Origin of the sequence: Variovorax sp. RCC_210, assembly GCF_041355175.1 — a bacterium.
Taxonomy (GTDB): Bacteria; Pseudomonadota; Gammaproteobacteria; order Burkholderiales; family Burkholderiaceae_C; genus Variovorax.
Window position 1 is genome coordinate 388,427 of the sequence record NZ_JBFUPJ010000001.1, and the last position, 54,614, is coordinate 443,040.

The 54,614-nt window shown below is 67.7% G+C and carries 57 protein-coding genes (2 of these 57 running past the window's edge); 32 read left to right on the plus strand and 25 right to left on the minus strand.

Annotated features, from left to right (window positions below; genetic code table 11):
* The 6 genes from AB6807_RS01905 to bfr all read right to left on the minus strand — a co-directional run.
* A protein-coding gene (locus AB6807_RS01905) for a sulfite reductase subunit alpha (protein ID WP_371083297.1) crosses the window boundary here: on the minus strand, window positions 1-815 show its 5' portion. It extends 544 nt beyond the left edge of the window; only the first 815 of its 1,359 coding nucleotides appear in the window; its start codon is at window positions 813-815; its stop codon lies beyond the left edge, outside the window.
* On the minus strand, window positions 812-1,816 hold the full coding sequence (locus AB6807_RS01910) for an FAD:protein FMN transferase (RefSeq protein WP_371083298.1): 1,005 nt from the start codon (window positions 1,814-1,816) through the stop codon (window positions 812-814). Before AB6807_RS01910 ends, AB6807_RS01905 begins: the two co-directional genes overlap by 4 nt.
* A 14-nt stretch (window positions 1,817-1,830) precedes the next feature.
* Window positions 1,831-2,640 carry a DUF4198 domain-containing protein gene (locus tag AB6807_RS01915; RefSeq protein WP_371083299.1) on the minus strand — a complete coding sequence of 270 codons (810 nt, stop codon included), beginning with the start codon at window positions 2,638-2,640 and terminating at the stop codon, window positions 1,831-1,833.
* 55 nt (window positions 2,641-2,695) lie between these two features.
* Window positions 2,696-3,196, minus strand: coding sequence for a DUF2271 domain-containing protein (locus tag AB6807_RS01920; RefSeq protein WP_371084134.1), 501 nt, complete (start codon window positions 3,194-3,196; stop codon window positions 2,696-2,698).
* 61 nt (window positions 3,197-3,257) lie between these two features.
* Window positions 3,258-3,902: a PepSY-associated TM helix domain-containing protein gene (locus tag AB6807_RS01925; protein WP_371083300.1), complete on the minus strand. Its 645-nt coding sequence runs from the start codon at window positions 3,900-3,902 to the stop codon at window positions 3,258-3,260.
* Between the two features lie 128 nt (window positions 3,903-4,030).
* Window positions 4,031-4,507, minus strand: coding sequence for a bacterioferritin (gene bfr, locus AB6807_RS01930; protein ID WP_116907929.1), 477 nt, complete (start codon window positions 4,505-4,507; stop codon window positions 4,031-4,033).
* A 262-nt stretch (window positions 4,508-4,769) separates the two neighbouring features.
* On the opposite strand from bfr, the gene ahpC reads away from it, so the two are divergent.
* The 7 genes from ahpC (at window position 4,770) to AB6807_RS01965 (ending at window position 13,278) form a co-directional block, all read left to right on the plus strand.
* On the plus strand, window positions 4,770-5,333 hold the full coding sequence (gene ahpC / locus AB6807_RS01935; RefSeq protein ID WP_116907928.1) for an alkyl hydroperoxide reductase subunit C: 564 nt from the start codon (window positions 4,770-4,772) through the stop codon (window positions 5,331-5,333).
* A gap of 90 nt (window positions 5,334-5,423) precedes the next feature.
* Window positions 5,424-6,980 carry an alkyl hydroperoxide reductase subunit F gene (gene ahpF, locus AB6807_RS01940; RefSeq protein ID WP_371083301.1) on the plus strand — a complete coding sequence of 519 codons (1,557 nt, stop codon included), beginning with the start codon at window positions 5,424-5,426 and terminating at the stop codon, window positions 6,978-6,980.
* Between the two features lie 161 nt (window positions 6,981-7,141).
* Window positions 7,142-9,355, plus strand: a complete 2,214-nt coding sequence (locus AB6807_RS01945; RefSeq protein WP_371083302.1) for a TonB-dependent hemoglobin/transferrin/lactoferrin family receptor — start codon at window positions 7,142-7,144, stop codon at window positions 9,353-9,355.
* Between the two features lie 38 nt (window positions 9,356-9,393).
* Window positions 9,394-10,548 (plus strand): hemin-degrading factor, encoded by a 1,155-nt coding sequence (locus AB6807_RS01950; RefSeq protein WP_371083303.1) that lies wholly within the window; start codon window positions 9,394-9,396, stop codon window positions 10,546-10,548.
* On the plus strand, window positions 10,545-11,450 hold the full coding sequence (locus tag AB6807_RS01955) for a hemin ABC transporter substrate-binding protein (protein ID WP_371083304.1): 906 nt from the start codon (window positions 10,545-10,547) through the stop codon (window positions 11,448-11,450). The genes AB6807_RS01950 and AB6807_RS01955 overlap by 4 nt, the downstream gene beginning before the upstream one ends.
* Entirely contained in the window at window positions 11,447-12,481 is a 1,035-nt protein-coding gene (locus AB6807_RS01960) for an iron ABC transporter permease (protein ID WP_116907923.1), read from the plus strand. The genes AB6807_RS01955 and AB6807_RS01960 overlap by 4 nt, the downstream gene beginning before the upstream one ends.
* Complete coding sequence (locus tag AB6807_RS01965; RefSeq protein WP_371083305.1) at window positions 12,478-13,278, plus strand: heme ABC transporter ATP-binding protein; 801 nt, start codon at window positions 12,478-12,480, stop codon at window positions 13,276-13,278. Before AB6807_RS01960 ends, AB6807_RS01965 begins: the two co-directional genes overlap by 4 nt.
* Before the next feature lie 39 nt (window positions 13,279-13,317).
* Here AB6807_RS01965 and AB6807_RS01970 read toward each other — a convergent pair whose 3' ends face one another.
* A complete protein-coding gene (locus AB6807_RS01970) occupies window positions 13,318-14,139 on the minus strand; it encodes a pyruvate, water dikinase regulatory protein (RefSeq protein WP_116907921.1) in 822 nt (273 codons plus the stop codon).
* Window positions 14,140-14,332: 193 nt separating this feature from the next.
* Here AB6807_RS01970 and ppsA point away from each other — a divergent pair, with 193 nt between their 5' ends.
* The 7 genes from ppsA (at window position 14,333) to dnaB (ending at window position 20,500) form a co-directional block, all read left to right on the plus strand.
* On the plus strand, window positions 14,333-16,726 hold the full coding sequence (ppsA, locus tag AB6807_RS01975) for a phosphoenolpyruvate synthase (RefSeq protein WP_116907920.1): 2,394 nt from the start codon (window positions 14,333-14,335) through the stop codon (window positions 16,724-16,726).
* A gap of 134 nt (window positions 16,727-16,860) precedes the next feature.
* Window positions 16,861-17,340, plus strand: a complete 480-nt coding sequence (locus AB6807_RS01980; protein WP_371083306.1) for a hypothetical protein — start codon at window positions 16,861-16,863, stop codon at window positions 17,338-17,340.
* Between the two features lie 116 nt (window positions 17,341-17,456).
* On the plus strand, window positions 17,457-17,831 hold the full coding sequence (gene rpsF / locus AB6807_RS01985; RefSeq protein ID WP_093125029.1) for a 30S ribosomal protein S6: 375 nt from the start codon (window positions 17,457-17,459) through the stop codon (window positions 17,829-17,831).
* A gap of 4 nt (window positions 17,832-17,835) precedes the next feature.
* Window positions 17,836-18,150, plus strand: a complete 315-nt coding sequence (gene priB / locus AB6807_RS01990) for a primosomal replication protein N (protein WP_116907918.1) — start codon at window positions 17,836-17,838, stop codon at window positions 18,148-18,150.
* 18 nt (window positions 18,151-18,168) lie between these two features.
* Window positions 18,169-18,450: a 30S ribosomal protein S18 gene (rpsR, locus tag AB6807_RS01995; RefSeq protein WP_007830781.1), complete on the plus strand. Its 282-nt coding sequence runs from the start codon at window positions 18,169-18,171 to the stop codon at window positions 18,448-18,450.
* A 12-nt stretch (window positions 18,451-18,462) separates the two neighbouring features.
* A complete protein-coding gene (rplI, locus tag AB6807_RS02000) occupies window positions 18,463-18,915 on the plus strand; it encodes a 50S ribosomal protein L9 (protein ID WP_116907917.1) in 453 nt (150 codons plus the stop codon).
* A 178-nt stretch (window positions 18,916-19,093) separates the two neighbouring features.
* Window positions 19,094-20,500 carry a replicative DNA helicase gene (dnaB, locus tag AB6807_RS02005; protein ID WP_116907916.1) on the plus strand — a complete coding sequence of 469 codons (1,407 nt, stop codon included), beginning with the start codon at window positions 19,094-19,096 and terminating at the stop codon, window positions 20,498-20,500.
* 6 nt (window positions 20,501-20,506) lie between these two features.
* Here the strand turns inward: dnaB and AB6807_RS02010 are convergent, their stop codons facing one another.
* The 7 genes from AB6807_RS02010 to AB6807_RS02040 all read right to left on the minus strand — a co-directional run bounded on the left by AB6807_RS02010 (window position 20,507) and on the right by AB6807_RS02040 (window position 25,870).
* Window positions 20,507-21,262: a helix-turn-helix transcriptional regulator gene (locus tag AB6807_RS02010; protein ID WP_371083307.1), complete on the minus strand. Its 756-nt coding sequence runs from the start codon at window positions 21,260-21,262 to the stop codon at window positions 20,507-20,509.
* A gap of 58 nt (window positions 21,263-21,320) precedes the next feature.
* Complete coding sequence (locus AB6807_RS02015) at window positions 21,321-21,770, minus strand: GyrI-like domain-containing protein (RefSeq protein ID WP_371083308.1); 450 nt, start codon at window positions 21,768-21,770, stop codon at window positions 21,321-21,323.
* A gap of 23 nt (window positions 21,771-21,793) precedes the next feature.
* Window positions 21,794-22,243 carry an EVE domain-containing protein gene (locus AB6807_RS02020; protein WP_116907913.1) on the minus strand — a complete coding sequence of 150 codons (450 nt, stop codon included), beginning with the start codon at window positions 22,241-22,243 and terminating at the stop codon, window positions 21,794-21,796.
* A 6-nt stretch (window positions 22,244-22,249) separates the two neighbouring features.
* Complete coding sequence (locus tag AB6807_RS02025; protein WP_371083309.1) at window positions 22,250-22,630, minus strand: VOC family protein; 381 nt, start codon at window positions 22,628-22,630, stop codon at window positions 22,250-22,252.
* A gap of 161 nt (window positions 22,631-22,791) precedes the next feature.
* Window positions 22,792-24,648, minus strand: a complete 1,857-nt coding sequence (locus tag AB6807_RS02030) for a PhoH family protein (protein ID WP_371083310.1) — start codon at window positions 24,646-24,648, stop codon at window positions 22,792-22,794.
* Window positions 24,649-24,858: 210 nt separating this feature from the next.
* Window positions 24,859-25,335 (minus strand): peroxiredoxin, encoded by a 477-nt coding sequence (locus AB6807_RS02035; protein WP_007830801.1) that lies wholly within the window; start codon window positions 25,333-25,335, stop codon window positions 24,859-24,861.
* Window positions 25,336-25,486: 151 nt separating this feature from the next.
* Window positions 25,487-25,870 carry an Mth938-like domain-containing protein gene (locus tag AB6807_RS02040; RefSeq protein WP_116907910.1) on the minus strand — a complete coding sequence of 128 codons (384 nt, stop codon included), beginning with the start codon at window positions 25,868-25,870 and terminating at the stop codon, window positions 25,487-25,489.
* A gap of 156 nt (window positions 25,871-26,026) precedes the next feature.
* On the opposite strand from AB6807_RS02040, the gene AB6807_RS02045 reads away from it, so the two are divergent.
* Genes AB6807_RS02045 through moaD form a run of 7 tightly spaced genes read left to right on the plus strand, consistent with a single transcriptional unit; the run spans window position 26,027 to window position 33,166 of the window.
* A complete protein-coding gene (locus tag AB6807_RS02045; RefSeq protein ID WP_116907909.1) occupies window positions 26,027-27,259 on the plus strand; it encodes a pyridoxal phosphate-dependent aminotransferase in 1,233 nt (410 codons plus the stop codon).
* Window positions 27,256-28,272 (plus strand): DUF1176 domain-containing protein, encoded by a 1,017-nt coding sequence (locus tag AB6807_RS02050; protein ID WP_371083311.1) that lies wholly within the window; start codon window positions 27,256-27,258, stop codon window positions 28,270-28,272. The genes AB6807_RS02045 and AB6807_RS02050 overlap by 4 nt, the downstream gene beginning before the upstream one ends.
* A 55-nt stretch (window positions 28,273-28,327) precedes the next feature.
* Complete coding sequence (locus AB6807_RS02055; protein WP_371083312.1) at window positions 28,328-29,650, plus strand: homoserine dehydrogenase; 1,323 nt, start codon at window positions 28,328-28,330, stop codon at window positions 29,648-29,650.
* Window positions 29,647-31,062, plus strand: a complete 1,416-nt coding sequence (thrC, locus tag AB6807_RS02060; RefSeq protein ID WP_371083313.1) for a threonine synthase — start codon at window positions 29,647-29,649, stop codon at window positions 31,060-31,062. Before AB6807_RS02055 ends, thrC begins: the two co-directional genes overlap by 4 nt.
* 18 nt (window positions 31,063-31,080) lie before the next feature.
* The gene (gene mobB / locus AB6807_RS02065; protein ID WP_371083314.1) at window positions 31,081-31,626 is read left to right on the plus strand and encodes a molybdopterin-guanine dinucleotide biosynthesis protein B; all 546 of its coding nucleotides are present in this window, start codon (window positions 31,081-31,083) and stop codon (window positions 31,624-31,626) included.
* Window positions 31,619-32,905, plus strand: a complete 1,287-nt coding sequence (glp, locus tag AB6807_RS02070) for a gephyrin-like molybdotransferase Glp (RefSeq protein ID WP_371083315.1) — start codon at window positions 31,619-31,621, stop codon at window positions 32,903-32,905. Before mobB ends, glp begins: the two co-directional genes overlap by 8 nt.
* 9 nt (window positions 32,906-32,914) lie before the next feature.
* Window positions 32,915-33,166: a molybdopterin converting factor subunit 1 gene (moaD, locus tag AB6807_RS02075; protein WP_371083316.1), complete on the plus strand. Its 252-nt coding sequence runs from the start codon at window positions 32,915-32,917 to the stop codon at window positions 33,164-33,166.
* Here moaD and dapA read toward each other — a convergent pair.
* Window positions 33,153-34,073, minus strand: a complete 921-nt coding sequence (dapA, locus tag AB6807_RS02080; RefSeq protein ID WP_371083317.1) for a 4-hydroxy-tetrahydrodipicolinate synthase — start codon at window positions 34,071-34,073, stop codon at window positions 33,153-33,155. The genes moaD and dapA overlap by 14 nt on opposite strands.
* Window positions 34,074-34,326: 253 nt before the next feature.
* Between dapA and AB6807_RS02085 the strand changes: the two genes are divergently transcribed.
* A complete protein-coding gene (locus tag AB6807_RS02085) occupies window positions 34,327-34,803 on the plus strand; it encodes a molybdenum cofactor biosynthesis protein MoaE (protein ID WP_371083318.1) in 477 nt (158 codons plus the stop codon).
* A 48-nt stretch (window positions 34,804-34,851) separates the two neighbouring features.
* Here AB6807_RS02085 and AB6807_RS02090 read toward each other — a convergent pair whose 3' ends face one another.
* Entirely contained in the window at window positions 34,852-35,856 is a 1,005-nt protein-coding gene (locus AB6807_RS02090; RefSeq protein WP_371083319.1) for a Bug family tripartite tricarboxylate transporter substrate binding protein, read from the minus strand.
* A gap of 148 nt (window positions 35,857-36,004) precedes the next feature.
* Between AB6807_RS02090 and clpB the strand changes: the two genes are divergently transcribed.
* The 6 genes from clpB to arfB all read left to right on the plus strand — a co-directional run bounded on the left by clpB (window position 36,005) and on the right by arfB (window position 42,295).
* Window positions 36,005-38,626 carry an ATP-dependent chaperone ClpB gene (clpB, locus tag AB6807_RS02095; protein WP_116907900.1) on the plus strand — a complete coding sequence of 874 codons (2,622 nt, stop codon included), beginning with the start codon at window positions 36,005-36,007 and terminating at the stop codon, window positions 38,624-38,626.
* Window positions 38,627-38,635: 9 nt separating this feature from the next.
* A complete protein-coding gene (locus AB6807_RS02100) occupies window positions 38,636-38,974 on the plus strand; it encodes a hypothetical protein (protein WP_286512536.1) in 339 nt (112 codons plus the stop codon).
* A gap of 148 nt (window positions 38,975-39,122) precedes the next feature.
* Window positions 39,123-39,857: a TetR/AcrR family transcriptional regulator gene (locus AB6807_RS02105; RefSeq protein WP_371083320.1), complete on the plus strand. Its 735-nt coding sequence runs from the start codon at window positions 39,123-39,125 to the stop codon at window positions 39,855-39,857.
* Window positions 39,854-40,636 carry an enoyl-CoA hydratase/isomerase family protein gene (locus tag AB6807_RS02110; protein ID WP_371083321.1) on the plus strand — a complete coding sequence of 261 codons (783 nt, stop codon included), beginning with the start codon at window positions 39,854-39,856 and terminating at the stop codon, window positions 40,634-40,636. Before AB6807_RS02105 ends, AB6807_RS02110 begins: the two co-directional genes overlap by 4 nt.
* A 31-nt stretch (window positions 40,637-40,667) precedes the next feature.
* The gene (locus AB6807_RS02115) at window positions 40,668-41,852 is read left to right on the plus strand and encodes an acetyl-CoA C-acyltransferase family protein (protein ID WP_371083322.1); all 1,185 of its coding nucleotides are present in this window, start codon (window positions 40,668-40,670) and stop codon (window positions 41,850-41,852) included.
* A 35-nt stretch (window positions 41,853-41,887) separates the two neighbouring features.
* Window positions 41,888-42,295 carry an alternative ribosome rescue aminoacyl-tRNA hydrolase ArfB gene (gene arfB / locus AB6807_RS02120; protein WP_116908587.1) on the plus strand — a complete coding sequence of 136 codons (408 nt, stop codon included), beginning with the start codon at window positions 41,888-41,890 and terminating at the stop codon, window positions 42,293-42,295.
* Here arfB and AB6807_RS02125 read toward each other — a convergent pair.
* Entirely contained in the window at window positions 42,264-42,797 is a 534-nt protein-coding gene (locus AB6807_RS02125) for a hypothetical protein (protein ID WP_371083323.1), read from the minus strand. The genes arfB and AB6807_RS02125 overlap by 32 nt on opposite strands.
* Before the next feature lie 127 nt (window positions 42,798-42,924).
* On the opposite strand from AB6807_RS02125, the gene AB6807_RS02130 reads away from it, so the two are divergent.
* Window positions 42,925-43,506, plus strand: a complete 582-nt coding sequence (locus AB6807_RS02130; protein WP_371083324.1) for a DUF3299 domain-containing protein — start codon at window positions 42,925-42,927, stop codon at window positions 43,504-43,506.
* 51 nt (window positions 43,507-43,557) lie between these two features.
* Here the strand turns inward: AB6807_RS02130 and AB6807_RS02135 are convergent, their stop codons facing one another.
* From AB6807_RS02135 to AB6807_RS02150, 4 genes are all read right to left on the minus strand, one after another.
* Window positions 43,558-44,451: a LysR substrate-binding domain-containing protein gene (locus AB6807_RS02135; RefSeq protein ID WP_371083325.1), complete on the minus strand. Its 894-nt coding sequence runs from the start codon at window positions 44,449-44,451 to the stop codon at window positions 43,558-43,560.
* A gap of 11 nt (window positions 44,452-44,462) precedes the next feature.
* The gene (locus AB6807_RS02140) at window positions 44,463-46,190 is read right to left on the minus strand and encodes a SulP family inorganic anion transporter (protein WP_371083326.1); all 1,728 of its coding nucleotides are present in this window, start codon (window positions 46,188-46,190) and stop codon (window positions 44,463-44,465) included.
* Between the two features lie 131 nt (window positions 46,191-46,321).
* Entirely contained in the window at window positions 46,322-46,771 is a 450-nt protein-coding gene (locus AB6807_RS02145) for a DUF2501 domain-containing protein (protein WP_116908591.1), read from the minus strand.
* A gap of 74 nt (window positions 46,772-46,845) precedes the next feature.
* Window positions 46,846-48,201, minus strand: a complete 1,356-nt coding sequence (locus tag AB6807_RS02150) for a M20/M25/M40 family metallo-hydrolase (protein WP_371083327.1) — start codon at window positions 48,199-48,201, stop codon at window positions 46,846-46,848.
* A 168-nt stretch (window positions 48,202-48,369) separates the two neighbouring features.
* Here AB6807_RS02150 and AB6807_RS02155 point away from each other — a divergent pair, with 168 nt between their 5' ends.
* Window positions 48,370-49,296, plus strand: coding sequence for a LysR substrate-binding domain-containing protein (locus AB6807_RS02155; RefSeq protein ID WP_371084135.1), 927 nt, complete (start codon window positions 48,370-48,372; stop codon window positions 49,294-49,296).
* On the opposite strand, the gene AB6807_RS02160 is transcribed toward AB6807_RS02155, so the two are convergent.
* The 4 genes from AB6807_RS02160 to AB6807_RS02175 form a co-directional block, all read right to left on the minus strand.
* Window positions 49,293-50,525 carry a beta-ketoacyl synthase gene (locus tag AB6807_RS02160; protein ID WP_371083328.1) on the minus strand — a complete coding sequence of 411 codons (1,233 nt, stop codon included), beginning with the start codon at window positions 50,523-50,525 and terminating at the stop codon, window positions 49,293-49,295. The genes AB6807_RS02155 and AB6807_RS02160 overlap by 4 nt on opposite strands.
* Window positions 50,522-50,764 (minus strand): acyl carrier protein, encoded by a 243-nt coding sequence (locus AB6807_RS02165; protein WP_116908594.1) that lies wholly within the window; start codon window positions 50,762-50,764, stop codon window positions 50,522-50,524. The genes AB6807_RS02160 and AB6807_RS02165 overlap by 4 nt, the downstream gene beginning before the upstream one ends.
* Window positions 50,765-50,908: 144 nt before the next feature.
* Complete coding sequence (locus AB6807_RS02170; RefSeq protein ID WP_286512519.1) at window positions 50,909-51,595, minus strand: phosphatase PAP2 family protein; 687 nt, start codon at window positions 51,593-51,595, stop codon at window positions 50,909-50,911.
* Between the two features lie 92 nt (window positions 51,596-51,687).
* A complete protein-coding gene (locus AB6807_RS02175; protein WP_286512516.1) occupies window positions 51,688-52,572 on the minus strand; it encodes a helix-turn-helix domain-containing protein in 885 nt (294 codons plus the stop codon).
* A 149-nt stretch (window positions 52,573-52,721) separates the two neighbouring features.
* Here AB6807_RS02175 and AB6807_RS02180 point away from each other — a divergent pair, with 149 nt between their 5' ends.
* Window positions 52,722-53,981, plus strand: a complete 1,260-nt coding sequence (locus AB6807_RS02180) for an MFS transporter (protein ID WP_371083329.1) — start codon at window positions 52,722-52,724, stop codon at window positions 53,979-53,981.
* 73 nt (window positions 53,982-54,054) lie between these two features.
* A protein-coding gene (locus tag AB6807_RS02185) for a sulfite exporter TauE/SafE family protein (protein ID WP_371083330.1) crosses the window boundary here: on the plus strand, window positions 54,055-54,614 show its 5' portion. It continues 193 nt past the right edge of the window; the window shows 560 of its 753 coding nt (coding positions 1-560); it begins with the start codon at window positions 54,055-54,057; its stop codon lies off the right edge, out of view.

Below are 54,614 nucleotides of genomic sequence, written 5' to 3' on the forward strand. Positions count from 1 at the left end.
ACCAGCAGCTGCAGTTCGCCGTCGGCGTGCACCGATGCGATCGAGTAGTCGCGCGGACGTGCCGGGTCGCTGGCCACGCTGACCTGCACCAGGTCGCCGGACGCCCAGTCCGGCAGCGCGCCGCTCTGCGGCACCAGCCCGAGGTGGAAGGCGGGGGCGCCCGCGCTGCCCGGGTTGAGCAGCTCGCGTGCGACGAGGCGCCACTGCGCGAACAGCGCCGCGGCGTCCTGGTCGTCGAGGGGCACGTTGCCCCAGCGGGATTGCCACTGCGCCAATGCGGCGGGGTCGCTGTTGTCGACTTCGATGCGATCGAACTCGCGCGACGCCCCGGCCGCCAGCAGCCACTCGTCCAGCGCGCGACCGAAGCCGCAGAAGTGGGCGTACTGGCGGTCGCCCAATGCCAGCACTGCATAGCGGAGCGAGGGCAACGCCGGCGGGGCGTTCATCACCTGTTCCTCGAACACGCTGGCGCCGTCGGGCGCATCGCCTTCGCCGTAGGTGCTGGCAATGAAGAGCGCGCGTTTCGCCGAGGCCAGCGTCTCGGCATCGAGCGCATTCAGCTCCATGACGCGCGCGGGCGTTCCGGCCGCGCTCAACTGCCGCGCGGTCTGCCACGCGATGGCTTCGGCCTGGCCGGTCTGGCTGGCGAACAGCACGAGCACGGGTGGCTCATTGCCTCCCGCGGACAGCGCGGCGGCATCGCGCGCGCTGGCGGCTCGCCGCCTGTGCTCACGCAGATAGACCGACGCACACAGCGCCGCGTAGGCCACCACGGTGGAACTCGCGCCCAGGGCGCGCCACGCCGCCTCGTTCATGCGCCTGCCGGCGTCGGCCAGGCGCGCGTGATGCGCTCCGCAGCCGCCGTGTCGCCATGGCTCACGAACAGCGCGGCAATCTCGTGGCGTTGCGCGAAGTCGAATCCTTCTTCCGGGCCCAGCACCGTCAATACGGTCGCCAGGGCGTCGGCCTGCATGCATTCCGCGTGCATCACCGTCACGCTGGTCAGCACGTGCGTGGTGGGCTCGCCGGTGCGCGGGTCGATGGTGTGCGACCAGTCGCGTCCCGCGTGCGAGCGCCGGTGCCAACGGTCGCCCGAGGTGGCGATCGCCATGTCGGCAAGGGCGACGCGCCGCGCCGAGGCCGGACCGCTGTCGACCTGCACCTGCCAGGGCTGGCCGCCGGGGCGGCGCCCGACGCCGCGCAACTCTCCGCCGATTTCGAAGAGCAGGTCGCTCAGGCCGAGCGCGCGCAACGCGTCCACGCCGTGGTCGACGGCAAACCCCTTGGCGATGCCTGAAAGATCGAGCGAGAAGCCGCCCGGCTGCAGCAGCGAGCCTTCGACGGTGTCGAATTCGAGGCTGGACCGTCCGGTGCGTGTGAGCGCGGCTGCCAGCGCTTGCGCGTCGGGCAGTCCGTCGCCCCTTGCGTCAGGGCCGAAACCCCAGCAGGCGACCAGCGGGCCGACCGTCGGGTCGATGGCGCCATCGCTGGCTTGCGCCCAATGGTCCGCGCAGCGCATCACGGTGGCGAACTCCGCGGGCAGCACGTGACGCGAGTTGGCCGGAGCGCGGTTGAAGCGGCCGATGTCCGAGTCGGGCTCCCAGTGGCTCATCTGCGCGACCACGCGCGCCAGGGCCGACTCGACGCTGCCGCGCACTTCCGCCAGCGGCAGCATGCGCGGGTTGTCGAAGCGCAGCGACCACGTGGTGCCCATCGTCTGCCCGCCCAGTTGCTGCAGCGTGGCGGGGTCGGCGGGGCGCGGGACGGCCGCGTTGGCGTAGCCGCCAGCGCGCCAGGTGCTGAACGAAAGGCGCAAGGTGGCTGGCTGCGTCAGGGCATCACTTCAAGGGTTGCCGCGTAGCTCAGGCGGCGCTCCTTGGCCTGCGGCACGGTGGTCTTGCCGTCCTTGGTGCTGGCGTCGAGCCAGTACATGCCGGCGGCCGGCCAGGTCACGCTGAACTGGCCCTTGTCGTCGGTCTTGAGCTTGAGTTCTTCGAGCTTGTCGCGGTACTGGGTGTTGCCGGCCGTCACGGTCACTTCGAGGTCCTTGGCGGGCTGGCCGTCCAGGTGCAGCGTGAAGGTGGCCTTCTCGCCCTTCACGAGGTCGGTCGGGCTGCCGGTGGCGATGAGCTCGAGGCCCTGGCCGACCGGCTTGAGCGCTGACGGCTTGCCCACCGTCACGAAGGTCTCGATGCGGCCCGACGACTGCGTGATGTTCACGTCCGTCGCGTCGGCGGGCACTTCCTTGGCAATGGTGTCGACCGAGCCGCGCGCGCGCCTGGGCTGGCCGGTGGCCTTGTCCTTCCAGCTGGCGAACGCGCCGGCATTGACCACGGCGATGCGGTAGGTGCCGGTTTGCGCGACGCTCACGTCGAACACGCTGCGCAGCTTGAGCTTGGCTTCGCTCTCGGGCTTGACGGTGCTGCCATCGGGCGCGGTGATCTGCAGGCCGTCGAGGCGCAGCGGCGCATGGTTGGCAACGAACAGGTCGTTCGACACGGCGGCATCGACGCTCACCGTGTCTGCCTTGGAGAACACGGTGGACGAGGGCAGCAGCCAGGCGTTGTGCGCCTGGGCCAGCGAAGCGATGGCCGACAGGGCGAAGGCGAGGGCGGTGGTGCGCAGGGGGAGTCGGGTCATGGGAGGTCCTTGGGTGCTTGTTGGGAGGCGGACGTTGGTTCCGGCTTGGCGCGGCTCAGGGCTTGAGTTCGAGCTTGATTTCGCCCAGCTCTTCCTTGCCGCTGGCGGTCGGCTGCGACGCTGCCATAGGCGGCCACTGGAACGGGATGCTCACCACTTCGCGGCCACCGACTTCGCGTGCCGCCTCCACCACCAGCTTGTAGGCGCCGGGTGCGAGCTTGGGCAGCGGCGCCGTGCCTTCGGTGAAGCTCAGCTGGTGCTTGCCGGCCGGCTTGGTGGCGCCCGTGACGCCGTCGACCGGCACCGCGAGTTCGCGACCGCCGCGGCGCCACCACTGGCGCAGGTCCTTCAGCCACTTGGTGCCTTCGCCCTCGGGGTTGTTGGTCTTGGTGCGCACGTCGTACCAGACGGCCAGCGTGCCGGCGACGGTGTTGTCGGCGCGCTCTATCCAGGTCGCCACATAAGGGCGGTGGTACTCCGACGCGTTCAGCCGCGGAATCTCGATGTTGACGGCCAGGCCGGCCGCGAAAGCCGGGGCGGCGAACAGCGCCGACATGGCGAGCGGCGCGAGGGAATAGCGAACGTGCACGGGAAACCTCTTTTCCTGGATCGGTGAATCAATGAATGAACAGCAGCGCGAGCAGCACCGGAATGACCAGGCCCATGCCCACCATCGGCCAGGTGAACGGACGGTTGCCCGCATGCATCTTGAGAATGAACAGGCCGGTGATCGAGAAGACCAGCGCGGCGCCCGCGAAGATGTCGATGAACCAGCTCCACGCGGCGCCGGTGTTGCGGCCCTTGTGGAGGTCGTTGAGGTAGGAGAGCCAACCGCGGTCGGTGCGCTCGTATTCGATCTCGCCGTCGGCCAGGTTCAGCCGCAGCCACGCATCGCCGCCGGGGCGTGGGAGCGAGAGATAGATTTCGTCGTCGGACCATTCGGCGTCGCGCCCGGCGGTGCCGATGTCCCAGTGCGCCTGCACCCAGGCCTGCAATTCGGAGGGCAGGGGGGCCTTGCCCTTCTGCGCCCTGGCGGCGGGCAGCCCCTTTTCGAGCGCCGCGCGAAGCGGCTCGTCGACCGTGCCGCTCAGCTTCGTGACGGCGGGCTTGGCCTCGATCTGCCCCGCGTGGTTGAGCGTGAAGCCCGTCGCGCTGAACAGGATCATGCCGATCAGGCAGATCGCCGAACTGACCCAATGCCATTCGTGCAGGGTCTTGAGCCAGTAGGCACGGCGGCGGTTGTCGGGGCGGGTGGCAGTCATCGAAGGCGCGGATTTTATCCGGGCGAATGAGAATGACTGTTATTCGTGAAGAGTTAAGTTACGTAAAGCAATAAAAAACGGGACCGAAGTCCCGTTGCATTGGCCGGCGCAAAAGCGCTGCGCAGTACTTATTCGAGTTCGCCCATCTGCGATTGCAGGTAGTTCTGCAGGCCGACGCGGTCGATCAGGTCGATTTGCGTTTCCAGGAAGTCGATGTGCTCTTCGGTGTCGTCCAGAATTTCTTGCAGCAGGTCGCGCGAAACGTAGTCGCGCACCAGTTCGCAATGCTGGATGCCGTCCTTGATGGTGGCTTGCGCGCCGGTTTCGGCGCCGAGGTCGCAGCGCAGCAGTTCGGGCACGTCTTCGCCGATGTTCAGCTTGCCCAGGTCCTGCAGGTTCGGCAGGCCGTCGAGCATGAAGATTCGGTCCATCAGCTTGTCGGCGTGCTTCATTTCGCCGATCGATTCTTCGTATTCCTTCTTCGCCAGCTTGTCCAGGCCCCAGTGCTTGAGCATCCGGTAGTGGAGGAAGTACTGGTTGATTGCGGTCAGCTCGTTCTTGAGCTGCGCCTGCAGATGTTCGATGACCTTGGGGTCGCCCTTCATGATCGTTTTCCTTGTTCTGAAAGAGGGGATTGTCAGAGGAGCGCACACGCAGTTGCAAGCAATCCCATGCTGCGCCGGTCTGCATGCGTTTGATGGTGATACACGTTCGTATTGAAACGTTGCCCGACGCGTTTTAGAGCCATCGGGAACATAGCAACTCCCAATACTTTTAATAGGTGTTGGCTATTAAAAATGTTTAATTGGTAGTTATACTCATGGCTCGCACTTAATTCTGTCCACCCGAAGCATCCAAGGAATCACCATGTCCCTGATCAACACCCAAGTCCAGCCCTTCAAGACCCAGGCCTACCTCAACGGCAAGTTCATCGATGTGTCCGACGAGACGCTCAAGGGCAAATGGTCCGTGCTGATCTTCATGCCGGCGGCCTTCACCTTCAACTGCCCGACCGAAGTCGAAGACGCGGCCGACAACTATCCCGAGTTCCAGAAGCTGGGTGCCGAGGTCTACATCGTGACCACCGACACGCACTTCTCGCACAAGGTCTGGCACGACACCTCGCCGGCCGTCGGCAAGGCCAAGTTCCCGCTGGTGGGCGACCCGACCCACACGCTGACCAACGCTTTCGGCGTGCACATTCCTGAAGAAGGCCTGGCACTGCGCGGCACCTTCGTGATCAACCCCGAAGGCATCATCAAGACCGCCGAAGTGCACTCCAACGAAATCGCCCGCGACGTGAAGGAAACGCTGCGCAAGCTCAAGGCAGCCGTGTACACCGCCGCCCACCCGAACGAAGTCTGCCCGGCCAAGTGGAATGACGGCGACAAGACCATCGCTCCGTCGTTCGACCTCGTCGGCAAGATCTAAGCGCACCGCGCGAAAGCCCGGGCGCTCACGAGGCCCCCGGGCTTTTTCGGCCCCAGTTGATAGTTTTCAGTTATCGAAAGAGAGTTCCTCATGCTCGACGCAAACACCAAAGCCCAATTGAAGAGTTACCTCGAACGCGCCACGCAGCCGATCGAGATCGTCGCCTCGCTCGACGACAGCCAGGCCTCGGGCGAGATGTTGTCGCTGCTGAAGGACGTGGCCGAATCGTCCCCGCTGGTCAAGCTGACCGAAAGCCGCGACGACAGCCACCGCAAGCCCTCGTTCTCGGTCAACCGCCCGAGCGAAAACCACGGCCCGCGTTTTGCCGGCCTGCCGATGGGCCATGAATTCACGTCGCTGATCCTTGCGTTGCTGCAGATCGGCGGCTACCCCCCGAAGGTCGAGCAGGCGGTGCTCGACCAGATCAAGGCGCTCGACGGCGACTTCGAGTTCGAAATCTACGTTTCGCTCACCTGCCACAACTGCCCCGACGTCGTTCAGGCGCTGAACCTGATGGCGATCCAGAACCCGCGCATCCGCACCACGATGATCGAAGGCGGCACCTTCCAGGACGAAGTGAAGGAACGCCAGATCATGGCCGTGCCGACCGTGTTCCTGAATGGCACCGAGTTCGGCCAGGGCCGCATGAGCCTGGAAGAAATCCTCGCGAAGATCGACACCAGCGGCGTCGAGCGCGAAGCCGAGAAGATCGCCGGCAAGGAAGCGTTCGACGTGCTCATCGTCGGCGGCGGCCCCGCAGGCGCGGCAGCCGCGGTGTACGCGGCGCGCAAGGGCATCCGCACCGGCGTGGCTTCCGAGCGCTTCGGCGGCCAGGTGCTGGACACCATGGGCATCGAGAACTTCATCTCCATCAAGGAAACCGAAGGCCCGAAGTTCGCGCATGCGCTCGAAGAACATGTGCGTGACTACGACGTCGACATCATGAACCTGCAGCGCGCCAAGGCGCTGGTTCCGGGCAAGGACCTAGTGGAGGTGCAGCTCGAAAGCGGCGCGTCGCTCAAGAGCAAGACCGTCATCATTTCGACCGGCGCGCGCTGGCGCAACATCAACGTGCCCGGCGAGCACGAGTTCAAGAACAAGGGCGTGGCTTACTGCCCGCATTGCGACGGTCCGCTGTTCAAGGGCAAGCGCGTGGCGGTGGTGGGTGGCGGCAACTCGGGCGTGGAGGCTGCCATCGACCTGGCCGGCATCGTGGGCCATGTGACGCTGATCGAGTTCGACACCCAGCTGCGTGCCGACGCCGTGCTGCAACGCAAGCTCAGGAGCCTGAAGAACGTCGACGTGTTCACCAACGCGCAGACCACCGAGATCACCGGTGACCAGAAGGTCAACGGCCTGGTCTACAAGGACCGCGCGACGGGAGAGTCGAAGAAGGTCGAGCTCGAAGGCGTGTTCATCCAGATCGGCCTCGTGCCCAACACCGACTGGCTCAAGGGCGTGGTCGAGTTGTCGAAGCACGGCGAAATCATCGTGGACGCGCGCGGCCAGACCTCGGTGCCCGGCGTGTTCGCGGCGGGCGATGCGACCACCGTGCCGTTCAAGCAGATCATCATCGCGGCAGGCGACGGCGCGAAGGCGGCGCTGGGTGCGTTCGACCATTTGATTCGCACATCGGCCCCAGCATAAGTAAGCATTTAGTTGTTTAGATGAGAATTATTCTCATACAATGAAAGGCGTTGTCCTACGTTGCTAGGACGCCTCTCATTGCCAGCCAGGTCGCACGGCGCAGTTTCTTGCGCAAGAAGGTCCAGCAAGCAGTTCTTCAACTGTTTCTGGACCTTTTTTCCGTGGCCGCAAAAACCCAACTTCGCTCCTCCCACCGCCTCGCTCTCCTGCCTTGCCTGATCGCCTCCGGGCTCGGTCTCGCGGCGCCCGCATGGGCCCAGCGCGTGGCGGCGCTCAATGAAGTGGTGGTGAGCGGCTCGCGCTCGGAGCAGGCGCGCGACGACCTGCCGGTGAGCACCGAGGTCATCGGCCGCGACGACATCGAGTCCAAGCAGATCACCGACATCCGCGACGCGGTGCGCGACCTGCCCAACGTGTCGGTCAAGCGCGCGCCGGCGCGCTTCGGCCTGGCGCAGGGCAGCACGGGCCGCGACGGCAACGCCGGCTTCAACATCCGCGGCCTCGACGGCAACCGCGTGCTGATGCTGACCGACGGCATCCGCACGCCGCGCAGCTATGTATTCAGCGCCAACGCGTTCGGGCGCGACTACTTCGACATCGGCCTGCTCGAGCGCATCGAGATCATCAAGGGCCCGGCCTCCGCGCTCTACGGCTCCGACGGCCTCGCGGGGCTGGTGAACTTCATCACGCGCGACCCGGCGTCTTACCTGAAAGACGGCAAGACCTTCGGCGGCAGCGCCAACATCGGCTACAGCGGTGACGACAACGGCACGCACGGCGGCGTCACGCTCGCGGGCAAGGCCAACGACACGCTGCAGTGGCTCATCTCGGCCAACATCGGCCGCTCCAGCGCGCTGGAAAACATGGGCACCAACAACGCGGCCAACGTCGACCGCACCACGCCCAACCCGGAGCGCGACCGCAACAAGGCGCTGCTGGCCAAGGTCATCCTCACGCCCAATGCCGACCAGCGCCACGGCTTCACCTTCGAGCACGTCGACAAGACCGCCCGCTACGACCTGCTGTCGGGTGTGTCGAAGCCGCCGTACGCATCGACCTCGGTCATCGGCCTGAACGCCAAGACCGACCTGCAGCGCGACCGCTTCACCTACGACGGTCGCATTCGGGTGAACTCGGTGGTGGCCGACAGCCTGCTGGCCGTGGCGAGCTACCAGAAGGCGAAGTCGCGCGAGTTCATCTACGAAGACCGCTACACCGCCGCCGACCGCACGCGCGACGTGACCTACGACGAGAGCACCTGGCAGCTCGGCCTGCAGGCCGACAAGACGGTGCACATGGGGAGCTGGGCGCAGAAGATCACCTACGGCCTCGACTACACCCGCACCAACGTCGAGAACCTGCAGACCGGCCTGGTGCCGCCGGCCGGCGAGAGCTATCCGCTCAAGCGCTTCCCCGACACGCGCGAGACCTCGTACGCCTTCTACCTGCAGGACGAGTTCATCCACGAGCGCTGGAGCATCACGCCCGGCATTCGCTTCGACCGCTTCTCGCTCGACGCGAAGCAGGCAGGCTTCGGCGCGCAGGCGGTGTCGCTCTCGGGCTCGGCCGTGTCGCCCAAGCTCGGCGTGCTGTTCCGCGTCACGCCGCAATGGAGCCTCTACGGCAACTACGCCTCGGGCTTCAAGGCGCCCAACGCGTTCCAGGTCAACAACTTCTTCGAGAACGTGATCTCGGGCTACAAGACCATTCCCAACCCGAACCTGAAGCCCGAGAAGAGCCAGAACATCGAGATCGGCACGCGCGGGCGCGTCGGCGTGCTGAGCTACGACGTGGCCGCGTTCACCGGCGACTACAAGGACCTGATCGAGAACGATCGCCAGGTCGGCGGCGTGTTCGGCTCGCGTACCAACCCGGCGACCTTCCAGTCGGTGAACATCGGGAGTGCGCGCATCAGCGGCTTCGAGGTCAAGGGCGAGCTGGACTTCACCGACAACGGCAACGGCTTCTCCGTGCCTTTTGCCTACGGCCAGACGCGCGGGCGCGACCGCACCAACAACCGCCCGCTCAACTCCATCGACCCGAGCAAGGCGGCCGTCGGCATCAAGTACCAGGCGCCGGTGTGGAGCGTGCGGCTGGACGCGGTGAACCACGCGCGCAAGAAGTGGTCGGACATCGACGCCAGCGAGGTCACGACCGGCACGCAGTTCCGCACGCCCGCGGCCACCACCTTCGACATCAGCGCACAGTGGCGCATCCGCAAGGACCTGCGGCTGAACGCGTCGGTCACCAACCTCACCAACAAGCGCTACTGGATGTGGAGCGACGTGCGCGGCCTGGCCTCGACCTCGACCACGCGCGACGCCTACACGCAGCCGGGCCGCAGCTTCAACGTATCGCTGGTGGCCGACTTCTGATTGCCATCGATCGCATTGCACACGACAAAGGAAACCCGATGAACGCCGAAGCCGACCGAGATCAAGACCAACAGGGCCACCAGGACCAGCGAGCGCGCTTTGCCGCCTTGCGCGCCAAGGGCATGCGCCACAAGGACGCCGCCGCGGCCATGGGCCTGTCCGAAGGCGCGGCCGTGGCCGCCCACACCGGCGCGCACGACAACGCGCTGCGCGCCACGCGGCTGCGCGGCCCCTGGGTCGACCTGCTGCAGGCGCTGGAGCTGTGTGGTCCCGTGCTCGCGCTCACGCGCAACGAGACCACGGTGCACGAGAAGACAGGCGTCTATGAAAAGGTGTCGGGCAGCGAAGCCATGGGGCTCGCGCTGGGCGAGGCCATCGACCTGCGGCTGTTCTTCAGCCGGTGGCATGCGGGCTTCGCGGTGAGCGAGGCGGCGGCCAACCCCGGCGTTGCGCCGTCGCTGAGCCTGCAGTTCTTCAACCCGCAGGGCGTGGCGGTGCACAAGATCTTCGTGCGCGACGCGACCGACCGCGATGCGTTCCAGTCGGTGATCGACACCTACACCGCGCCCGTTGCACCCAATGCGCCCGTGGTGTTCGTGCCCGCGGAAGACAAGGCCGCGCCGCGCGACGACAGCGCCATCGACCGCGCGGCCCTGGCCGAGGCCTGGCGCGGCATGAAGGACACGCACGAGTTCTTTGGCCTGCTCAACAAGTTCGGCGTGGAGCGCCAGCAGAGCTTTCGGCTGACCGAAGGCGAGTTCACGCAGCGCGCCGAGCTCGGTGCCATCGGCGGCCTGCTGAACGAAGCCGCGTTCGACGGCACGCCCATCATGGTGTTCGTCGGCAGCCCGGGCTGCATCCAGATCCACTCCGGCCCGGTGGTGCGCATCGAGTCGATGGAAATGAAGGGCCACGGCAACGGCAATGGCGAAGGCGCCGCGCCCATGCGCTGGCTCAACGTGCTCGACCCCGGCTTCAACCTGCACATGCGCGAAGACCGCATCGCCAGCGTGTGGATCGTCGAGAAGCCGACCAGCGACGGCATCGTCACCTCGGTGGAGGCCTTCGACCAGGCCGGCGAGCTGATGGCGATGTTCTTCGGCGCGCGCAAGCCGGGCCAGCCCGAGCGCGAGGAGTGGCGGCGCATCGTGCGCGTGCTGCCGCGCCTGCAACCCGCCGCGCAGAACCCATGAGCGCCGCGATGGACATCCACACCCGCCTCGCGCAGCGCCGCGACGTGCTGCGCCTGCTGGGCCTTCTGGGCGTGTCGTCGCTCGGTGCCGCCGCGCTGCCGCTGTTCGCGCAGGAGCCGAAGCTGCCGAAGCTGGTGACCGTGAGCGGTGCCATCACCGAGGTTGTGTACCTGCTGGGCGCCGAAGGGCAGCTCGTGGGCACCGACACCACCAGCCTGTACCCGGCCGCCGCGCGCGCCACGCCCAAGGTGGGCTACATGCGCCAGTTGTCGGCCGAGGGCCTGCTGTCGTTGAAGCCCGACGCCATCATCGCCACCAACGAGTCGGGCCCGTCGGTGGTGCTCGACCAGGTGCGCAGCGCGGGCGTGAAGGTCGAGATCATCGAGGCCGACCACAGCTGGGCCGAGGTGCAGCGCAAGGTGCAGGCCGTGGGCCGCGCCGCCGCCCGCGAGGCACAGGCGCGCGTGCTGCAGGCCCGGCTCGATGCCGAGTGGGGCCAGGTGCAGCAGCGGGTGGCCGCCTTCAAGGGCCGCAAGCCGCGCGTGCTGTTCGTGCTGTCGCACAGTGCCAGTCCGCAGGTGTCGGGCGAGAAGACCGCCGCGCATTCGGTGATCGGCTTTGCCGGCGGCGTGAACGCGCTCGGCGGCTTCCAGGGCTACCGCCCGATGACGGCCGAGGCCATGGCCAGCGCCGCGCCCGACGTCATCCTCACGAGCACGCAGAGCATCGAAGCGCACGGCGGCGTCGACAAGTTCTGGCAGCGGCCCGAACTGGCGCTCACGCCGGCCTTCAAAAAGCGCAGCCTGATCACGCAGGACGCCTTGCTGCTGCTGGGCTTCGGCCCGCGCACGCCGGCGTCGATTGCCGACCTGCACGAGAAATTTGTGGCAGCCGTGGCATGAGCCAGCGGTTTTCCGCACGGGCCGTGCTGGGCGGCAGCGCGCTGCTGCTCGCCGCGGCGCTGGTGCTGGGCGCGGTGTCGGGTGCCTACGCCATCAGCCTGCCGCAGCTCTGGAATGTGCTGGCGACGCTGGGGCACGGTGCCGACAAGTCGCCCGAGCACCTGGTGTTCCTCAACATCCGCCTGCCGCGGCTGTTGCTGGGCGTGGCGGCGGGCGCGGGGCTGGGCATGGCGGGCACGCTGATGCAGGGGCTCTTTCGCAACCCGCTGGCCGATCCGGGGCTGGTGGGCATCAGCAGCGGCGCCGCGCTGGCGGCGGGCGTGACGATCATCCTGGGCGCGTCGCTCTGGCCGTCGCTGCCGCGCACGCTGGGCAGCTGGACGCTGGTGCTCATGGCTTTCGGCGGCGGGCTCTCGGTGACCTTGCTGATCTACGGCCTGTCGCGCAGCGAGGGCGGCACGCGCATGGCACTGATGCTGCTGGCGGGCATTGCGGTCAACGCGCTGGCGGGGGCGGGGCTCGGCTTTCTCAGCGTGATGGCGACCGACGAGCAACTGCGCAGCCTGCAGTTCTGGCTGCTGGGAAGCCTGGGCGGCGCGCGCTGGAGCGCCGTGCTGCTGGTGGCCGCGGCGGTGCTGCTGGCCTGCATTGCAGCGCGCTCGCTGGCCGCGCCGCTGAACGCCATCGCGCTGGGCGAGGCACAGGCGGCATTGCTGGGCGTGGACGTCGAGCGCGTCAAGCGGCGTGCCATCGTCGTCACGGCCGTGGCCGTGGGAGCGGTGACGGCGACGACCGGAATCATCGGCTTCATCGGGCTCATCGCGCCGCACTGGGTGCGCATGGTGGCCGGGCCCGACCACCGCGTGGTGCTGCCGGCCTCGGCCCTGCTGGGCGCGGTGCTGGTGCTGGTGGCCGACACAGTCGCACGCACGGCGATGGCGCCGGCCGAGCTGCCGCTGGGCGTGCTCACCGCGTTCATCGGCGTGCCGGTGTTCCTGTGGATGCTGCGGCGGTTCAAGGGGCGCATATGAGCAAGCCGATCGATCCGATGGCGCTCGCCTGCGCCGATGTGGAGGTCCGCATCGGGGACAAGACGCTGCTGGCCGACGCTTCCGTGCAGCTGGCCGCCGGACGGGTGACGGCCATCCTCGGGCCGAACGGCGCGGGCAAGTCGACGCTGCTGTCGGTGCTGGCCGGCCAGCGGGTGCCGACGCAGGGCAGGGTGATGCTCGATGGTCGCCCGCTCGATGCGCACGGCATGCCTGCGCTGGCGCTGCGCCGTGCGCTGATGCCGCAGGAGAGCGCGGTCGCCTTTGACTTCACGGCACAGGAGATCGTGGCGCTGGGCCGCTACCCGCACCGGCGCGCGCCCGGGCGCGACGAGGACGCGATCGTGGAGGAGGCCATGTCGCTGACCGACGTGTCGGCGCTGGCGCCGCGCATCCTCAATACGCTGTCGGGCGGCGAAAAGGCGCGGGCCCACATGGCGCGCGCGCTGGCCCAGCTGTGGCACCCGCGGCCCGATGGGGCCAGCCGCTGGCTGCTGCTGGACGAACCCACCGCGGCGCTCGACCTGGCGCACCAGCACTCGGCGATGCGCCTGCTGCGCGCCTGGGCCGCGCGCGGGGTGGGCGTGGTGGCGGTGCTGCACGACCTGAACCTGGCACGGCGCTATGCCGACGAGGTGGTGGTGCTGGGTGGCAATGCCGGGCTGGTGCAGGGGCCGGCGGCCGAGGTGCTCGAGCCGGCGCTGATCGAGGCGGTCTGGCGCACGCCGTGCCAGCCGGTGACCAGCGCGGACGGCACCGTGCAATATCTCTTCGGGTGACCCCGTGACCTTACGGCTGCTATCTAAAAGATAGCGGCTTCAGTAGTTCAGCCGCTCGGGCCGCAGCTCCTGCAGGATCGTCGTGGCGATTTCCTCGATTGACTTGGTGGTGGTCGACAGCCAGCGGATGCCGGCGCGCCGCATCATCGCCTCGGCCTCGCTCACCTCGTGGCGGCAGTTCTCGAGGCTGGCGTAGCGGGAGTTCGGACGGCGCTCGTTGCGGATCTCGCTCAGCCGCTCGGGCTGGATGGTCAGCCCGAAGATCTTCTTGCGGTGCGGCGTGAGGGCCGGCGGCAGCTGGCGGCGATCGAAGTCTTCCGGAATCAGCGGGTAGTTGGCCGCCTTCAGGCCGTGCTGCATGGCGAGGTAGAGCGAGGTCGGCGTCTTGCCGCTGCGGCTCACGCCCACCAGGATGACGTCGGCGCCCTCGAGGTCGCGGTTGCTCTGGCCGTCGTCGTGCTGCAGGCTGAAGTCGATGGCGGCGATGCGGTCGTTGTATTCCTTGCTCTTGCTCACGTCGCTGAAGCGGCCGATGCGGTGGTTCGACTTCATGGCCAGCTCGATTTCCAGCGGCCGCACGAAGGTGCCGAACATGTCCAGCAGCATGCCCTTGCAGCCGGTCTCTATCACTTCCAGCACATCCATGTTGGCCAGGGTGGTGAAGACGATGGGCCGCACGCCCTCGAGCTCGGCCGTGTGGTTGATGTGCCGCACCGCCTGGTGGGCCTTGTCGACCGTGTCGGTGAAGGGCAGGCGCACGTGGCGGGGTTTCATCTCGAACTGGGCGAGAACGGCATTGCCGAAGGTCTCGGCCGTGATGCCGGTGCCGTCGGAAATGAAGAAAACAGTGCGTGTATGCATGGTGTTGCTCTTGCGGCCTTGTCCTGCGGCGCGCGCGACCTTGCCACGCCTACAATCCGGGCCATTATCGGGAATCCGCTTTCCCGACACCCCCATTTCTTTCCATGCACACCGCGCCCGCACCCAAAGCAACGACAACGATCGTGCCGCGCCGTCTGCATGCGGCACCGGTTTCAACTTCTGGAGCTTCCCCATGTCTGCACTTTTCGACGCGACCGCCCTGGTCGTACCGTTTGAAAACCTGAGAATGACCGACGTCGAGGCGGTTGGCGGCAAGAACGCCAGCCTCGGCGAGATGATCTCGCAGCTGCCGCAAGGCGTGCGGGTGCCGACCGGTTTCGCGACCACGGCGCACGCATTCCGCCAGTTCCTGGCCCACGACGGCCTGGCCGACAAGATCAGCAAGCGCCTGGCCGCGCTGGACACCGAAGACGTGCGCGCGCTGGCCACCGCCGGCGCCGAGATCCGCGCCATGGTCGAGGCCCAGCCCTTTCCGGCCGACCTGCAGAAAGCCATCGGCGAAGCCTTTGCCACCCTGAGCGCCGGCAACCCGGCCGCCTCGTTCGCGGTGCGCTCGTCGGCAACGGCCGAAGACCTGCCCGACGCCTCGTTCGCGGGACAGCAGGAAACCTTCCTGAACGTGGTCGGCATCGAGGACGTGCTGCACAAGATGAAGGAGGTGTTCGCCTCCCTGTACAACGACCGCGCCATCAGCTACCGCGTGCACAAGGGCTTCGAGCACGACGTGGTCGCGCTGTCGGCCGGCGTGCAGCGCATGGTGCGCTCCGACCTGGGCGCCGCCGGCGTCATGTTCACCATCGACACCGAGTCGGGCTTCGAAGACGTGGTGTTCATCACCTCCAGCTACGGCCTGGGCGAAACGGTGGTGCAGGGCGCGGTGAACCCCGACGAGTTCTATGTGCACAAGCCGACGCTGCGCGCCGGCAAGCGCGCCGTGATCCGCCGCAACCTGGGCTCCAAGCTGATCCAGATGGAGTTCGCCACGCCCGAGGAAAAGAAGGCGAGCGGCAAGCTGGTGAAGACCACCGACGTCAAGGCCGAGCAGCGCAACCGCTATTCGCTGAGCGACGCCGATGTCGAGCAACTGGCCAAGTACGCGCTGGTCATCGAGGAGCACTACGGCCGCCCGATGGACATCGAGTGGGGCAAGGACGGCACCGACGGCCACCTCTATATCTTGCAGGCGCGCCCCGAGACGGTGAAGAGCCAGCAGCAGGGCAAGGCCGAGCAGCGCTACAAGCTGCTGGGCAAGGGCGCCGTGCTGGCTGAAGGCCGCGCCATCGGCCAGAAGATCGGCACCGGCGCCGTGCGCCTGGTGCACAACATCAGCGAAATGGACCAGGTGCAGGCCGGCGACGTGCTCGTCACCGACATGACCGACCCCAACTGGGAACCGGTGATGAAGCGCGCCGCCGCCATCGTCACCAACCGCGGCGGGCGCACCTGCCACGCGGCCATCATCGCGCGCGAACTGGGCATTCCGGCCGTGGTCGGCTGCGGCGACGCCACCGACCTGCTGAAGGACGGCACGCTGGTCACCGTGAGCTGCGCCGAGGGCGACACCGGCTTCATCTACGACGGCCTGCTCGAGACCGAAGTGACTGAAGTGCAGCGCGGCGTGATGCCCGAGATCGACCTGAAGATCATGATGAACGTGGGCAACCCGCAGCTTGCCTTCGACTTCGCGCAGCTGCCGAACCACGGCGTGGGCCTGGCCCGGCTGGAGTTCATCATCAACAACAACATCGGCGTGCATCCGAAGGCCATCCTCGACTACCCGAACGTCGACAACGACCTGAAGAAGGCCGTCGAGTCGGTGGCCCGCGGCCACGCCTCGCCGCGTGCTTTCTACGTCGACAAGGTGGCCGAAGGCATCGCGACCATCGCGGCCGCGTTCTGGCCCAAGCCTGTCATCGTGCGGCTGTCGGACTTCAAGTCGAACGAATACCGCAAGCTCATCGGCGGCAGCCGCTACGAGCCGGAAGAAGAGAACCCGATGCTGGGCTTCCGCGGCGCCGCGCGCTACCTGAGCGCCGACTTCGGCGAAGCCTTTGCCATGGAATGCGAGGCGCTCAAGCGCGTGCGCAACGACATGGGCCTGGTCAACGTGCAGATCATGGTGCCCTTCGTGCGCACGCTGGGCCAGGCCGAGCGCGTGACCGGCCTGCTGGGCGAACACGGCCTGAAGCGCGGCGAGAACGAGCTCAAGCTGATCATGATGTGCGAGGTGCCGAGCAACGCCATCCTGGCCGATGAGTTCCTGCAGTTCTTCGACGGCTTCTCGATCGGCTCGAACGACCTGACCCAGCTGACGCTGGGCCTGGACCGCGACTCGGGCCTCGAGCTGCTGGCGGCCGACTTCGACGAGCGCGACCCGGCCGTGAAGGCCATGCTGAGCCGCGCCATCAAGGCCTGCAAGGCGCAAGGCAAGTACGTCGGCATCTGCGGCCAGGGCCCCAGCGACCACCCGGACTTCGCGCTGTGGCTGGCGGAGCAGGGCATCGAGTCGATCTCGCTGAACCCCGACAGCGTGATCGACACCTGGCAGCAGCTGGCCAATCGCTGACCCTCGGCGCATTGCGGATTGCGGAAATCCCCATCGGGGGATTCCCGCGTCTTGCGCGTTTTATTGAAACAAAATGCGTAATTGATGCCAGACTGATGAGATTCACGGGCGTATCCCGGAGGGGGAAGACCACCATGATTCTTGTCAAGACGGAGGCGGGCCAACGGGCCCTGAAGGACCGATCGGTCCCGCTGTCGCCGCGCCAGCGCTCGGCATTCATTCTTTTCGACGGCAAGCGCTCGGTAGACGACGTGCTGGCTGCGGGCATGGGTATCGCCCGCGAAGACATCGATCAGATGGTCGAGCTCGGCGTGCTGGCGCCTGTGGGCGGCACGCCTTCGGCGGTGCCTGTATCTGCGGGCTCCGAGCTGGTCCCGCCTTCGACGGGTGCCGCGGCAAGCATTAGCTCCGGGCGCAGCAAGCAGCAGCGCTACAAGGACGCCTATCCCATCGCCACGCAACTCACCGGCAGCCTCGGACTGATGGGTTTCAGGCTCAACCTGCAGGTGGAGGGCACCGCCAGCTACGAAGATCTCGTCGCGCTGGCGCCCAAGATCCGTGCGGCGGTCGGCCCCGAGAAGGCCGCGGCGCTCGACAAGGCCCTGAACGACTGAGCCGCTTGCCGGCCTGCGAATTACAGGGCTATAATCGCCGGCTTTGCCTTGCCACACTGCGCCAGACGCTGCAGGTGGCTTTTTTCTCTTCTTCGGAAGAATCCACAAGGAGTGCCATGCGTCACTACGAAATCATTTTGCTGATCCACCCGGATCAGAGCGAACAAGTTCCGGCCATGCTGGAGCGCTACAAGGGCCTGATCACGGCCGGCGGCGGCAAGATCCACCGCGTTGAAGACTGGGGCCGCCGTCAGCTGGCTTACCAGATCAACAAGCTCAACAAGGCCCACTACCTGTGCGTCAACATCGAAGCTGAACAAGCCGTGATGGGCGAACTGGAACACGCGTTCAAGTTCAACGACGCCGTGCTGCGCCACCTGACCGTTCAGAAGAAGAAGGCCGACACCGGTCCTTCGTCGATGATGAAGACGGTCGAGCGCGAAGAAGCCCGCAAGGCTCAGCAGGCCGAATACGCCGCCAACAACAACTGATGGTGTGAGTGCCGCCGCTGCGGCAACAGGGGTCAATCAGCTTTTGCTGACCGCCTCGGTTGCCGAACTCGGAACCCTGCGATACACGCCAGCCGGCTTGCCCGCCATCGACCTGAAGCTCGAACACGAGTCGACGCTCCAGGAGGCGGGAAAGCCCAGGCAGGTGAAAGCGGCCCTCAAGGCCGTTGCCTTCGGCGCCATCGCCGAACGGCTCGCAAGGCAGTCGATGGGAAGTCTCTGGCGTTTTCAGGGATTTCTCGCGACACCGGGCAACGGCAAGCATCCGGTCCTGCATGTGCAGGACTTCCAGCAAGATTAATTTTTCGAGAGGTCCATCATGGCCACGTTCAAGAAATTCAACAAAGACAAGCGCCCGAAGCGCAACACCCAGTCGCTGCTGTTCAAGCGCAAGCGCTTCTGCCGCTTCACCGTCGCTGGCGTCGAAGAAATCGACTACAAGGACATCGACACGCTGCGTGACTTCATCAGCGAAAACGGCAAGATCATCCCCGCGCGCCTGACCGGCACGCGCGCGATCTACCAACGCCAGCTGAACACCGCCATCAAGCGCGCGCGCTTCCTGGCCATGGTGCCGTACAGCGACCAGCACCGCGTCTAAGGAGCCCTGACCATGCAAATCATTCTTCTGGACAAGGTTGTCAACGTCGGTGCCCTGGGCGATATCGTCAAGGTCAAGGACGGCTACGCACGCAACTTCCTGATCCCCACGGGTCTGGCCCGCCGCGCCACCGCCAGCAACAAGGCCGAATTCGAAGCCAAGCGTGCCGAACTCGAAAAGGCTGCGGCCGCCAAGCTGGCCGAGTCGCAAGCCCAAGGCGAAAAACTCGGTGGCACGACCATCAAGCTGACGCAAAAGGCTGGCGTCGATGGCCGTCTGTTCGGTTCGGTCACCAACGGCGACATCGCCGAAGAGCTGAACAAGCAAGGCTACAAGGTCGTCAAGGCGCAAGTGCGCCTGCCCAACGGCCCGATCAAGGTGGTTGGCGACAGCACCGTGAGCGTTGCCCTGCACACCGACGTGGTGGTCGACATCACCGTGACGGTCTACGGCGAAACCGCCTGATCGTTCTCAGCGCCTCTGTGCGCTGCAGCAAAAGCCGCCCTCGGGCGGCTTTTCTTTTTTCTTTTTCCGCACCCGAGTTTTCCAGCCGATTGCACTGGAAGATCACCGTTTATTCACAACCTTGTCCACACACGCATTCGCGTGCGCGGCTTAGCATGCAGGGTTGCAAGGGAAGTCCATGGCCGCCGTTTTTTCCTATGCCGACAACAACCCGTCGGCCGATCGCGAAGTTGCCAAGCTGCGCATTCCGCCTCATTCCATCGAGGCCGAATCGAGCGTGCTCGGTGGCCTGCTGCTCGACAACGGCGCCTGGGACCGCATGGGTGACCTGCTGGTCGACGGCGACTTCTACCGCCACGAACACAAGCTGATCTACGCGGCCATCGGCGGGCTCATCAACGCCAGCAAGCCGGCGGACGTGATCACGGTCTACGAGCAGCTGCAGAACCTCGGCAAGGCCGACGACATCGGCGGACTGGTGTACCTGAACTCGCTCGCGCAGTACGTGCCCAGCGCGAGCAACATCCGCCGCTACGCCGAGATCGTGCGCGAGCGCTCGATCCTGCGCAAGCTCGTGTCCGCCAGCGACGAGATCGCGACCAACGCCTTCAACCCGCAGGGCAAGGCCGTCGACAAGATTCTGGACGAAGCCGAACAGAAGATCTTCAACATCGGCGAAGAAGGCACGCGGATGAAGCAGGGCTTCCAGAGCATGGACGCCCTGGTGGTCGAGCTGCTCGACCGCGTGACCGAGATGGCCGAGAACCCGAACGACATCACGGGCGTTCGCACCGGCTTCAACGACTTCGACAAGATGACCTCGGGCCTGCAGCCGGGCGACATGATCGTGCTGGCCGCGCGCCCGTCGATGGGGAAGACCTCGCTCGCCATCAACATCGCCGAGCACGTGGCGCTGGAAGAGGGGCTGCCGGTGGCGGTGTTCTCGATGGAAATGGGTGCCGCCCAGCTGGCGGTGCGTATCGTGGGCTCCATCGGCCGCATCGACCAGGGCCACCTGCGCACCGGCAAGCTCAGCGACGAGGAGTGGCCGCGCCTGACCGAAGCCATCGAGAAGCTGCGCACCGTGTCGCTGCACATCGACGAAACGCCGGGCCTGTCGACCAGCGAGCTGCGCGCCAATGCGCGCCGCCTGGCGCGCCAGTACGGGCGCCTGGGCCTGATCGTGGTCGACTACCTGCAGCTCATGTCGACCAGCAGTTCGGGCGACGAGAACCGCGCCACGGCCGTGGGCGAAATCTCGCGCGGCCTGAAGATGCTGGCCAAGGAATTGAAGTGCCCGGTGATTGCGCTGTCGCAGCTCAGCCGCGGGGTGGAAAGCCGTACCGACAAGCGCCCCATGATGAGCGACTTGCGCGAGTCGGGCGCCATCGAGCAGGACGCGGACATCATCATGTTCATCTACCGCGACGACTACTACAACAAGGAGTCGAAGGAGCCGGGCGTGGCCGAGGTGATCATCAGCAAGCACCGTAACGGCCCCACCGGCACCATCAAGCTGGCGTTCCTGAAGCCGATCACCAAGTTCGAGAACCTGGTCGGCTACAGCCACAACGACGAGTACTGAGCGGGCTCAGCCGCCGCTGGCCGCCGTGTCGGACCACGGCGGCGGGTCTTGCGGCTTTTGCGGCACGATCTTTCCCTGCACCGTCTCGGCCTTCAGCTGCCGCAGCATGTCGGCCAGCGTCTTGCCCGGTTCGTCGCGAAAGCGCTCCGGCAGCACCTCGATCGCGGCCATGCGGTCCACGCGAAAGCCGCGAAAATCGTTGCGCAGTTCGCACCAGGTCGACAACGTCCAGACCTTGCCCCAATAGAAGCAGCCCAGCGGCCGCACGGTGCGCTCGCTGGCATCGCCCGACACGTCGTGGTACTGCAGCCGCAGCTTGTGGTGCGACTGCACCGTTTCGCGCAGCGTCTGCAGCCGCGCGCGCAGGGCGTCGTCCAGGCCCATGGCGGGGGCGTAGAGGGCGAGCGCCTCGGCGGAAACCCGCGCCGCAGGCGGCAGCACCGACAGGATCTTGCCCAGCCCGCTCTCGATGTCGCGTGCCAGCGCCGGATCGACCCAGCTCTGCGCCAGCCGCGCCGCGGCCACGAGCGCCGAAGCCTCGTCCTGCGTGAACATCAGCGGCGGCAGCTCGAAGCCCGCGCCCAGCCGGTAGCCGACGCCGGCCTCGCCCTCGATGGGCACGCCCTGGTGCTGCAGGTCGGCCACGTCGCGGTACACCGTGCGCTCGGACACCTCCAGCCGCTGTGCCAGAAAGGCGGCCGTGGTCAGGCGGCGGCCGCGAATGAGCTGCACGAGCTGGAAGAGGCGATCGGCGCGGCGCATCAACGTGGCAAGGAGAGTTTTGTGGCGATGTCTTCGGAGATCGAGCGCTTCGGGTTGCTCACGAAACGCCGATGTGGATCGATACCTTGTCCGGCCCTTCGTAGGCCTCGAAGTCGCTGCGGTAGGTGCGCACGACTTCCGGGTGCGCCTCGAAATACTGCCAGATGCGCTGCCACGTGGCGATCACCATGTGCGGCATTTCGCCCTGGCCGTTGAACACGAGGTAGTCGCCGGCCTCGATGGCCACGCTGTTCGTGCCGCCCGAGACCGCCACGCCCGCCATCACGTCGAAGGCCCCATGCGCGTCCGATTCGTAGGCCGAATAGACGCTGAAGATGCGCGTGTCGGCGGTGCGATGCGGCGTCGCTGCATAGGTTTCCTCGCCGAAGAAGCGCTGCCACAGCGCCCCGATGCGCGCCGTGTCCGGGTTGCCTTCCTCGCGGTTGGTGGTGCGCACCGAAATGCCGGCGACGCTGAAGGCGTCCTGGTGTTGACGGGTAGGTTCCATGTTTTCTCTTTCTCGAAGTGCGATCAAAGTGCGAGCATTTTCAGGTCGGCCTTCATGGCCTCGGCGATCAGTTTCATGTCGGCGTCTGAAATGTCGAACATGCCGAAGCGAAACTTGTAGCCCCACAGCTTGGGGTTCTCGATGAACGCGAGCCGCTCGATCAGCGGCGCGATCGGCGCCTCGTGCGAGTGTGCATAAGCGACGTCACGACGCCACGGCACGAAGCCGTTGCCCATGTCGAACTCGTAGGGCGCGCCGGGCTGAACGATGCCGATCGACACGAAGCTCTGCAGCTTGTCGGTGCCGCTGAACACCGTGGCCGGCGAGTAGTAGGCCACGCGGTCGCCCGCGGCAAGCCGCTTGAGCGGCGCGTGCTTGCCGTGGCCGACCTGCATGAAGCCGAGCGGGCGGTGGTCGCGCCCACGCCTGGCGTGCTCGGCGCTGGCCACGGCGATCCAGTTGCGTTGGGCCATGGCGGATCAGCTCAGCGCGTGCAGGCCGACTTCGTTGCCTTCGGTGTCGCGCATGTGGGCGATGAAGCCCATGCCCGGCGGCAATGCCGACTTGGGCGCGACGATGTGCCCGCCGGCCGCCTCGACGCGCGCGAGCACGCCGTCGATGCTGTTCGGCGCGCAGTCCAGGTAGATGCGAATGCTGCTGCCGGCACGCGCGGTGGGGCTGGCGCCTGCCTGCAGGGCGCCGCCGGTGGCGGGCCGCTCATAGGGAAACACGGCCAGCGCGTCGCCGCCCATGCTTTCGCGACGCAGCTCGCGGTCCAGCACGGTTTCATAGAAGGCCTGGGCGCGGTCGAGGTCGGCAACCGGAATCTCGAACCAGCTGATGGCGCTTTGTTGTTGCATGAAGGGCTCTCTTTCGTGTCTGTTGAAGGAGCCCTGATGGTGCGGCCCGGCTACTGACAACGTCTTGTCAGTAGCCTGTCATGGCGGGCGAAAAAAAGCCCGCGATGCTCCGTGGAGCATGCGGGCTTCGGCGGTTCGAACCCTCGGGTTCGATACGCGGCTTAGAGCACGTCGCTTGCGAAATCGGCTAGGCGCGAGCGTTCGCCGCGTGCCAGCGTGATGTGTCCGCCGTGCGGCCAGCCCTTGAACTTGTCGACCGCGAAGGTCAGGCCCGAGGAGCCTTCCGTGAGGTACGGCGTGTCGATCTGCGCCAGGTTGCCCATGCAGATGATCTTCGTGCCCGGGCCCGCGCGCGTGATCAGCGTCTTCATCTGCTTGGGCGTCAGGTTCTGCGCCTCGTCGATGATCACGTACTTGTTCAGGAAGGTGCGCCCGCGCATGAAGTTCATGCTCTTGACCTTGATGCGGCTGCGGATCAGCTCGTTGGTGGCCGCTCGGCCCCACTCGCCGGCGCCGCCGCCGTCGCCCTTGGCCAGGAACTCGAGGTTGTCGTCGAGCGCGCCCATCCAGGGACCCATCTTTTCTTCTTCGGTGCCGGGCAGGAAGCCGATGTCTTCACCGACGCTCACGGTCGCGCGGGTCATGATGATCTCGGTGTAGCGGCGGTCGTCGAGCACCTGCGTGAGGCCCGAGGCCAGCGCCATCAGCGTCTTGCCGGTGCCGGCGGTGCCGGTCAGCGTGACGAAGTCGATCTCGGGGTCCATCAGAAGGTTCATCGCGAAGTTCTGCTCGCGGTTGCGCGTGTTCACGCCCCACACCGCGTTCTTGCCCGAGCTGTAGTCCTTGAGCGTCTTGAGCACCGCGGTCTTGTCGCGGATTTCGGTGACGCGCGCGTACATGCTCGGCTCGCCGGGCGCCTCGAAGAACACGAACTGGTTGATGTAGAGGTTGGGCACCAGCGGACCGCTGATCCGGTAGAAGGTGGTGCTGCCGCTTTGCCAGCTCTCGACGGTCTTGCTCTGGCGGGTCCAGAAGTCGGGCGGCAGGGCGAGCGAACCGGCGTAGAGCAGGTCGCCGTCTTCCAGCGTCTTGTCGTTCTGGTAGTCGTCTGCTGCCAGCCCCAGCGCGCGCGCCTTGACGCGCATGTTGATGTCCTTGGACACCAGCACCACTTCCTGCTTGGGCTTGCCCGGCTTGTCGGTGGCGTACTCATCGCGCAGGGCCTGCACTACGCCGAGGATCTGGTTGTCGGCCTTGCCCTGGGGCAGGCTGACCGGCAGCGAGTAGTCGAGCGGGGCGGTCTGGAAGAACAGCCGGCCGCCAGCTTCGCGATGGCCGGTGGTGTCGAGCTTCAGGCCCTTGTCGATGTCGGCGTCCTGTGCGCCGGCCAGTGCGTCGAGCGTGCGGCTGGTCTGGCGACCGTTGCGCGCGACTTCGGTGGTGCCCTTCTTGTGGCCGTCGAGCTCTTCCAGCACGATCATCGGCAGGAAGATGTCGTGCTCCTCGAAGCGGAACAGGCACATCGGGTCATGCAGCAGCACGTTGGTGTCGAGCACGAACAGCTTGGCCGGGCCGGCGGACTTGCTGCGCTTGGTGCGTGCCGGGGTCTGTGGCGCGGCGACCGGTGCCGGGGAGGGCGTGGGGACTCGCGTCTCGACCTGCACGGCGGCGGGTTGCTGCGGTGCGCTCACGAGTGCGCTGACAGGTGCGCTGACAGGTGCGCTGATAGGTGCACTGACGGGCGCATTCACGGGTGCGCGGGCGGGTGCGGTCGCCGGGGCAGACGCCGGCGCTGCCTTGGCCTTGGCGCGGCGTGCCGGACGCGCGACAGCGTCGCCGCCGCCTTCGGTGCCGAGGTTGTCGAACAGTTCCAGTGGCTGCGGTCCGCTTTTCGCGGAGGCGTCATCGCGCGAATCGCCGGCACGGCGCGAACCTCTGTGCGAGGGCCGCGCGGGCGCGTCGAGAGCGTCCGGCGAGAGCAATGCAGCGCGTTTCGAGGGGGCGGGAGGCAATGGCATGGGTCAGGTCGCTCGCAGAAGGTGGGAACCAGAAAACGAAAAAGCCGCCTGTTGACCAAGGCGGCTTTGTTCGGGGGATGCGGTCGTGGAGCTCAACGGCATGAGGCCATTATGCATACCCCGGATGACGCGCCGGAGGCTCTTTACGCGCCGCGTAGGGCAATCCCCACGTCGCGGTGCAAAAGAACAGCCCGGCGCCCGGTGCAAGGCTCAGGCGGCCTTCTTGAGGGCCTTGACGGCCTTGAGCACGTCGTCGACATGGCCGGGGACCTTGAGTCCGCGCCATTCGGCCTTCAGGATGCCGTCGGCGCCGATCAGGAAGGTGCTGCGCTCGATGCCCTTGACCTTCTTGCCGTACATGATCTTGTTCTTGACCACGCCGAACATGTGGCACATCTTTTCTTCGGTATCGGCGATGAGCTCGAAGGGGAGTTCGAGCTTGGCCTTGAATTCGTCGTGCGACTTCATGTTGTCGCGCGACACACCGAAGACCGTGGCGCCTGCCTTTTCGAAGTCCTTGTAGCGGTCGCGGAATTGCATCGCTTCGGTCGTGCAACCCGGAGTGTTATCTTTCGGGTAAAAGTACATGACCAGCACGTGGCCGAGATGCGAGGTATTCGAGACCTTGAGGCCGCCCGTGGCGTTGGCGTCGAATTCAGGAATGGGTTTGTTGACAACGATCGCCATGAAACTTGTTTTCTCCGTTAGATTCCGTTCTCCGAGCCCTCTCGCCACGTTTTCAGACGGGGCTTGCTCGAAGAATGAAAGATTGGTCGTTGCTAACTTTGGGGTAGCGGGCCTGTTCGCAACCTAGTATTTTACCCCGAAAACGCGGCGCTCAGCCGCCCGACGCACTCTCGACCAGCAGAGCGGCGATCACGTGCCTGCCTTCGCCGGCCAATATGTTGTACGTTCTGCAGGCTGCGGCGGTGTCCATGGTCTCCACGCCGGTGCGTTGCGCCATCAACGGACGCAGCCATGCGGGCTGGGGAAAACGAATGCGATTGCCGCTGCCGAAGATGATCAATTCGGCGCCCAGCGATGCCAGTTGCTCGAAATGCGCGGCACCGATGTCGTCGAAGCTCTTGCAGGGCCATTCGAAGCGCTCGCCGCGCGAACCGACCACGACGCTGCCCTCGACTTTTTCGTTGTTGATCGCCACCCAGCCGGGGCCGTGTGCGGTGAGGGATTGGGCGTCGGATTTGTCAGGCTGGAGCTTCATCTGGGCACTGGGAACTGTGGTCAAATTATAGGTTTTCCCTGGTGCCAAGGGGCTCGAAAGGGCTTTCCCCTGGATCTTTGGACGCGGCCTCCGGCGGCCTGTAACTCCGAGTAAGCAACCCGTTTCAACCCGTTAATTCGCGCCCGGGAGGGCCCTTTGAAGCAGCTCAAGAAATCGGCCAAGCTGGCCAACGTGCTCTACGACATCCGCGGCCCCATCATGGACGCCGCCAAGCAGATGGAAGAGGACGGCCAGAAGATCATCAAGCTCAACATCGGCAATCTTGCCGTGTTCGGCTTCGATGCCCCCGAGGAAATCCAGCAGGACATGATCCGCAACCTGCCGAATTCGGCGGGGTATTCGGACAGCAAGGGGGTCTTCGCCGCGCGCAAGGCGGTGATGCACGAGACGCAGAAGCAGGGCATCACGGGCGTCACGCTCGACGACATCTACCTGGGCAACGGCGCCAGCGAGCTGATCGCCATGTCCACCAACGCGCTGCTCGACGACGGCGACGAGCTGCTGCTGCCGGCCCCCGACTATCCGCTGTGGACCGCCTCCACCAGCCTCTCGGGCGGCACCCCGGTGCACTACCTGTGCGACGAGGCCAATGGCTGGATGCCCAACCTGGACGACATCCGCGCCAAGATCACGCCGCGCACCAAGGGCATCGTGGTCATCAACCCGAACAACCCGACCGGCGCGCTCTATTCGGACGAACTGCTCAAGAGCATCGTGGCTATCGCGCGCGAGCACGGCCTCGTGATCTTCGCGGACGAGGTCTATGACAAGGTGCTGTACGACGGCGTCAAGCACACCGCCATTGCCAGCCTGTCGAGCGATGTGCTCACGCTGACTTTCAACTCGCTGTCCAAGAGCTACCGCTCGTGCGGCTACCGCGCCGGCTGGCTCGTGGTGTCGGGCGACAAGCGCAGCGCGCAGGACTACATCGAGGGCCTGAACATGCTCTCGAACATGCGCCTGTGCGCCAACGTGCCCGGTCAATGGGCCATCCAGACGGCGCTGGGCGGCTACCAGAGCATCAACGACCTTGTGTGCGACGGCGGGCGCCTGCGCCGCCAGCGCGACCTGGCCTACGAGCTCATCACCGCCATTCCGGGCGTAAGCTGCGTCAAGCCCAGCGCGGCGCTCTACATGTTCCCCAAGCTCGACCCCGAGGTCTACCCGATCGAGGACGACCGCCAGTTCTTCCTCGAGCTGCTGAAGGAAACCCGCGTGATGCTGGTGCAGGGCACCGGCTTCAACTGGGCCACGCCCGACCACTTCCGCATCGTGTTCCTGCCCCATGAGGACGACCTGCGCGAGGCCATCAACCGCATCGCGAAGTTCCTGGAGCAGTACCGCTTGCGCCGCAAGACGCGCCCATGAAGCCCGCCTGCCTTGCCGCGGTGCTGTCGTTCGCGGCACTGTCCGCCTCGGCTGCCATCGCAGCGGGAGCCGCCGAGACGCGGCCGGTCTCCTTTTCCCACAACGACTGGGAGCTGGCCTGCGACAACACGCGCACCTGCCGCGCCGCCGGCTACCAGCAGGACGGCGAGCCGGTGTCGATGCGCATCACCCGCAAGGCCGGCCCCAACACCGCGGTAGAGATCGAACTGCAGACCGGCGGCGAAGAAGAGCCCAAGGGCCCGTTGCGCGTGAAGGTCGGCAAGGCCACCGTGTCCGGCCTCGAAGGCGGCTCCCCCAGCCTCGACGCCAGCCAGGTTCGCGCCGTGCTGCCCGAACTGCTCAAGAGCGACGATGCCACCCTCACGGCCGGCGGCGGCAAGAAGTGGGTGCTTTCCCTTTCCGGCCTCAACGCCGTGCTGTTGAAGATGGATGAAGCCCAGGGCCGCGTCGATACGCCGGGCGCGCTGGTGCGCCGCGGCAGCAAGCCTGAATCCGCCGTGCTGGCGGCATTGCCGATGCCCGTGTTCCATGCGCTCAAGCCCGTCAAGTCGCGCCCCGGCGACGACGCCCTGGCGGCGCGCATCTTTCCGTCTCTCAAGCTGAGCGAAGCCGACGGCCCGTGCAACAACACCGACGCGGTGCAGGCCAAGTCGCTCCAGGTCCACCGCCTGACCGACAGCAAGGTGCTGCTGTCGCTCGAATGCAGCGTGGGGGCCTACAACTCCACCAGCCAGCTCTGGATCGCCAACGACAAGCCGCCCTATTCGCCATCGGCCCTCGAGGCCAACGGCGACTTCGACGACAAGGACGCCAGCGTCTCCTCGGTCATGAAGGTCCGCGGCATCGGCGACTGCGTGTCGACCGAAACCTGGCACTTCGACGGCAGGGGCTTCGTGCGAACCGGCGCCACCGTCGACAGCCTGTGCCGCGACTTTCCCGGCGGCGCCTGGAACCTGCCGCGCCACGTCAGCCGCGTCGTGACCGCGCCGTGATCGCGCCGCTCACCACCCCATTCAAACCATGAACGCCATGAACTCGACTCTCCCAATGAAACCCATCCAAGTAGGCCTGCTCGGCGCAGGCACGGTCGGCAGCGGCACCTTCAAGGTGCTCCAGCGCAACCAGGAAGAAATCAAGCGCCGCGCCGGCCGCGGCATCGAGATCACCATGGTGGCCGACCTCGACACCGCCCGCGCCCGCAAAGTGGCCGGCGAAGGCGTGAAGGTGGTTGCCGACGCACGCGAAGTCATCGCCAACCCCGACATCGACATCGTCATCGAGCTCATCGGCGGCTACGGCATCGCCAGGCAGCTCGTGCTCGAGGCCATCGCGGCCGGCAAGCACGTGGTCACCGCCAACAAGGCGCTGCTCGCGGTGCACGGCACCGAAATCTTCGCGGCGGCGCATGCCAAGGGCGTGATGGTGGCCTTCGAGGCCGCGGTGGCCGGTGGCATCCCGATCATCAAGGCGCTGCGCGAAGGCCTCACGGCCAACAGCATCCAGTGGATCGCCGGCATCATCAACGGCACCACCAACTTCATCCTGTCCGAGATGCGCGACAAGGGCCTGGACTTCGCCACCGTGCTGAAGGAGGCGCAACGCCTGGGCTACGCCGAGGCCGACCCGACCTTCGACATCGAAGGCGTGGACGCCGCGCACAAGGTCACGCTGATGAGCGCCATCGCGTTCGGCATTCCGGTGCAGTTCGACAAGGCCCATGTCGAGGGCATCACCAAGCTCGCCGCGCAGGACATCCGGTACGCCGAGCAGCTCGGCTACCGCATCAAGCTGCTGGGCGTGACCAAGCGCACGACCAAGGGCATCGAGCTGCGCGTGCACCCTTCGCTGGTGCCGTCCAAGCGCCTGCTGGCCAACGTCGAAGGCGCGATGAACGCGGTCGTGGTGCACGGCGACGCCGTGGGCACCACGCTGTACTACGGCAAGGGCGCGGGCAGCGAACCGACGGCCAGCGCGGTCATTGCCGACCTGGTCGACATCACCCGCCTGCACACCGCCGACGCCGCGCACCGCGTGCCGCACCTGGCGTTCCACCCGGACGCCATGAGCGACCTGCAGGTGCTGCCGATGTCCGAGGTGGTCACCAGCTACTACCTGCGCCTGCGCGTGGCCGACCAGGCCGGCGTGCTCGCCAAGGTGACGGGCCTGCTGGCCACCGCGGGCATCAGCATCGACGCCGTGCTGCAGCGCGAGGCCGACGAAGTGGGCGGCGAGGGCTCCACGCAGACCGACCTCATCATCCTCACGCACGACGCGCGCGAAGGCACCGTCAACGACGTGCTGGCCGAACTGCAGGCGCTGCCCACCGTGCTCGAACCCATCGTGCGTATCCGCAAGGAAGAGTTGAAGTGAACTACCTGAGCACCCGCGGCCATCCCGACCGCAAGCGCTTCTGCGAAATCCTGCTCGAGGGCCTGGCGCCTGACGGCGGCCTGTACCTGCCCGAGACCTATCCGCAGGTCGACACCGCCACGCTCGCCAGGTGGCGCGCGTTGCCGTATGCCGAGCTGGCCTTCGAGATCCTCTCGCTGTACATCGACGACATTCCGCCGGTCGACCTGAAGGCGATCTGCGCGAAGACCTACACGGCTGAAGTGTTCGGCACCGAAGAGATCGTGCCGCTGCGCGAGCTCGAGGACGGCGTGTACCTCGAGGCCCTGTCCAACGGCCCCACGCTGGCCTTCAAGGACATGGCGATGCAGCTGCTGGGCAACCTGTTCGAGTACGAACTGGCCCGCCGCGGCGCCGAGCTCAACATCCTGGGCGCCACCAGCGGCGACACCGGCAGCGCGGCCGAGTACGCCATGCGCGGCAAGAAGGGCGTGCGCGTGTTCATGACCTCGCCGGACGGCCGCATGAGCCCGTTCCAGCAGGCGCAGATGTTCAGCCTGCAGGACGAGAACATCCACAACATCGCCATCACCGGCGTGTTCGACGACTGCCAGGACATCGTCAAGGCTGTTTCGAACGACCTGGGCTTCAAGCGCAAGTACCGCATCGGCACGGTCAACTCGATCAACTGGGCGCGGCTGCTGGCGCAGGTCGTCTACTACTTCGCGGGCTACTTCCAGGCCACCGCGGGCAACGACAAGCCGGTGAGCTTCACCGTGCCCTCGGGCAATTTCGGCAACGTCTGCGCGGGCCACGTGGCGCGCATGATGGGCCTTCCGATCCAGACGCTGGTGGTCGCCACCAACGAGAACGACGTGCTCGACGAGTTCTTCCGCACCGGCATCTACCGCGTGCGCGGCGCCGTCGACACGCACGAGACCTCCAGCCCATCGATGGACATCAGCAAGGCCAGCAACTTCGAGCGCTTCGTGTTCGACCTGGTCGGACGCGACGCCACCAAGCTGCGCCAGCTGTTCGTGGAAGACCTGGGCCTGAACGGCAGCTTCGACCTGAGCGCCGACCCGGCATTCAAGCAGGCCGCCGAACGCTTCGGCTTCAAGAGCGGTCGCAGCACGCACGCCGACCGCCTGGCCACCATCCGCGATACCGAGAAGCGCTTCGCCACGCTGGTCGACCCGCACACCGCCGACGGCCTGAAGGCGGCGCGCGAACAGCTCGTGCCCGGCGTGCCCATGGTGGTGCTGGAAACGGCGCTGCCCATCAAGTTCGCGGCCACGCTGGTCGAGGCGCTGGGCCAGGAGCCCGAGCGGCCGAAGAAGTTCGAAGGCATCGAGGCGCTGCCCAAGCGCGTCGTCAAGCTGCCGGCCGACGCCGAAGCCGTGAAGGCCTACATCGCGGAAAACTGTGACTGAGCACGCCCGGGCCCCCGCATGAAGGTCGTCGGCTTCGCCGGCTACTCGGGCGCGGGCAAGACCACGCTGCTGGAGCGGCTCATTCCGGCGCTCAAGCGGCTGGGGCAACGCGTGTCGGTGGTCAAGCACGCGCACCACAAGTTCGACATCGACCACCCGGGCAAGGACACCTACCGCCACCGCGAGGCGGGCGCCTTCGAGGTGGTCGTGGCCTCCGACCAGCGGCTGGCGGTCATGCGCGAGTTCGAAGTGCCGGTGGAACCCGACGTGCACCAGCTGCTGGCCGAGGTGCACCCCGCGGCCGACTGGGTGCTGGTGGAGGGCTTCAGGCACAGCGACGTGCCGAAGATCGAGATCTGGCGCCAGCCCGAAGGCGCCGAGCCGCTGCGCCCGGTGCTCTACACCGACGACCCCTTCGTGGTCGCCATTGCCACGGACGACCCGGCCAGCCTGCCGTCGCCCACCGAGCGTCCCCTGTTCGACCTCAACGACGCCGAGGCCATTGCCAGGTGGCTGATCGACAGCGGCGAGCGCTTCGAATACAACCCCGAACACCATGGCTGACACACCTGTTCCCTTCGCCGCTTCTTCCCTGCGCCCGCCGTTGATGCCGCTGGACGAGGCCATTGCCGTCCTGCTCGCGAAGGCGCAGCCGGCACTGCCGACCGAAAACGTGATCACCTTCGACGCCGACGGCCGCGTGCTGGCGCAAGACCTGGTTTCCGGCCTCACCGTGCCGCCGCGCGACAACAGCGCCATGGACGGCTACGCCGTGCGCGTGGCCGACTGTGCCGCGCCCGGCGCCGAGCTGACGGTGGCGCAGCGCATTCCCGCGGGCACCGTCGGCACGGCGCTGGCGGCCGGCACGGCGGCGCGCATCTTCACGGGCGCGCAGATTCCCGAGGGCGCCGACGCGGTCGTCATGCAGGAGGACACCGCCGCTACGCCGCAGGAAGGCAGCCTGGGCTCTGTGCGCATCGCCATCGTGCCGGCGGCAGGCCAGTGGGTGCGCCGCGCGGGCGAAGACGTGGCCGCGGGCGACGTGGTGCTGAAGAAGGGCGAGCGCCTCACGCCCGCCGCGCTCGGCCTGGCGGCCAGCGTCGGCTTTCACAAGCTGCAGGTCGCGCGCAAGCCGCGCGTGGCCATGCTCTCCACCGGCGACGAGCTGGTCATGCCCGGCGAGGTCGCGCCTGACGCGATGAAGCCCGGCGCCATCTACAACTCCAACCGCTTCTTCATGCGCGCCTTGCTGCACCGCCTGGGCTGCGAGGTGAACGACCTGGGCATCGTGCCCGACGACCGCGAAGCCACCATCGCCGCGCTGCGCGACGCGGCCGAGGCCAGCGACCTGATCATCACGACCGGCGGCGTGTCGGTGGGTGAAGAAGACCACATCCGCGCCGCGCTGCAATCGCTCGGCGAGCTGCAGCTGTGGTCGCTGTCGATGAAGCCGGGCAAGCCGTTCGCCTATGGGTCCATCGCGCGCAGCAACGGGCAGGGCGCCTGCCATGTGACCGGGCTGCCGGGCAACCCGGTGTCGAGCTTTTTGACCTTCCTGATGCTGGTGCGGCCCTTTCTGCTGACCTTGCAGGGTGCCACGCGCGTGGCGCCCGAACCTGTGCAGATGCGCGCCGACTTCGACTGGCTGCGCGCCGACAAGCGCCGCGAATTCCTGCGCGCGCGGCGCAACGCGGCGGGCGGGCTGGCGCTGTTCGGCAACCAGAGCTCGGGCGTGCTCACCTCGATGGTCTGGGGCGACGGCGTGGTCGACAACCCGGCCGGCCAGACCATCCGGTCGGGCGACACCGTGAACTTCATTCCCTTCGCCTCGCTGCTGGGCTGAGCATTTGCCATGAAGGTCCAGGTCCGTTATTTCGCCTCGGTGCGCGAGGCGCTATCGCGCAGCAACGAAACCGTCGACACGCAAGCCGAAACGCTCGCCGCGCTGCGCGACGAGCTCATCGCCCGCGGCGGCGCCTATGCCACCGCGCTGGCGCGCGGCAAGGCCGTGCGCATGGCGCTCGACCAGCTCATGAGCGACGAGGCCGCAGCCCTGCGCGAAGGCTGCGAGGTCGCTTTCTTCCCCCCCGTTACTGGCGGTTGAGGCGGTCGAGGCGGTTGGGGCCGTCGAGGTGGGCGTCGAGCGCCACGAGGCGCTCGCGCAGCCCTTCGGAGGCGCGGGTCATCGGCGAGCGCAACTCGTCGTGCACCTCGCCCCCGTGCGCGAGCAGCGCCTTCAGCGGGCCGGGGTTCGGTTCGGCGAACAGCATTTCCACCAGCGGCTGCAGCGCCTGCCATTCAGCGCGCGCCTCGGCCAGCCTGTTGTCCGCCAGCAGGCGCACCAGCTCCACGAAGCGCCGCGTCTGCACGTTGCCGCTGGCCGCGATGGCGCCCACGCCGCCTTCGGCCATGGTGCCGAAGATCTGGTGGTCTTCGCCCGTCAGCACCTGCAGCCGCCCATCGGCGATCACCGCGCGCGTCTTGGCCATGTCGCCGCCGCAGTCCTTGATGCCGCGGATGCGCGGGTGCGCGGCCAGCGCCAGCAGCGTGTCGCGGGCGATGGTGACGCCGGTGCGGTAGGGAATGTCGTAGACCAGCACTGGCACCGTGCTCGCGTCGGCGATGGCGCCGAACCATTCGAGCAGGCCGGCCTGCGATGGGCGTATGTAGTGCGGCGCGGCCACCAGCAGGCCCGCGATCGGCCGTTCGCCGAGCTTGCGGGCCCAGGCCGTGGCCTTGCCCAGGTGGTAGCCGGAAATGCCCATGACCACCGGCAAGCCGCCGGCCGCGGCCAGCACGGTGTCGAGCACGGCCAGCTGTTCGGCCTCGTCGAGGGCGGCGGCTTCGCCGGTGGAGCCGCAGGGCACGAAGCCGGTCACGCCGTCGGCGGTCAGGCGGCGGGTCAGGGCGGCAAGGGCGTCGTGGTCGACGGCACCGTCGCGAAACGGGGTGACAAGGGCCACCCAGAAGCCCGAGAAGTCAGGGGCGGTGGCGGTAGGTTGTTGAGGCACGCGGGCTTCCTTCGAGGAATCGACCGATGGAAAGAACCACCGTCGGACGTGCGCGAAACCCATGAAGGGGCCAAAGACCTTGGCAGGTTCCGTCGCTCATCCGACGACGGAACCTCGGCTCCGGTCAGACGAGCTTTGGTTTTTTGGCTTTGCTGCCCTGGCGCGCGCAGCCGCTTCCTGCGTGCGAAAGCACTGTGGAGGGCGTGGCGTGGCAAGGCATGGCGGCAGTCTAGCGCGATGCCACAATCCGGAAATGAACGTTGCGCGTGTTTCCATACAGACGGCCGATTTCGACCTCTCGCAAGAGGTCGCCGCGTTGCGTGCCGGCGACAAACGCGTGGGCGCGGTCTGCAGTTTCGTGGGCACGGTGCGCGACCGCAACGACGGCAGCAGCGTCGCATCGATGGAGCTGGAGCACTACCCCGGCATGACCGAGAAGGCCGTCGAGGCCATGATCGACGAGGCGCACCGGCGCTTCGACATCCTGGGTGCGCGCGTGGTGCACCGCGTGGGCCTGCTGCAGCCGCTGGACCAGATCATGATGGTGGCGGTGGTGTCCGCGCACCGCGGCCAGAGCTTCGAGGCCTGCGAGTTCCTGATGGACTACCTGAAGACGCAGGCCCCGTTCTGGAAGAAGGAACAGACCCCCGAAGGTGCGCGCTGGGTCGATGCGCGCGTGGCGGACGACGCGGCGCTGGAGCGCTGGGGCATCAGCGCTCCCAACGCCTGAGCCGCGTCACTCCCTCTCCCCGAGGGAAGAGGGAGCAAGCGCAAGACATCAGAGCGGCTTGAACCCGCTGCCCTGGATGATCTTTTCCCAGCTCTGCGTGTACGTGCGAACGCGCCCCGCGAACTGCCCCTGCGACTCGTAGCCGACCGTCAGGCCCATCGTCGTCAGCTTCTGCTTCACGTCGGGCATGGCCAGCACCTTCTGCAGCGCGTCGCCGTACTTGTCGATGATCGGCTGCGGCGTGCCCACCGGCGCGAAGATGCCGTAGTAGGGCAGGTCGTCCAGGTTGGCGAAGCCCAGCTCGGTGAAGGTCGGCACGTTCGGAATCACGGCCTGGCGCTTGGCGCCGATGGACGCCACGATGCGCACCTTGCCGGCCTTGTGGTTCTCGATGAAGTCAGGCACCGAGGCGATGCCCGCGGTGATCTGGTTGCCCAGCATGTCGGCCGTCATGGGCGCGCTGCCGCGGTAGGGCGCGGGCTGCACGTCGATCTTGTACTTGTCCGAGATCATCTTCACCAGGAACTCGGGAATCGACGCCGGCGCCGGGATGCCGATGGTTTCCTTGCCGCCCTTTTGCGTGCGCACCCATTTCACGTACTCGTCCATGGTCTTGGCCGGCGTGCCGCCCGAGACGGCCAGCACGTTGGCGAAGGTGGCGAAGCCGGCGACGGGCACGAAGTCGGTGGCGGGGTTGAAGCCCGGGTTCTTGATGACCTGCGGCAGGATCGAGATCGTGTGGTCGTGCGACAGCAGCAGCGTGTGGCCGTCGGCGGGGGAAGACTTCAGCACCGTCGCGGCAATCTGGCCGCCGGCGCCGGCGCGGTTCTCGACCACCACCGGCACGCCCAGCACGTCCTTGAGCTTTTCGCCCAGGGTGCGCGCGATGGCGTCGGTGCCCGCGCCGGCCGGAAAGCCGACCAGCAGGCGGATGGGGGTGCCGCTTTGCGCGTGCGCAAGGCCGCTCAGGCCCAGGGTGCTCAGAGCACTCAGAAGCAGGCCGGCGCTGATCGCCCGGCGCACCGGTTGAACGCGCTGCATTGAAAAAACCATGATCGACTCCATTCGAGAGAGAGAAATGCCTACGGGCAGGAAACGGGTGTCGTGCAATACCCGTGCCCAGGCTCCGGTAGTCCGCACGTAATTGTCAAAACCTTGAATCGTGCCCGAACGGCCCTATTTTGGAAGCAGGAATACCACCATGCGACAAGACAAACTCACCACCAAATTTCAGGAAGCCCTGGGCGATGCCCAGTCGCTCGCGCTGGGCAACGACAACGCCTACATCGAACCGGCCCACCTGCTGGTCGCGATGCTGCGCCAGGACGACGGCCCGCGCGCCCTGCTGGAGCGTGCCGGCGTCAACGTGCCGGGGTTGCTGCAGGCCGCCGAGGGCGCCATCAAGAAACTGCCCCAGGTGCAGGGCCACGACGTCGTGCAGGTCGGCCCCGAGCTGAACAAGCTGCTGCAGGCCACCGAGAAAGAGTCGATCAAGCGCAACGACCAGTTCATCGCGGGCGAACTCTTTCTGCTCGCGCTGGCCGACAGCAAGGCCGACGTCGGCAAGATTGCCCGGGAAAACGGCCTGAGCCGCAAGTCGCTCGAGTCGGCCATCGATGCCGTGCGCGGCGGCCAGGGCGTGAACAGCGCCGATGCCGAAGGCCAGCGCGAAGCCCTGAAGAAATACACCACCGACCTCACCGAGCGCGCCCGCCTGGGCAAGCTCGACCCGGTCATCGGCCGCGACGAGGAAATTCGCCGCGCCATCCAGGTGCTGCAACGCCGCACCAAGAACAACCCCGTGCTCATCGGCGAACCCGGCGTGGGCAAGACCGCCATCGTCGAAGGGCTGGCGCAGCGCATCATTTCCGGCGAGGTGCCCGAGTCGCTCATGGGCAAGCGCGTGCTGTCGCTCGACATGGCCGCGCTGCTGGCCGGCGCCAAGTTCCGCGGCGAGTTCGAAGAGCGCCTGAAGACCGTGCTGAACGAGCTCGCGAAGGACGAAGGTCAGACCATCGTCTTCATCGACGAGCTGCACACCATGGTCGGCGCCGGCAAGGCCGAGGGCGCGATGGACGCGGGCAACATGCTCAAGCCGGCGCTCGCGCGCGGCGAGCTGCACTGCGTGGGCGCCACCACGCTGGACGAATACCGCAAGTACATCGAGAAGGACGCCGCGCTGGAGCGCCGCTTCCAGAAGATCATCGTGGGCGAGCCCAGCGTGGAAGCCACCGTGGCCATCCTGCGCGGCCTGAAGGAAAAGTACGAGGTGCACCACGGCGTGGACATCACCGACCCGGCCATCGTGGCCGCGGCCGAGCTGAGCGACCGCTACATCACCGACCGCTTCCTGCCCGACAAGGCCATCGACCTGATCGACGAGGCCGCGGCCAAGATCAAGATCGAGATGGACTCCAAGCCCGAGGTCATGGACCGGCTCGACCGCCGCCTGATCCAGCTGCAGATCGAGCTCGAGGCCGTGCGCCGCGAAAAGGACGAGGCCTCGCAGAAGCGCTTCGGCCTGATCGAGGGCGAGATCGCCAAGCTGCAGAAGGAAATTGCCGACTACGACGAGATCTGGCAGGCCGAGAAGGCGCAGGCCCAGGGCAGCGCCAAGGTGCGCGAGGACATCGACAAGATCAAGTTCCAGATTGCCGAGTCGACCAGCAAGGGCGACTTCAACAAGGTGGCCGAGCTGCAATACGGCCAGCTCCCCGCGCTCGAGAAGCGCCTGAAGGAGGCGCAGGACGCCGAAGCCAGCAAGGGCAAGTCGAGCGCGCCCACGCTGCTGCGCACGCAGGTCGGCGCCGAGGAAATCGCCGAGGTCGTGGCGCGCGCCACCGGCATTCCGGTCGCCAAGCTGATGCAGGGCGAGCGCGACAAGCTGCTCGTGATGGAAGACAAGCTGCACGAGCGCGTGGTCGGCCAGAACGAGGCCATCGGCGCGGTCGCCAACGCGATCCGCCGCTCGCGCTCGGGCCTGTCGGACCCGAACCGCCCGACGGGCTCGTTCCTGTTCCTCGGCCCCACGGGCGTGGGCAAGACCGAGCTGTGCAAGGCGCTCGCGGGCTTCCTGTTCGACAGCGAAGACCACCTGATCCGTATCGACATGAGCGAGTTCATGGAGAAGCACTCGGTGGCCCGCCTCATCGGCGCGCCGCCAGGCTACGTGGGCTACGAAGAGGGCGGCTACCTCACCGAAGCCGTGCGCCGCAAGCCCTACAGCGTGGTGCTGCTCGACGAGGTCGAGAAGGCCCACCCCGACGTGTTCAACGTGCTGCTGCAGGTGCTCGACGACGGCCGCCTCACGGACGGCCAGGGCCGCACCGTGGACTTCAAGAACACCGTGATCGTGATGACGAGCAACATCGGCTCGCCCATCATCCAGGCCATGGTGGGCAAGCCTTCGGAAGAGATCAAGGAAGCCGTGTGGGACGAGCTGAAGAACTACTTCCGCCCCGAGTTCCTGAACCGCATCGACGAGACCGTGGTGTTCCATGCGCTGGATGCGAAGAACATCGAATCGATTGCCGCCATCCAGCTGAAGGTGCTGACCGCGCGCCTGGCGAAGATGGACCTGGGGCTGGAGGTGTCGAGCGCGGCGCTGGCCGAGATTGCCAAGGTCGGTTTCGACCCGGTGTTCGGTGCGCGGCCGCTCAAGCGTGCCATTCAGCAGCGCATCGAGAACCCGCTGTCGAAGCTGCTGCTCGACGGCAGTTTCGGGCCGAAGGACACCATCGAGGTCAACACCGACCCGATCCAGTCGCCAGGGCAGTTCTCGTTCACCAAGAGCGGGGAACCAACGGCGGCCGCCTCGGCCTAAAGTCGGATGATGAACTTTATTTTTCGCGTCGTTCTTCTGCTCCTGGGGCTGGTTTTCGCGGCCAGCCTGGCCGTGGCGGTGATGCTGCTGGCCGCGGTGTGGGGCATGCGCTACGCCTGGGGCCGGCTCACGGGCAAGCCCGTGACGCCCTGGACCGCGTCGATGGGCGGGCGCTTCAACCCGCGCTCGGGCTTCGACCGGTTTCGCCATGCGGCACAGCCGGCCGAGCCGCAGGCGGCCGACGTGGTCAACGCCCGCGCGCGCGGCGAGTCGGTGCGCAGCCCCATCGCCATCGGCCCCGCCGATGACGTGACCGACGTGCGGGCCCGGCCTGTGCGCGGCGACTGAGCCCGGGCAACGGGCTTCGCGGTCTTGCCGGTTTTTGCAGCCTTCGCTGCCTGGATGTTTACCGGCCCGTAGAATTTCTACTGGCCAGTAAATTCCTTTCTCGCCGCGCTGTGCGGTGTCGGACCTTCGGCCATCCTGTGTCGCACCGATGGCTCGCTCCTTTTCTCCTCCTTCCGTTCCTGATCCCTCGTCCGCCGGATCTTCCGGCTCTCCCTGGGAGCCCGCGGGCAAGCGCGCGCGCCAGCGCGAGGTCAAGCGCCAGGCCGTGCTGCAGACGGCCGCGCAACTCTTCAACGAGCGCGGCTTCCACGCCACCTCGCTCGACGACATTGCCGAGCGGCTGAACGTCAGCAAGCCCACGCTGTACTACTACGTCGAGAACAAGGACCAGATCCTGCTCGAGTGCGTGAAGACCGCGCTCGACCTGATGCATGCCGGCATTGCCGAGGTGCGCGCCAACGGCGGCAGCGCCATCGACCAGCTCGAGGCCTCGATGCGCATCTACGCGGGCGTGGTCACGCAGGACTTCGGCCGCTGCGTGATCCGCATCGGCGAAGACCCGCTGCCCAAGCCGCTGAAGGCCGAGTTGCGCCGCCTGAAGGCGGGCATCGACGCGCAGTTTCGCCAGCTCGTCGAAGCCGGCATCGCCGAAGGCTCGCTCGCGCCCTGCGATCCGAAGATGGCGGCCTTCATGCTCGCGGGCGCGCTGAGCTGGATCGGCCGCTGGTACCGCCCCGGCGGCAGCCTCACGCCCACGCAGATCGCCGACCAGGGCATCGACCTGCTGCTGGGCGGCCTGCTTCAACGGCCCGCGCCCGCCAGCCCGCCCGCCACGGGCGAGGCACCACGCCAATCTGCTGCAAAAAAAGGAAAGACCGCATGACGACAGACGCCCCCTTGCTGCTGGCCCGCGACGGTGCCGTGGCCACCATTCGCTTCAACCGGCCCGGCGCGCTCAACGCCATCGACGTGCCGATGGCCAATGCCTTCCTCGCCGCCGCCCGCGAGCTGGCCGCCGACAAGGGCGTGCGCGCCGTGCTCATGAGCGGCGCGGGCAAGGGCTTCATGGCCGGTGGCGACCTCGGCGTGCTCAGCGCCGACCCGACGCAGGGCGCAGCCGACCTGATCGGCCCGCTGCACGAGGCGCTGCGCGTGCTCGACGCCATGGACGCGCCGCTGGTCGCGCAGGTGCACGGCGTGGCCGCCGGCGCGGGCCTGAGCCTGATGCTGCAGGCCGACTTCGTGCTCGCCGCCGAGGGCACGCGCTTCAACCTCGCCTACGTGAACATCGGCACCAGCTGCGACGTGGGCGCCTCGTGGGCGCTGCCGCGGCTGGTGGGCATGCGCCGCGCGCTGGAAATCGCCATGCTCGGCGACACCTACGACGCGGCCGCCGCCGAGCGCATGGGCCTCGTCAACCGCGTGGTGCCCGCCGCCGAGCTGGAGGCCCAGGCGCTGGCGCTGGCGCACAGGCTGGCCAAGGGCCCGACCGTGGCGCTGGGCAACCTGCGCCGGCTGATGCGCGGCTCGCTCGGGCGCGACCTGGCGGGCCAGCTCGACGCCGAATCGGCCGCCTTCCAGGTCTGCGCGGCCACCGACGACTTCCGCATCGGCCTGAACGCCTTTTTCGACAAGAAGCCGGCGGCGTTCACAGGCCGTTGAATTCCATCTTTCAAACCCAGGAGACCCACCCATGACCCAACGCGACATCTTCGTGGTCGGCACCGCCCGCACCGCCATCGGCACCTTCGGCGGCGCGCTGAAGGACGTGCCCAACACCCAGCTGGCCACCACCGCCGTCAAGGCCGCCATCGAGCGCAGCGGCGTGGCGGCCGACGCCATCGGCCACGTGGTGATGGGCAACGTGATTCCCACCGACGTGAAGGACGCCTACCTGAGCCGCGTGGCCGCCATCGACGCGGGCTGCCCCATCGAGACGCCGGCCTTCAACGTGAACCGCCTGTGCGGCTCGGGCCTGCAGGCCATCGTGTCGGCGGCGCAGGCCATTGCGCTGGGCGACTGCGACATCGCCATCGGCGGCGGCTCGGAGTCGATGAGCCGCGGCCCGTACTTCGACACCTCGGCACGCTACGGCGCACGCATGGGCGACGCGGTGCTGGTCGACTACATGCTGGGCATCCTGCACGACCCGTGGGAGAAGATCCACATGGGCATCACCGCCGAGAACGTGGCCGCGCGCTACGGCATCACGCGCGAGCAGATGGACGCGCTGGCCGTGGCCAGCCAGCAGCGCGCGGCCGCCGCCATTGCCGCGGGCCGCTTCAAGGAGCAGATCGTTCCGGTCGAGGTCAAGACGCGCAAGGGCGTGGTGCTGTTCGACACCGACGAGCATGTGCGCGCCGACACCACCGTCGACACACTGGCGAAGATGAAGCCCGCGTTCAAGAAGGACGGCCTGGTCACCGCCGGCAATGCCTCGGGCATCAACGACGGCGCCGCCGCCGTGGTGCTGGCCGAAGGCGGCCGCGTGAAGGCGCTGGGCCTGAAGCCGCTGGCGCGCCTGGTGGGCTATGCGCACGCGGGCGTGGAGCCGGCGTACATGGGCATCGGCCCGGTGCCGGCCACGCGCAAGGTGCTGGAGCGCACCGGGCTGAAGGTGAGCGACTTCGACGTGATCGAGTCGAACGAAGCCTTCGCGGCGCAGGCCTGCGCGGTCATCAAGGAGCTGGGGTTCGACCCGGCCAAGGTGAACCCGAACGGCTCGGGCATTTCGCTGGGCCACCCGGTGGGCGCGACGGGCGCGATCATCACGACCAAGGCGATTGCCGAGCTGCACCGCACCGGCGGGCGCTACGCGCTGGTGACGATGTGCATCGGCGGCGGGCAGGGCATTGCCGCGGTGTTCGAGCGCGTCTGAGCCCACCCGAGCGGACTCAGGGCACACTTGCCGCCATGCTGCGTCCACCCCTGCTGATCGATCCCGACGAAGTCGAGATCAGTGCCATTCGCGCGCAGGGGGCGGGCGGGCAGAACGTGAACAAGGTGTCCAGCGCGGTGCACCTGCGCTACGACATTCCTGCCAGCTCGCTGCCCGCCGACGTGAAGGAGCGGCTGCTCGCCCTGCGCGACAGCCGCATCACGCAGGAGGGCGTGCTGGTGCTCAAGGCGCAGCAGCACCGCACGCAGGAAATGAACCGCGCCGACGCGTTCGCGCGCCTGCAGGCGGTGGTCGACAGCGTGGCCACGCCGCCGCGCGCGCGGCGCGCGACCAAGCCGACCTACGGTTCCAAGCAGCGCCGGCTCGAGGGCAAGAGCCAGCGTTCGCAAATCAAGAGCCTGCGCGGACGGGTGCAGGACTGAGCGGGGCGCCCCCACCGCGCAGCCGCCGAACCTGCAGCCCCACCCCCACCAGGTACAGCAGGAACAGCACGCCGGTAATGGCCTTGAGCTCGGGCGCATCCGGGCTCGACAGCAACGGCGCGCCCAGCGGCAGGCGCGTCAGCGTCTCGGTGAAGGCCGGAATCCAGTGGAAGAGAAAGCTGGCCGAAAACGCCGCCGCCTCCACGTAGCGCGCGCCGCGCCCGAACAGCAGGCCGCGCCCGGCCGCGGCGCCCACCGCCAGCGCCACCAGCGTGATGATGCCCAGCACATGCGGCTTGCCGAAGCCGCCGTGCTGGAAGATGCCGAAGCCGGTGACGCAGGTGAGCACGGTGGTCCACACGAAGACCTGTCCCAGGCCGGTGCGCATCGTGATTTCCCTGTAGCGAAACAGGGCCCAGAGCCCCGCGACGACAGCGACCAGGCTGATCGCCGTGTGAACCGTGCCGAGGGACGTGAGTCCCAGCCATCCTGTGGGTGCCATGCGGAGCTCCTCGTGTCGTGGTGCGGCATTCTGGCGCTTTGCAATGAATTTGTGTGATCTGGGAGACATTGAGTGCCAAAGACCCCGCTTTACGGGTCTGACACACCACCCAAGCACAATCGGAGTCATGAGAAGGTTCTTTTCGCGCGTGCTGCTGTCCGCGCTGGTACTGGCCCCGGCGGCTGCGCTGCTGACCGGGTGCGGGCCGGGGGGTGCGCAGGGCGCGGGCAACGTGGCGGCCACGGCCGCCGAGCTGAAGTGGGAAGAGCTGATTCCCAAGAGCTGGGACCCGACCAAGCGCTACCGCAACATCAGCCTGGAGGCGCTGCGCGACAACGACCCCATCGCCATCCAGATGCTCGACGAGATGCGCGCCGTGTGGGACAACGCACCGGTCAACGTGGCGCTCGACGGCAAGGCCGCCAGGCTCTCGGGTTTCGTGGTGCCGCTGGACGCCACGCAGGACGGCATTCGCGAATTCCTGCTGGTGCCTTACTTCGGCGCCTGCATCCACACCCCGCCGCCGCCGGCCAACCAGATCGTGCACGTGATCGCGCCCGCGCCCGTCAAGGGGCTGCACGCGATGGACACGGTGTACGTCAGCGGCACGCTGAAGGCGGCGCGCTTCAACTCGGTGGACATGGGCGTGAGCGGCTACGAGATCGCGTCGGCCGCGGTCGAGCGCTTCACGCCGAAGCAGCCGCAGTGAGCTCGCGGAGCTGAACGGGGCCTGCCGCGCCGTTCAGGTCATTCACCGCGCTCAGGTCATGCGCTGCGACAGGAAATCCAGGAACGAGGTGATGCGCGCCGACAGCTGCGTGTTGCGGTAGTACACCGCATTGACGGGCTGGCGCACGTCCACCGTGTCCTTGGCCAGCACCTGCACCAGCGCGCCGCTCGCGCGGTCGGCCTCGGTCATGAAGTCCGACAGGCACACGACGCCCACGCCGGCCAGTGCCAGCTGGCGCAGTGTTTCGCCGCTCGACGCGGCCACGGTGGGCGTGATGTTCCATTCGTCGCCATGCACGCCGCGCAGCGGCCAGCGGTTCAGCGACTCGGGCTGGGTGAAGCCCAGCAGCACATGCCCGGCCCGTTCGGCCAGCTCGCTCACCTTGCGCGGCTTGCCGTGTGCCTCGAGGTAGGCGGGGCTCGCGAGCACGCGCAGCCGGTGCGTGCCCAGCGGGCGCGCGTGCAGCGTGGAGTCGCGCAGCGGGCCGATGCGAATGGCGATGTCGGTGCGCCGTTCCAGCAGGTCGATGGGCAGGTCGTCGGTGTCCAGCTCGAGGCTGATCTGCGGGTAGAGCTGTCGAAACGCGGGCACCAGCGGCACGATGGCGTGCAGCATGAAGGGCGAGGCCGCGTTCACGCGCAGCCGGCCCGCGGGCTGCTCGCGGCGCGCGGCCATGTGCTCCTCGGCGTCGTCGATGGCCTCCAGGATGGCGCGCGTGCGCTGCAGGAAGGCCGCGCCTTCCTCGGTGAGCTCGAGCCGTCGCGTGGTGCGGCGCAGCAGCGTGGTGTCCAGCTTCTGCTCGAGCCGGCTCAGCGCGCGGCTGATGCCCGACACCGTTTGCGCGAGCTGGTCGGCCGCGGCGGTGATCGAGCCCGCGTCCACCACCGTGCGGAAGGCGACGAGTTCCTCGATGGTGGTTTTCATGGACGCAAGGGTCAGTGCGCCGCTTCGGCTGTGGCTTGCGCCACCGGCACGTCGATGCGCGGCATCAGCGCGGCCAGCGCCTCGCCGTCGGTGCGGTAGCTGAAGAGCATCGGCCCGGGCGCCAGCAGGCCGGCGCGTTCCAGCACCTGCATGGCCGGCAGCTTCAGGCCGCTCAGGTGCAGCCGCACGCCCTTGGCTTCGGTCAGCCGGCGGATCGAGCCGAACACCTCGGCGCCGGTGATGTCCACGCGGTTGATGGGCTGCGCGAACAGGCACACGTCGGTGAGCGCAGGCTGCTCGGCCAGCGCCACGGTGAGCGCGCGCTCCAGCGTGGAGGCGGAGGCGAAGTCGAGCTCGGCGTCCATGCGCAGCGCATACAGGTGCGGCGCCAGCGGCGGCAGCTTCCACAGGTGGCGGTCGCGCAGGCTGCCGTCGGGGTGCAGGCCCACCTCGATGATGCGCGGGTGCAGGTGGCGGTACATGTAGTGCGCCATGCTGGCCAGCAGGCCGCCCAGCACGCCCCAGTAGATGCTGGGCGCGGTCGCGATGGTCAGCACGAAGGTGCCGAAGGCAATGCCCGCCTCGATGCGCGACACGCGCCACAGCGCCTTGAAGCTCGCCGGCTTCACCAGCCCCAATATGGCCGTGACCACCACCGCCGCCAGCACCGCCTGCGGCACGTGGTAGAGCAGCGGCATGAGCCACAGCAGCGCGCCGGCCACCACCACCACGCTGAAGAGCGTGGCCCAGCCGGTCTGCGCGCCCGCGTACAGCGTGATGGCCGAGCGAGAGAATGACGAGCTGGTCGGGAACGCGCCCGTGAAGCCCGAGGCCAGCTTGGCCAGGCCCTGGCCGATGAGGTCCTGGTTTTCGTTCCACAGCGTGCCGGCGCGGGCGTTGTCGACCTTAGCGCTCGAGGCGGTTTCCAGGAAGCTCACCAGCGTGATCATCAGCGCCGGCAGCACCAGCGCGCTGAAGGTGCCCAGCGGCAGCAGGCCGGGCCAGTAGAGCGAAGGCAGGCCCGAGGGCAGGCTGCCCACCACCGCGCCGCCGCGCAGCGCGTAGTTGACGAGCCAGCTGATGGCGGCCGCGCCGGCCACCAGCGCCATGGTGGTCGGAAAGCGCGGCAGCAGCCGCTTGCCCAGCCACAGCACCGCGACGCTGCCCAGCCCGAAGGCGATGGCCACCAGGTCGGGCAGCGGGCCGCCCTGCAGCACCTGGGGAATCGTGCGCCCCGTGAAGCCCAGCAGCGCGGGCAGCTGCGAAATGGCGATGAGCACCGCCGCGCCCTGCGTGAAGCCGATGAGCACCGGCGAATTCACCAGCCGCAGCAGCCAGCCGAAGCGCCCGGCGCCCAGCACGATCTGGATGGCGCCGGACATCAGCGTGAGCCACACCGCCATGGCCACCCATTCGGCGCTGCCCGCCACCGCCAGCGGCGCGAGCGACGCGCCGACCAGCAGGCTGGTGAGCGCCGTGGGCCCGACCGACAGCCGCTGCGACGAGCTGAACATCACCGCGACCAGCGCCGGGAACAGCGCCGCGTACACGCCCGTCACCAGCGGCATGCCGGCCAGCGCCGCATAGGCCACGCCCTGGGGAATGACCATCAGCGCCACGGTGATGCCGGCCATGGCCTCGTTGCGCAGCAGCGCGGCGGAAGGGCGCGGCCAGGCCAGGCAGGGAACCCAGCGCGCGAGGCGCTGGCGGAGGGAAGAAGGGGAAGCAGCCGGGGTCATGGACGTTTGCGAGCGCACGGGGAAGCGGGCAGGGCGGAGAAAAAGGCGGCGATCAGGTGCGCGGTGCGCCGCGGGAAGCTATGCGGAATGCAATGAAGGAGGCAGCGTCGGTTTCAGCGCCCCCGGGGCCGTCAGATCAGCGAGGTCGCGTTCTTCAGCACGTAGTCGCAGGCCTTGGTCTTGACCTTCGACGACAGGATCTTGAAGTTCAGCGTCTGGCCGTCGCCGCCTTTCAGCAGGCCCTTGGCGCCGCTGGCGAAGCCGGTCTCCTGCGGCTTCTGGCCGGTGATCTTGGCCAGCAGCTTGTCCTTGACCGAGGCCGCGTCGCCGCCCAGGTAGTTGTTCTTCACGCAGTACTGCAGCACGCCGGCGGCGTTGCCGATGGTGCTGGAGCCGATGGCCGGCATCTTGAAGCCGAGGTTGCCGAGGGCGGAGCCGCCTGCGCTGCCTTGCGAGCCCGCCGAGCTGGCACCGGCGGCCTCGCCGGCCTTTTCCTTCAGCTGGTCGAGCAGGTTGTTGGCCTGCGCCGAGGCGCCCGCTGCGAGCAGGGCCAGGGCAATGAGGGTGGAGCGAGCATGCATGGTGGTCTCCTGTGGAAAGCGGCCACCAGCATAACGGAGACGCCATGGCGCCCGGGGCCCCGCGGCGGGCGTTTTTACTTCGCGCGCGGGGGGCGCTTTTCGAGCAGCGGCGTGCTCGTGCCTTGCACGCCGACCAGGCCCAGCACCGTGACCAGCGAGTTCTGCGCGCCCTTCCAGCCGTCGGTCACGTCGATCCACTCGGACAGCGCGTGGAAGCCGCCGGTCTTGCCGCCGCCGCCGATGATGATGGCCGGAATGCCCAGCGACATCGGCACGTTGGCGTCGGTGCTGGCGCCCGTCAGCAGCGTCTTGTGGCCGAAGGCCGCGTTCGAGCGCGTGGCGGCCTCGACGATCACCGTGTCCGACTGCGTGCGGCCGCCCGGGCGGTCGCCGATGAGCTTGGTGCTCACGCTGAGCGTGTTCACGTTCCAGCGCTTGTTTTCCTCGGCCACCGCCTCGTCGATGGCGGCCAGGATCTTCTTCTCGGTTTCCAGCAGCGGCGCCATCTCGTCGGAGCGGATGTCGACGGCCATGCGCGCGTCCGGCGCAATGGTGTTCACCGACGTGCCGCCACCCACCGTGCCCACGGTGAAGGTGGTCTTCGGGAAGCTCGGCGTGCGCACGTCGGCGATCTTCGCAATGGCGCGGCCCATGCCGTGGATGGCGCTGGGCACCTGGCCGAAAGCGCCGAAGCTGTGGCCGCCCGGGCCCTTGAAGGTCACTTCGTAGCGGTGGCTGCCGGTGCCCAGCATCAGCACCGTGCCTTCGGGCGCGGGCTCCAGGCCGACCATGCCGTCGATGTCGAGGTTGTCTCTGAAGATGGCCTTGATGCCGCGCAGGTTGCCGAGCTCTTCTTCGCCCACGTTGCCCACGAACAGCAGGTCGCCCACGGTCTGCACCTTGTTGTCGTTCAGCACCTTCAGCCACGACAGCAGCACCGACAGGCCGCGCGTGTCGTCGGAGATGCCCGGCGCGTAGAGCTTGCCGTCGCGCTCCTTCACCTTCACGTCGGTGCCGGCGGGGAACACGGTGTCCAGGTGGGCCGAGATGAGCAGCTTGGGCCCGTTGCCCGTGCCCTTGCGCAGGCCGACCACGTTGCCTTCGGCGTCGATCTTCGCGTCGGTGAGGCCCAGCGCCTTCATGCGGGCGAGAAAGGCTTCGGCGCGCTTCTGTTCCTTGAAGGGCGGGGCTTCGATCTCGGTGAGCATCTTCAGGTCTTCCACCGAGCGCTCGTGGTCGGCCTTGACCGCGTCCAGCAGCTTCTGGATGGCGGGCGAGGCCATCAGCTGCGTGTAGGCCTTGTCGATCTCGGGACGCACCTGCGTCGGCGTGGCCGCGACGGAGCCGGTCTGGGCGTGGGCAAGGCCGGCCGCGGCGGATGCGAGCGCAAGCACGAGCGGAGCAAGGCGAAAGAGTGCAGGGCGAGCCATGTGAAGAATCCTTGGAAGTGAAGCGGAAACAAACGAGCCGTCGACGCGGCGTCGTCAGCAATTCTTGCGGCTGTGCTAGGCGGCTGCTCTGGTTTAATCTGCAGCGTTGTCAGTTTTTCTAACGAACCGGCATTTCCGGGGCATTCCCAAGCTGCTTTCATGGCCACCATGCGCCGCCACATTCCCAGCACCCGCGCGCTGCTGATTTTCGACGCCGTCGCCCGCCATCATGGCGTGGGCAAGGCGGCCGAGGAACTGTGCCTCACGCACAGCGCGGTGAGCCAGCAGCTGCGGTTGCTGGAAACGCAGATCGGCGTGCGGCTGGTGCAGCGCACCGCGCGCGGCACCGAGCTGACCGAGGCCGGCAGGCGCTACCACGGCCAGGTGTCGGGCGACCTGCTGCGCCTGCAGAACCACACGCTCGAAGCCATGGCGCAGCGCACCGACGGCCTGCGCTTGCTGGTGGGCGCGGTGCCGGTGCTGGCCGAGGGCTGGCTGATGCCGCGGCTGCCGGACTTCATCGCGCGCCACCCCGGCTGCAGCCTGCACCTGCAGGTGTTTCCAACCCATCTCTACATGGAAGACATGCCCTTCGACGTCGGCGTGCAGTACGACGACGCCGTGTGGCCGGGCGCCAACGCACTGCCGTTGATGGGCGAGTCGTGCGTGGCGGTGTGCGCGCCCGGGGCCAAGGGCCGCGTGGCGATGGCGCGGGGCGACTTCCGCGCCGCGCCGCTGCTGCAACTGCGCACCCGCCTGGGCGCGTGGGAAGAGTGGTTCGCGCAGACGGCCCACGCGCGGGCGCCCGAGAACCTGGTGGCGGGGCACCGCTTCGACCTGTTTTCCACGCTGATCGCCGCGGTGCGCGCCGACCTGGGCGTGGGGCTGGTGCCGGCGTATTTCGTCGAGCGCGAGCTTCGCTCCGGCGAGCTGGTGCTGGCCTGCCCGCACCGGGCGCCGTCGAGCCGGGGCTACAGCGTGTTCGTGGCGCCCAGCCGCACGGACGATCCGCTCATCGGCGCCTTCGTGGCGTGGCTGCGAGCAACGGCTGCGGAGCCACAGCCGCACCCGGCGCCGTCGGTGGCGCCGGCCTAGCCCGGCTGGCGGAACAGCAGCACGGAGTTCGTGCCGCCGAAGGCGAATGAATTGCTGATGGCGGCCTCGAGCGCGGGCGCCGCGGTGTCGCCGGGCGCCACGAGGTTCATGGCGCAGGCCGGATCGATGTCCGCGCAGTGCGCGTTCGGCGGCAGCTGCCGGTGGTGCAGCGCCAGCACGGTGATGAGCGCCTCGATGGCCCCGGCCGCGCCCAGCATGTGGCCGTGCAAGGCCTTGGTCGAGCTGACGCGCAGCGCGCCGAAGTCGTCGCCCCACACGTCGGCCAGCGCATTGCGCTCGACCACGTCGCCGATGCGCGTGGCCGTGCCGTGCGCGTTGCAGTAGCCCACGTCGCGCGGTTGCAGGCCGGCCTGGCGCAAGGCGGCGCGCAGGGCGCGGGCCTGGCCGGGGGCGTCGGGCTTGGTGAGGTGGGTGGCGTCGCTGCTCAGGCCCCAGCCGGCCAGCGTGGCGTAGCTGCGGGCGCCGCGTGCGCGTGCGCGCTCGGCCGATTCGAGAATCAGGAAGGCCGCGCCTTCGCCCAGCGCGAAGCCGCTGCGGTCGGCGGCAAACGGGCGCACCGCGCCGGCTGCTTCGCCGGGCTGGAAGGTGGCCAGCGTCTGCATGGCCTGCCAGGCGACGACCACGCCGGGCACGATCAGCGCCTCGCTGCCGCCGGCAATGGCGATGTCGACCTCGCCGCGCTGCACGGCCTTGGCCGCTTCGGCAATCGCCGCGGACGACGAGGCGCAAGCCACCGAATACGTGAGCACCGGGCCCTGCACACCCTGGCGCATGGCCACGTGGGCGGCCGGTGCGTTGGGCATGAAGGCCGGAATGGTCAGCGGAGACACCCGGCCGTTGCCGCGGTAGGCCGCCTCGAGCGCCGCGGCACCGCCCATGCCGCAGCCGGAGAACACGCCGATGCGTTCGGGGTCGGCATGGCCGGCCGCGACGCCGGCGTCGCTGTTCACCAGGCCCGCGTCGCGCATCGCCAGGTCGGCGGCGGCCACGGCCAGCTGGCTCACGCGGTCCACGCCCGCGAGCTGCAGCTTGGTGAACCAGCGGGTTTCGTCGAAGGCCACGGTTGCCGCGGCGGCCGGCTTGGGCAGTTCAGGAAAGACGGGCTGGATGGCCGAGCGGCCCTGCAACAGCGCGTTGAACAGCGCGCCGGGCTCGTCCCCATGCGGCGCCACGACGCCCAGACCGGTGACCGCGACGGCGTGGTTCACGCTGTTTTCGCGGCTCGCACCTTGTCGACCAGCTGCGCGAGTTCGGCCAGGGTGTCGATGCTCGCGTCTTCGTCGGGCATGGTGATGCCGAAGTGGTCTTCGATGGCGAAGAGAAATTCAGCGAGGGCCAGCGAGTCGAGCCCGCCGGTTTCCCGCATCGATGCATGCGGGTCGAGCTTCGACGGATCGATGCCGTACTTCTCGTGAATCAGGTCCTGCAATTCCTTCAGCGAACTCATCGTGCGATGCCTGTCGTCATGTGCCGCCGATCGATTGCCACCCCTGGAGGGCACGCCATTGAATCGATTCCTTCCTCGGCCAGTGGTGAGTGTTATCAATGATTAGCGATGATATCCGCTCGAACACGAGGGACATCCCCCGTGCTAACGCTTCCCCGGTCTCCAGCGCAGCGAGGGCAATGCAAACGCCATGCCCAGCAGCGCGCCGGCCAGCACGTCGAGTACCACGTGCTGCTTGACCGCCAGCGTCGAATAGGCAATGGCGGCGAACCACAGCCAGTTGATCCAGAACAGCAGGGCGGGCGTGCGCGCGCGGCGCAGCACGTCGTGCACCCGCACGGCGGTGAAGATGGCCACCGCCACGTGCATCGACGGGCAGGCGTTGCCGGCCGCGTCCACGCCCTGCAGCATCGCGAAGCCGGGGTAGCCGGAGGCGTCGAGTGGCAGCGCCGGGATCTGCGTCGGCCAGAAATAGAAGAGCCCCAGCCCCGTGAGGCACAGCCCGCCGATCCACAGCCCGTAGACCACCAGCTCCTTGAAGGTCAGCTGCAGGCCCGGCGCGAAACCCACGTACACCCAGAGCGACAGGTACGCGCCCAGCGTGTAGGGCTGGAAGGGAATGAGGTGGTCCAGCGCCGTCAGCGGCATCACCGTGACCGGAAACGCCGGGTTGCGCAGCAGGTGGAAGTAGCCGATGAAGAACAGCCAGGTGAAGACCGTGGTGCCCACCGCCTTCAGCACGAAATGGCGGCGCATGCGCAGCCAGATGTCGGCGGTCCACGTCGGTGGCCCGGCCTCGGGCGCCATGTGCAGGGGGATCTGTGTGTGCATGTGTCGGTGCGCGATCTTGCCAGACCGGCATGACGCCGCGGCCTGACGTCCCGCTGCCGGTCCTCATGCTGGCCCGGTGCCGGGCTGGCTTTTCAGGCGGTGGCGGCGCGCTTGCGGTGCTGGAACGAGGTCGGCGAGCGCCCCGTGGCCGCCTTGAACATCGCGCAGAACGCGCTGTCGGTGGCATAGCCGCTGGCCGCCGCCACCTGGCTCACGGCCATGCCGCGCGCCAGCAGCGGCAGGGCGTGCGCCATCACGGCCTGCTGGCGCCACTGCTGCCAGCTCATGCCGAGCTGGTCGCGAAACAGGCGCGCCACCGTGCGCTCGCTGGCGCCGATGGTGGCCGCGCGCTCGGCCAGCGTGGCGCGGTCGGCCGGGTTGCGCAGCAGCGCCTCGCACAGCTGGCGCAGGCGCTTGTCGGTGGGCAGCGGCACGTCGATGCGGATCTGCGTGGCGCGCTCCACCTCGTCGACCAGCAGCGGCGCGATCATGCGTTCGCGCTGCGGCGCATGCGGGTCGGCCGGGGGCAGGCCGTCCGGCGTGGTGTCCAGCGCCAGCATCAGCGCGCGCAGCAGCGGGCTGATTTCGAGCACCTCGCACTTGTCCCAGGTGGGCGCGATCCAGGCGTGCAGGTACACGGTGCGCAGCTCCGCGTCTTCGATGAGGGTGATGCTGTGCGGCATGTTGGCCGGCACCCACAGCGCGCGCGAGGGCGGCACGATGTAGCTGCCGTCCTGCGTGCTCAGCCGGATCACGCCGCGCGTGGAAAAGGTGAGCTGCGGCCACGGGTGCTGGTGCAGCTCGACCAGCGTGTCGGCGGTGAGAAAGTGCTCCTTGGCGCGCAGCGGGCGCACCGCGTCGGGGGCGTAGAGGTGCGGCGTGAGCGGGCCGACGCTGTTCGCCGGCGCGGCGACGGCGCCGCGTGGCGCGCGTGCGCCCGGGTTCGGGCCCGGCGCCGGTGGCTGCTGCGGTGTCACCGGTGGGTGGTTGTCTGCGTTCGCGGAAGTCGCAAGGGAGGGGGAGGCGTCGCTTGGCATGGTTTCGACAAATGTTGTCGCTGTATCGCCATTCTGCCGCGTCGTCGGCGAATAGCATCGGTGCCCGCCCCGGTTTTTTGTAGCAATCCATGTCCTCTTCATCGTCAGCGTCTTCGGGCGCCACCCCGCCCACCACCTTGCGCACCGACGCCAAGCTGATCGGCCTGGTCGGCCTGGCCCACGCGGTCAGCCATTTCAGCCAGCTCATCCTGGCGCCGCTGTTCCCGTGGCTCAAGGACGCGTTCAACGTCAGCTACGTGGAGCTGGGCGCGGTGCTGACCGTGTTCTTCGTGGTGTCGTGCATCGTGCAGGCGGCCTCGGGCTTCATCGTCGACAAGCTGGGCCCGCGCCCGGTGCTGTTCGTGGGGCTGGGCGCGCTGGGCCTGGCGGCTTTCGGCTACGCCGCGGCACAGAGCTACTGGATGCTGCTGCTGTGCGCGGTGGTCGGCGGCATCGGCAACGGCGTGTTCCACCCGGTGGACTACACGCTGTTCAACCGCAAGGTCGCGCCCACGCGGCTGGGCCATGCCTACAGCGTGCACGGCATCACCGGCAGCCTGGGCTGGGCGCTGGCGCCGGCCTTCGTGGTGCCCATCGCCATTGCGTTCTCTTGGCGCGTGGCGCTGGCTTCGGCGGGTGCCGTGGCCATCGTGGTGCTGCTGGTGCTGTGGGTGTACCGCAGCGTGCTGTCGCTGGACGCGGCGGCCGTGCACAAGGCAACGGGGCAGGGCGCGCCCGCGCCGGCCGGCGGCGAGTTCGACTTCCTGCGCATTCCGGCCGTGTGGATGTGCTTCGGCTTTTTCTTCTTCTATGCCGCGGTGATCAGCGTGGTGCAGACCTTCGCGCCCGTGGCCGCCGGCCACCTGCATGCGGTGCCGGTGGCGCTGGTGGCGATGTGCCTCACCGTGTACATGGTGGCCAGCGCGGTCGGCATGGTGTTCGGCGGTTTCCTGGCGTCGGATCCGTCGCGCTGCGAGCGCATCGTGGGCGCGGGCTTCGGCGTGGCGGCGGCGCTGGCGCTGGTGCTGGCCTTTGCCAGCTTTCCGCCGGTCGTGGTGCCGGTGCTGTTCGGCGCGATGGGTTTCGTCTCGGGCGTGGCCGGTCCGTCGCGCGATTTGCTGGTGAAGAAGTCGACCCCGCCCAACGCCACCGGGCGCGTGTACGGCGTGGTGTACGCGGGGCTCGACATCGGCCAGGCCGTTGCGCCGCTGGTGTTCGGCCGGCTCATGGACAGCGGCCAGTACACGAGCGTGATCGTCGGCCTGGCGCTGGTGCAGGGCGTGCTGATTGCCAGCGCCTTCAACGTGCGCCGGGTGCGCCGCACGGCGCTGGTGCCGGCTTCGGCCTGAATCACAAGCGGCTTGAACTGACCTCGCTGCCGACCTCTCTGCCTGTACGAATGCCGCCGATATCATCGGCCGCATGCAAGCCTTGTATGTCTATGTGATCGCCGGCGCGGTGCTGGCGGGGTTCGTGCAGGGCCTGTCGGGTTTTGCTTTCGGGCTGGTGGCCATGTCGGTCTGGGCCTGGACGCTGGAGCCCCAGCTCGCCGCCGTGCTCGCGCTGTTCGGCGCGCTCACCGGGCAGGTGATTGCGGCGCTCACCGTGCGCCGCGCCTTCGACAAAAGCATCCTCTGGCCCTTCGTGCTCGGCGGCCTGGTCGGCGTGCCCTTCGGCGTGTGGCTGCTGCCGCACCTGGACCTCGTGGTCTTCAAGCTGTGCCTGGGTGTGCTGCTGGTGCTGTGGTGCCCGGCCATGCTGATGTCGCAGCACCTGCCCAAGCTGGCTTTCGGTGGCCGCATGGCCGACGGGGTGGCTGGCGCCATCGGCGGCGCCATGGCGGGCATCGGCGGGTTCTCGGGGACCATTCCCACGCTGTGGTGCACGCTGCGCGGCTTCCAGCGCGACACGCAACGCGCGGTCATCCAGAACTTCAATCTCGCGATGCTGGTGGTCGCGTTCTCGATCCACCTGGCCAGCGG

What these genes read in the sequence shown, in the direction of transcription:
- AB6807_RS01915 (WP_371083299.1), bottom strand. Translation starts at nt 2,640, where the DNA reads ATGACCCGACTCCCCCTGCGCACCACCGCCCTCGCCTTCGCCCTGTCG.
- AB6807_RS01920 (WP_371084134.1), bottom strand. Translation starts at nt 3,196, where the DNA reads ATGTCGGCGCTGTTCGCCGCCCCGGCTTTCGCGGCCGGCCTGGCCGTC.
- AB6807_RS01925 (WP_371083300.1), bottom strand. Translation starts at nt 3,902, where the DNA reads ATGACTGCCACCCGCCCCGACAACCGCCGCCGTGCCTACTGGCTCAAG.
- bfr (WP_116907929.1), bottom strand. Translation starts at nt 4,507, where the DNA reads ATGAAGGGCGACCCCAAGGTCATCGAACATCTGCAGGCGCAGCTCAAG.
- ahpC (WP_116907928.1), top strand. Translation starts at nt 4,770, where the DNA reads ATGTCCCTGATCAACACCCAAGTCCAGCCCTTCAAGACCCAGGCCTAC.
- ahpF (WP_371083301.1), top strand. Translation starts at nt 5,424, where the DNA reads ATGCTCGACGCAAACACCAAAGCCCAATTGAAGAGTTACCTCGAACGC.
- AB6807_RS01950 (WP_371083303.1), top strand. Translation starts at nt 9,394, where the DNA reads ATGAACGCCGAAGCCGACCGAGATCAAGACCAACAGGGCCACCAGGAC.
- AB6807_RS01955 (WP_371083304.1), top strand. Translation starts at nt 10,545, where the DNA reads ATGAGCGCCGCGATGGACATCCACACCCGCCTCGCGCAGCGCCGCGAC.
- AB6807_RS01960 (WP_116907923.1), top strand. Translation starts at nt 11,447, where the DNA reads ATGAGCCAGCGGTTTTCCGCACGGGCCGTGCTGGGCGGCAGCGCGCTG.
- AB6807_RS01965 (WP_371083305.1), top strand. Translation starts at nt 12,478, where the DNA reads ATGAGCAAGCCGATCGATCCGATGGCGCTCGCCTGCGCCGATGTGGAG.
- AB6807_RS01970 (WP_116907921.1), bottom strand. Translation starts at nt 14,139, where the DNA reads ATGCATACACGCACTGTTTTCTTCATTTCCGACGGCACCGGCATCACG.
- ppsA (WP_116907920.1), top strand. Translation starts at nt 14,333, where the DNA reads ATGTCTGCACTTTTCGACGCGACCGCCCTGGTCGTACCGTTTGAAAAC.
- AB6807_RS01980 (WP_371083306.1), top strand. Translation starts at nt 16,861, where the DNA reads ATGATTCTTGTCAAGACGGAGGCGGGCCAACGGGCCCTGAAGGACCGA.
- rpsF (WP_093125029.1), top strand. Translation starts at nt 17,457, where the DNA reads ATGCGTCACTACGAAATCATTTTGCTGATCCACCCGGATCAGAGCGAA.
- rpsR (WP_007830781.1), top strand. Translation starts at nt 18,169, where the DNA reads ATGGCCACGTTCAAGAAATTCAACAAAGACAAGCGCCCGAAGCGCAAC.
- rplI (WP_116907917.1), top strand. Translation starts at nt 18,463, where the DNA reads ATGCAAATCATTCTTCTGGACAAGGTTGTCAACGTCGGTGCCCTGGGC.
- dnaB (WP_116907916.1), top strand. Translation starts at nt 19,094, where the DNA reads ATGGCCGCCGTTTTTTCCTATGCCGACAACAACCCGTCGGCCGATCGC.
- AB6807_RS02010 (WP_371083307.1), bottom strand. Translation starts at nt 21,262, where the DNA reads ATGCGCCGCGCCGATCGCCTCTTCCAGCTCGTGCAGCTCATTCGCGGC.
- AB6807_RS02015 (WP_371083308.1), bottom strand. Translation starts at nt 21,770, where the DNA reads ATGGAACCTACCCGTCAACACCAGGACGCCTTCAGCGTCGCCGGCATT.
- AB6807_RS02020 (WP_116907913.1), bottom strand. Translation starts at nt 22,243, where the DNA reads ATGGCCCAACGCAACTGGATCGCCGTGGCCAGCGCCGAGCACGCCAGG.
- AB6807_RS02025 (WP_371083309.1), bottom strand. Translation starts at nt 22,630, where the DNA reads ATGCAACAACAAAGCGCCATCAGCTGGTTCGAGATTCCGGTTGCCGAC.
- AB6807_RS02030 (WP_371083310.1), bottom strand. Translation starts at nt 24,648, where the DNA reads ATGCCATTGCCTCCCGCCCCCTCGAAACGCGCTGCATTGCTCTCGCCG.
- AB6807_RS02035 (WP_007830801.1), bottom strand. Translation starts at nt 25,335, where the DNA reads ATGGCGATCGTTGTCAACAAACCCATTCCTGAATTCGACGCCAACGCC.
- AB6807_RS02040 (WP_116907910.1), bottom strand. Translation starts at nt 25,870, where the DNA reads ATGAAGCTCCAGCCTGACAAATCCGACGCCCAATCCCTCACCGCACAC.
- AB6807_RS02050 (WP_371083311.1), top strand. Translation starts at nt 27,256, where the DNA reads ATGAAGCCCGCCTGCCTTGCCGCGGTGCTGTCGTTCGCGGCACTGTCC.
- AB6807_RS02055 (WP_371083312.1), top strand. Translation starts at nt 28,328, where the DNA reads ATGAAACCCATCCAAGTAGGCCTGCTCGGCGCAGGCACGGTCGGCAGC.
- mobB (WP_371083314.1), top strand. Translation starts at nt 31,081, where the DNA reads ATGAAGGTCGTCGGCTTCGCCGGCTACTCGGGCGCGGGCAAGACCACG.
- glp (WP_371083315.1), top strand. Translation starts at nt 31,619, where the DNA reads ATGGCTGACACACCTGTTCCCTTCGCCGCTTCTTCCCTGCGCCCGCCG.
- moaD (WP_371083316.1), top strand. Translation starts at nt 32,915, where the DNA reads ATGAAGGTCCAGGTCCGTTATTTCGCCTCGGTGCGCGAGGCGCTATCG.
- AB6807_RS02085 (WP_371083318.1), top strand. Translation starts at nt 34,327, where the DNA reads ATGAACGTTGCGCGTGTTTCCATACAGACGGCCGATTTCGACCTCTCG.
- AB6807_RS02090 (WP_371083319.1), bottom strand. Translation starts at nt 35,856, where the DNA reads ATGGTTTTTTCAATGCAGCGCGTTCAACCGGTGCGCCGGGCGATCAGC.
- clpB (WP_116907900.1), top strand. Translation starts at nt 36,005, where the DNA reads ATGCGACAAGACAAACTCACCACCAAATTTCAGGAAGCCCTGGGCGAT.
- AB6807_RS02100 (WP_286512536.1), top strand. Translation starts at nt 38,636, where the DNA reads ATGAACTTTATTTTTCGCGTCGTTCTTCTGCTCCTGGGGCTGGTTTTC.
- AB6807_RS02105 (WP_371083320.1), top strand. Translation starts at nt 39,123, where the DNA reads ATGGCTCGCTCCTTTTCTCCTCCTTCCGTTCCTGATCCCTCGTCCGCC.
- AB6807_RS02110 (WP_371083321.1), top strand. Translation starts at nt 39,854, where the DNA reads ATGACGACAGACGCCCCCTTGCTGCTGGCCCGCGACGGTGCCGTGGCC.
- AB6807_RS02115 (WP_371083322.1), top strand. Translation starts at nt 40,668, where the DNA reads ATGACCCAACGCGACATCTTCGTGGTCGGCACCGCCCGCACCGCCATC.
- arfB (WP_116908587.1), top strand. Translation starts at nt 41,888, where the DNA reads ATGCTGCGTCCACCCCTGCTGATCGATCCCGACGAAGTCGAGATCAGT.
- AB6807_RS02125 (WP_371083323.1), bottom strand. Translation starts at nt 42,797, where the DNA reads ATGGCACCCACAGGATGGCTGGGACTCACGTCCCTCGGCACGGTTCAC.
- AB6807_RS02130 (WP_371083324.1), top strand. Translation starts at nt 42,925, where the DNA reads ATGAGAAGGTTCTTTTCGCGCGTGCTGCTGTCCGCGCTGGTACTGGCC.
- AB6807_RS02135 (WP_371083325.1), bottom strand. Translation starts at nt 44,451, where the DNA reads ATGAAAACCACCATCGAGGAACTCGTCGCCTTCCGCACGGTGGTGGAC.
- AB6807_RS02140 (WP_371083326.1), bottom strand. Translation starts at nt 46,190, where the DNA reads ATGACCCCGGCTGCTTCCCCTTCTTCCCTCCGCCAGCGCCTCGCGCGC.
- AB6807_RS02145 (WP_116908591.1), bottom strand. Translation starts at nt 46,771, where the DNA reads ATGCATGCTCGCTCCACCCTCATTGCCCTGGCCCTGCTCGCAGCGGGC.
- AB6807_RS02150 (WP_371083327.1), bottom strand. Translation starts at nt 48,201, where the DNA reads ATGGCTCGCCCTGCACTCTTTCGCCTTGCTCCGCTCGTGCTTGCGCTC.
- AB6807_RS02155 (WP_371084135.1), top strand. Translation starts at nt 48,370, where the DNA reads ATGCGCCGCCACATTCCCAGCACCCGCGCGCTGCTGATTTTCGACGCC.
- AB6807_RS02165 (WP_116908594.1), bottom strand. Translation starts at nt 50,764, where the DNA reads ATGAGTTCGCTGAAGGAATTGCAGGACCTGATTCACGAGAAGTACGGC.
- AB6807_RS02170 (WP_286512519.1), bottom strand. Translation starts at nt 51,595, where the DNA reads ATGCACACACAGATCCCCCTGCACATGGCGCCCGAGGCCGGGCCACCG.
- AB6807_RS02180 (WP_371083329.1), top strand. Translation starts at nt 52,722, where the DNA reads ATGTCCTCTTCATCGTCAGCGTCTTCGGGCGCCACCCCGCCCACCACC.